The following is a 57,671-nucleotide window of genomic DNA, read 5'->3' on the forward strand; positions in this document are numbered from 1 at the left end:
ATTTGGTGATGCCGATTTCGATCCTGCTGCAACGGCTTCTTCAGGGTTAGCTGTTTCTTACAGTTCTTCCGATGAAAGTGTGGCTACCATTGTGGACGGGAATGTTCACATTACAGGGGTAGGTTCCTGTACCATTTACGCGGATCAGCCAGGGGACGCTAACTACAATGCGGCTTCACAGGTAAGCCAGACACTTAGTGTATCCGAAGCTTCAGCTTCTGTTGAACTGACTGCGTTGACGGCTGTATTCGACAGTCTGGAACATGCTGCAGTGGCAACGACAACGCCTTCTGGACTAAGTGTGGCTATTACATATAACGGTGGTTCTGTTCTTCCTGTTAATGCCGGAAGCTATGCAGTACTTGCAACTATTGACGATGAAAATTATACAGGTTCTGCCAACGGAACACTGGTTATCTCTAAAGCTTCGCAGTCTGTATCATTTGATGCAATGCCTGCTAAAACATTTGGTGATGCCGATTTCGATCCTGCTGCAACGGCTTCTTCAGGGTTAGCTGTTTCTTACAGTTCTTCCGATGAAAGTGTGGCTACCATTGTGGACGGGAATGTTCACATTACAGGGGTAGGTTCCTGTACCATTTACGCGGATCAGCCAGGGGACGCTAACTACAATGCGGCTTCACAGGTAAGCCAGACACTTAGTGTATCCGAAGCTTCAGCTTCTGTTGAACTGACTGCGTTGACGGCTGTATTCGACAGTCTGGAACATGCTGCAGTGGCAACGACAACTCCTTCAGGGTTGAGTGTGGTTATTACATATAACGGTGGTTCTGTACTTCCTGTTAATGCCGGAAGCTATGCCGTAGTTGCAACTATTGACGATGAAAGTTATTCAGGTTCTGCCAACGGAACCCTTGTTATCTCTAAAGCTTCGCAGACGATCTCGTTTGATGCAATGTCTGCCAAAATATTTGGTGATACCGATTTCGATCCTGCTGCAACGGCTTCTTCAGGGTTAACTGTTTCTTACAGTTCTTCCGATGAAAATGTGGCTACCATTATGGACGGGAAAGTTCACATTGCGGGCGTAGGTTCCTGTACCATTTATGCGGATCAGGCAGGGGACGCTAACTATAATGAGGCGACTCAGGTTTCCAGAGAATTGATTGTTGAAAAGGCAACAGATATAAGGGATATTAATCTGCCGGAAGCTACCGTTTTCCCATCATTAAATCACGGAAAATTTATTGTCAGGCTCAATAATAAAAAACCGTTTACTACATTTATCTATGATCTGAACGGAAAAGCCATAACAAATATGTCTGACAGTGTAGGTTCTGAAGAGTTTAATTTGACTGATCAGGAACCTGGATGTTATATCGTGAAAATTGTTCAGGAAGAGTCTGTTTTAATCAAAAAAGTAGTAATTCAATAAATAAAAAATCTCAACAACTATTAAAGGCTGCCCAAATGGCAGCCTTTAATGTTTATTATCAAATGGTTGATCAAAATAAATATTAAATATTTGCAAAAATCCTGCTTGATGTATCGTCTGATATAAAGATGACTTGGCGGTTTATAAATCTGTTGGGATTGGCTTTAGGATCAGAAATAATATTATCACAAAACCAACAGAAGTTTTCTCCTGAAAACACAATAACGGCATTTCCATTGGCATCAGCACATATTAATCCTGAAGATGTTGAGTTTATTGACGATAGGTGCTTTATTTTTCGGATTGTCATTCTCCTGTTTTTAGCATCAAGATTACCTGCTGGTTCTATAAACAATGTACCCTGATCATAAACAGGCCTGACCAGAGCTGAATGCCTAAATTTAGACACTGTGGTTTACTGTTTAATCCTGCAAAACTTTTACCCCAAGTTATTGTTATGTTTAGAATGACAAATATACCGGAAAGCTTAAGCAACGAAAAAGTAAAAAACAGGTTTAAAACCATACTTATTCTGGGCATTCTAACCGCTTATGTCCCGTTTTCTATCGACTCTTATTTACCTGCTGTACCAAATATTGCAGAATATTTTGGAACAAGTACAGCCCGTATGACATTTTCCCTCACAACTTTCTTTATTGGATTCTCGCTTGGTCAGATTATTTATGGTCCACTCCTCGATCGGGTTGGCAGAAAAAAGCCGCTTTACGTTGGTGTTACGATCAGTATTTTGGCAAGCATTGCCTGCATCTTTTCATGGAGCGCATCCTCATTTATCCTTTTCAGATTTATACAGGCCCTTGGTGCTTCTGTAGCATCAGTTTCTGCGTTGGCCATGGTACGGGATTTCTTTCCCCCCGAAGAAAGCTCAAAAATATTCTCCTTACTGGTTCTTGTCATCGGATCTTCTCCTCTTTTAGCACCTTATTTAGGAAGCCATATTATGCAATTATTTAACTGGCACTGGATATTTGCATTTCTTATATTAATTGGCATAGCGGTTATGTCGCTTGTAAAGTTAGCCCTACCGACTGGTTATATCCCTGATGAAAAAGCTACATTAAAAATTAGAACTATACTCAAGAATTACAGAGAAATTATTACCAATCCACAGTTTTTAATTTATGCCATTGGAGGAGCATTTTCGTTTGCCTCCTTATTTATCTACGTGGCTGGTTCACCCATTATATTTATGGAACATTACCATTTTACTCCTAAAACGTTTGGCTATGTATTTGCAGGGTTGGCGATTGGGTTCATCGGTGGCAGTCAGTTAAATATCCTGATGCTTAAATATTTCAGCAGTCAGAAAATATTTCGTTTTGCCCTGATTAGTCAGTTTATAATTGGCATTATTTACTTTGCCGGTGTTGCCAATCAATGGTTTGACGAGAATATGAATATCGTATTTCTATTCTTTGTATTACTATGCATTGGTTTTACATCACCGAACGGCATAGCGCTGGCGCTTGCACCTATTCATAAAAATCTGGGAAGTGCTTCTGCCCTGGTTGGAATGATTCGCATTGGAGTTGCAGGTTTGACGTCAGCAAGCATCGGCCTCCTCAATGCCACCAACAGTATTCCTGTTGCCGGCATGATTTCTTCCACGGCATTTATATCGCTTATCATCATGACCTTCGGACTAAAACGAATGAAGTCCATAGGTGTGGAAGTAGTGGAGAAATAGTAACCGTATTTACATAAGTCCTTTCCACCATCTGGTGAAGGTTTGTGCACTGTCATTCAGAAAAACCGGTTCGCCAATTTGTGGTGTTAACACTGGAATATCTGAGCCGGATTGATTTTCCGTTATTTTATTCAAAGGTTCATCCCATGGATGATTTGCTAAAGCAAATTTTGAATTATGAACCGGTAAGATCTGTTTAGTTCTCAGATCCTCTGCAACCTTAAATACCTGATCCGGAAGCAAGTGTATCAGATTCCAGTTCTCATCGTATTGTCCCTGTTCTATTATCGCCAGATCAAACGGCCCAAACTTCTCGCCTATTGCAGAAAAATGTGTATCGTACCCTCCGTCACCACCTATGAATAAGTTATAGTCCGGAGCCTTAAGCACAAATGAAGCCCATAAGGTTTTGTTACGTTTTAATCCTCTTCCGGAGAAATGCCGTGCCGGTGTGGCTGTTAATTTCCAACCAGCACCTATATCCATTCCATCATACCAATCCAGTTCGGAAATACGTTCCGGATCAAATCCCCAGTGCTCAAAATGCTGCCCAACGCCTAAACCACAGACGATATGTTTCACGTTCGGCTTCAAATCGAGTACCGTTTGATAATCCAGGTGATCCCAATGATCGTGCGTAATGATTAAGTAATCAATAGCAGGAAGATCTTCAGCATGAAAAACAGAAGTCCCTTTAAAAGCTTTGTTGATAAATGAAAACGGAGAAGCGTACGGACTAAATACCGGATCAACCAAAAATGTTTTCCCCTTTAAACGGATAAAATAAGAAGAATGGCCAAACCAAACCAATACATCATCACCAGGATTTAAGGCCTTTATATCTGTTTTAATTACAGGAATACTGTCTTCAGGAGTAACGCGAATCTTCTTTCGGAACATAAAATCCTTCATTACCTGAAACCTGCTTTTATCAGAAGTAAATGTTGGCGTTTCACTCAGATTTCTGAACTCCCCATCTTTGTAATTTGCAGATTGTCCTATCCGTTCCAGGCGTTCTCCTTTAGGTGATTGTCCGAACCTGGAAAGATTCAATAGTGTCATACCCGTTAGTGTTATAATTAATGCAAATGAAAACAGTATTATTAAAAGCCTCTTCATATGATGTATTTCCCGACTATCAATAGTTAATTCCCCTTTTATAACAGAAATTCTATTTAACAGTTCATTGATTAAAGCCTTGCAAATATTGTAATCTTTAATCAAATTAAACTATCTGCATTACAGTTTTACCTACCTTAATTACTGAATAAATTGTATTCTAAAATAACACCTCCATTATTAACCTTTTTTAAAATAAGAGTATTTATCTAATACACTGGCATTTAAATCAAAACCCATTACTACAAACTCATTTTCTGATTGCCGATAAAATAAAAAACTGTAATTTTGACCAATAAAGTTAATTAGTCAGATATTAGATCTTAAATGAAACAGGAAACCAAACAATCTGAGATTATTAATGCAGCTCAGGAACTGTTCTCAACTTTTGGATTTGAGAAAACGACAATGACTGACATTGCCAGACGACTGGGAATTTCCAAAGCATCGCTCTATTATTATTTTACAGATAAAGAGAGTATTATTAAATCGCTTGCAATAAGAGAACAGGAGCAGTTCATAAATGAAATACAAACAATTACCGACGGGGCTTCAAGTTCGAAGGAAAAACTTCTTTCCTATGCAGGGAAACGTGTGGAACTATTACAGCGCCATCTCACGTTAAGTAGCATGAATATTGGCACCTACACATCCATAAAAACATTGTTTACTTCAATCCTGACCGATTTCCGGAAGCAGGAAACCGATCTGGTAACAAGAATCCTGTCTATTGCTATTGAAAAAAAGGAAATACGTGACATTAATCCACTGGAACTTGCAGAGCTCTACCTTGATGTGCTTATGGGCCTGCGTAAGAATGCTTACTATAGTTCAGGAAAAGTTGCATTGAACAATCTGCAATTTGAAGCCATAAAACAGGTAAAACAACAATCTCAGTTGTTTACCGAAGTATTTATAAAAGGTATTTCAGTATAACATGAAAGCAACTGAATCGCAACCATTTGTGGTTATCCTGAATTGTCCGGATAACTGAACAAGCAACCAGTCACTAACACCATTTTTACCTCCAAAAGTATTAATAAACAAAAATCAAATCACTGTTGATACATATAGGATTCAACAAAAGAAAAGGAAATAATATATGGAAAAGGAAACGCCTGATAAAAACAAGAAGAGCAGAAAGAGCAGAATCATTGTATTTGCACTCCTGGGTATTGGGGCTGTAATTGCCGCAGCGGTATATTATCGTTCTTTACGATTCGAGACAACGGACGATGCGCAGATAGATACCGATATTACTTCACTTACCTCGCATGTACCGGGTTACATCGCGCAGGTAAGATTTGATGACAACGCCTATGTACATAAGGGCGATACCCTGATCATTCTTGATGACAGGGAGCTGGCTTTAAAAGAAGCGCAGGCCGAAGTGTCACTGGAGAATGCCATAGCGCTGCTTAATACAACCCGGGAAAATACACGTTCTGTCAGACAAAGTGGCCAGACCAGCACAATTAAGATCGATGAACTCAGGATCCTTATGGAAAACACCAGTAAGGATTTTGAAAGGTATAAGAAATTATACGAAGAAGGGACAGTAACACCACAACAGTTTGACAAAATCCGGACAGAAAAAGAAACTCTGGGAAAACGTATTGAGGCAGCCCAACAAACTGCGAAAGAAGTGGACTCAAGGATCAGTGCTGCAGACCAGCAGATTTCTGTTTCTGAAACAGTAGTCGAACAGCGTCGCATTGAACTGAAATATGCAAAACTTAATCATTCCTACGCGTTTATTACAGCACCTTTCGACGGCATTGTGTCTAAAAAGAATGCTGTGGAAGGACAGCTGATTCAGGCTGGTCAGGCATTGTGCTCCATTATTTCCAACGATAATATCTGGGTGACCGCAAACTTTAAGGAAACCAAAATAAAAGATATCAAAGAAGGGATGAAAGTGGATGTCTGTGTAGATGCCTATCCGGATGAAATAATTGAAGGGCGTGTCGCATCGTTCTCTTCGGCAACAGGCTCTAAATTCTCTCTGATTCCTCCCGATAATGCAAGCGGCAATTATGTAAAAGTGGTGCAGCGAATCCCGGTTCATATTGATCTGGACAAAAACAATCCATTATTTAAACACATCAAACCGGGCATGAATGTTTTTGTAAAGGTAATTTTAAACTGATCCTGAATGTCAAAGATTGGGCTCAACAAAATATTAGTAATCATAACAGTTGTTGCCGGTGCACTATTGCAACTCATCGATTCATCCATCGTAAATGTTTCGCTGACGCAGATGATGGGGAACCTTGGTGCGACACTGGGGGATATCAGCTGGGTAGTCACGGGCTATACCACATCAACCATTATTATGATAACCCTTTCGGGGTGGTTGAGCGCGAAGCTTGGACGCAAGGTTTATTTTACAGCATCCATCATCCTGTTTACAGTCGCTTCTGTGTTTTGTGGTTTGTCTACTTCCATTTCGCAGTTGATCCTATTCAGAATTATTCAGGGAATCGGTGGCGGGGGCTTGCTGACTACCGCACAGGCGATTTTGATTGATACATTTCCACGTGAAGAATTGGGAACAGCCAATGCAATATTCGGTATGGGTGTTATTATTGGTCCGTCAATAGGTCCAACACTGGGAGGTTATATCACAGATCATCTGTCCTGGCACTGGATATTCTTTATCAACATTCCTGTTGGCATTGTAGCATCTATCCTTTCAATCCTGTATGTAAAAGATTCAGAATACCGGTTAAAAACAGGTAAAATGGACTGGGCAGCCCTGATACTCCTGATATTGACCATCGGGTCATTACAGATCATACTTGAAAAAGGTCAGGAAAAAGACTGGTTTCAATCTTCATTTATCTCCGCACTAACCATTATTTCAATAGTAGCAGGTATTCTTTTTGTGTTCCGACAATTAAAGGTTGAAAATCCAATTCTTAACCTTCGCCTGTTGAAAAACAGGCAATATGCTATAGGGACGAGTTTTGGATTTGTACAGGGCATTGGGTTGTATGCTTCCGTATTTGTGATCCCGATCTTTTGCCAGAGCATGCTCGATTACACGGCCAAAGATACCGGATGGTTAATGCTTCCGGGAAGTCTTGCAGCAGGTGTTATGATGCCGGTAGTAGCCACAGTGATGAACAAAACAAAAATTTCTCCGGTTGTCCTTGCAGGCATAGGATTTTCGTCATTTGTCCTTTTCGTATGGTTACTTTCGGGAATGAACCAGAATACCGGATCCGGAGACTTTTTCTGGCCTTTAATCCTGAGGGGTGTTGGTTTGGGTTTATTGTTTATCCCCTTACTTACTATTACAATCTACCCCTTACATAATAAAGACGTGCCACAGGCAACCGCATTTACCACCATGGTCAGACAGCTTGGCGGCGCATTTGGGATAGCCATGGCAACCACCTACATAAGCATTCGCAGTGTATTCCATTACAGTATTCTGAGTGAACACATCAGCAAATACAATCCTGTGTCGTATGAACGCTTACAGGGATACGCACATTTGTTTATGTCCAAAGGCAGTGATCTGGCGACATCTTACACAAAAGCTGCAGCAGCCCTAAAAGGCAGTCTAATGAAACAGGCTATGATCCTGACCTATAACGATGTGTTTATCATAGTCGGCGTGTTTTTTGCGGCCTGTATACCGTTCTTATTGCTTTTCAGAACAAAAGGGAAAAAAGGAGATAATTCTGCATTGAAAACTGAACAAGTAATTGAATAATTGAATGGCATAGACTCTAAAAATCTTTACATTACTTTATGCACAACATATTTAACAGATAAATTTTATCCCGGTTGATCATAATAATATTGGAATGATCTATAAGACCAATGCTGAAATAGTTTTTTGAAATCAAAAAATACATTTACATTTGTAGCCTGAATTTTGGGACGTTAGCTCAGTTGGTTCAGAGCGCTTGCTTGACAGGCAAGAGGTCACTGGTTCGATTCCAGTACGCCCCACAATTTTACCTTAATTGACACGTACTTTCTTTAAGATTATGCTCAAGAATATAAAATATCCCTTTTATTTTTTCAACAGCCACAAAACAAAAATTATGCAATCCATTTTCTGACCTGAATTAAAATTAATTCAAAACCAACTTTTCTGTCCTTCTATTATCGTTTTGATTGATCTTGATAAAATATATTCCCCGTGGAAAATGACTTACATCTATGACATCATTTTCATTTATCTCTTTTTGCAGGATTAGCTTACCGTTCAAATTTATTATCTGAACTAGGACTTTACCTGACCTTTTCAAAACAAGTTTATCCTGCGCAGGATTTGGATAAAAGATAGCTTCATTTATCATGGATTCGAATAAATGATCTACAGAACCACAATTTCCCCAATTAGGTTTAAATTCATTTATTAAAGGACAATCTGTTGCAAAATCACGAGGTTCAAATGAAACATTCTTAACACACCAATTAGAAATATTTTGATTAAATGACGTTGCCCCCATAAACATTCCATTCATCGATACTACTTTACGTACATTCCAATTTGAAAGCGGTTGATTAAAAGAAGTTGCATCATGAAACATATTATCCATATTTCTTGCTTCGCTAACATCCCAATTCTCTAAAGATTGATTAAAACTGGTCGCTCCCCAAAACATATTATAAAATCGCTGTATCCCACTCACATCCCAGTTTGAAAGAGGTTTATTAAAAGAACGTGCTTCTGTAAACATTAAATTTAATGCTTCTACCTTACCTATATCCCAGGCATTTATTTCTTGATTAAAGTTTCTGGCTCCTCGAAACATTCCATCCATGTATCTTACATTACTTACATCCCATGAACCAATGCTTTGATTAAAATTTGTGGCTCCCCAGAACATATCAGACATCGAAACGACTTTACTTACATCCCAAGAGCCAATTGGTTGATTAAAACTGGTTGCATCTTTAAACATATTACTCATACTCTCCACAGTATCCACATCCCAGCTTTCAAGCGGTTGATTAAAAGAAGTTGCTCCCATAAACATTGACACCGTATTCTTTACATTACTTACAACCCATTCATCTATGGATTGATTAAATGAAATTGCATATAAAAACATTCCTTCCATATCAGTGACTTTACTTACATCCCAATCCAGCAAAGGTTGATTAAATGAAATTGCATAAGCAAACATTCCCCTCATATTAATAACACTGCTTACATTCCAGCTATCTAAGTCTTGATTGAAAGAACGTGCTTCCCTAAACATATCAATCATTTCTGTTACATTACTTACATCCCAATACTTTAAAGATTGATTAAAAGGAGTCTGTACAAACATCTCACTCATATCAGTAACGTTACTTACGTCCCAGGAACTAATATCTTGATTGAAGGAACTTTTCTTGTAAAAAAGTTTACTTAAATCATTCAGTAATGAAGTACAAACTTTACTTAAATCAGCATCTTCATTTATTCTCTGTTCAAGTAATGCTCTGTCTACAGCTTCATATAATACTTCGTTGACTCTGCCTGTATCTCCTGAGGAACAGTTTTCGCATTTAATGGTAACTCCGTTATCGTCCATATAAAAACGTGGTTCTGATTGTGCATACGCATCAAGTAGAATGACGAATAGTGCAATAATGAAGGTAAATCGTTTCATGGTTTGGTATTTTTACTGTGATAAAGGTATCAGATAACTTTAACTTTTAAAAATATCATCAGAAATAAATTCTACTTTCTTAAAATCACTTTGTACTTTTGCTTTTCATGAAAAACGACACCAAAATAAATTTCCTGTTAAAAAACCTGTTTAGGGGTTTTATCTATTCACTCATCATTGCAGCTGCCTACTTGTTGTTTAATAAATTCTTCATCCGGACCAACGAAGAATTATGGCAGGGAATTTTTTACAGTAACCCTGCAGTGATTTATCTGATATATATTGGCTCAGAGGTTTTCTTTGGCATCATTCCACCGGAGTTCTTTATGCTCTGGGCTTATGGGAACAATGATCTTGTTGGATATATTCTGAATGTAGCTTTTTTTGCAGGAGTGTCATACGGTGCTGGCTTTCTTGGTTTTATGATCGGTCGTTTTTTGCGAAAGACCGTAATTTTTAAACATATGGGGCGAAAATTTTTTCAACGGTACTGGCCGCAATTTAAGAAATACGGTTCGGCATTAATCATTGCAGCAGCGCTTACACCCATTCCCTGGGCAGCCATCAGTATTCTGGTTGGCTCAACTGAATATCGTTTGAACCGGTTTTTATATGTCGCATTCTTCCGAATTCTGAGATTTATTGTTTACGGGTTCATCATATTTCAAACCCACCAGTTGTAAGCATTTTAAATCATAGGTGATTGCCTAGGTTATCGCACCGGACTTTTTGTCACCTAAGAGACTCAATATCATGACATTAAGTCCTTTTTATTTATAAAGAAATGTCAATTTGACAACCCCCAAAAGCTCTCATTTAACATTTACACTGACTATCAATAGCTTATAAAACGGCTTAAAAATATGGCAAACCTTTTGGTGGATTCATGGCGTAAAAAAACAATTGAGTTATGAATCTGAATAATTTAACCATTAAGGCACAGGAGTCGGTTCAGCAGGCTGTACAGATTGCTCAGTCATATCATCAGCAGGCCATTGAACCAGGACATATTCTGCAGGGCATACTGCAACATGCTGAAAACATGACCGATTTTTTGTTCAACAAGCTCGGAGTGAATAAAACTGCCATAAAATCGGCTCTTCAAAGCCATTTAGAATCCTACCCGAAAGTTTCGGGCGGAGAACCCTATTTATCCCGCGAATCATCTGAAGTGATCCAAAAAGCTTCGGATCATGCCGGAAAAATGGGCGATAAATATGTATCGGTAGAACACTTGTTACTTGGTATCATGCACTCCAAAGACGGGGCAGCCAGATTATTGAAAGACGCAGGTGTATCTGAAGCTGAATTGAAGAAAGCTATTCTGGAATTGAGAAAAGGATCAAAAGTAGAAGATCAGAATGCTGAGAACACCTTCGATTCACTGAATCGGTTTGCGATCAACCTGAACGAAAAAGCGAGATCCGGCAAACTGGATCCTGTGATTGGACGTGACGAAGAGATCAGGCGTATTCTTCAAATTCTTTCCAGACGAACTAAAAACAATCCGGTATTAATTGGAGAACCCGGAACCGGTAAGACTGCAATTGCAGAAGGCCTGGCCCATCGTATCATCAGAGGTGATGTGCCGGAAAACCTGAAAACACGCGAGATTTATTCGCTGGATATGGGTGCACTGATAGCAGGAGCCAAATACAAAGGTGAATTTGAAGAGCGTCTGAAAGCCGTTGTCAACGAGGTTATTGCATCTGATGGACAGATTATCCTGTTCATTGATGAGATCCATACACTTGTGGGAGCCGGAAAAGGTGAAGGTGCCATGGATGCCGCCAACATTCTGAAACCTGCGCTGGCACGTGGAGAATTGCGCGCCATCGGAGCAACCACATTAAGCGAGTATCAAAAGTATTTCGAGAAAGATAAGGCACTCGAACGTCGTTTTCAAACGGTTATGGTGAACGAACCGGATACCATGAGCTCCATCTCTATATTAAGAGGCTTAAAGGAACGGTACGAAAACCATCATAAAGTCAGAATTCTGGATGAGGCCATCATTGCTGCTGTCGAGCTTAGCCAGAGGTACATTACCGAACGATTTCTGCCGGATAAAGCCATTGACCTTATGGATGAAGCAGCTGCAAAACTGCGTCTGGAAGTGGATTCTCTGCCGGAATCGCTGGACGAACTGGGACGACGGATCAAACAGTTGGAAATTGAACGCGAAGCCATTAAACGTGAAAAAGACAAGGCAAAACTGACCAACCTGACGCAGGAAATTGAAAATCTGAAAGAGCAGGAAACGGAACTGAAAGCCAAATGGCAAAGCGAGCGTGACCTGATTGACAGAATTCAGAAAAGCAAGGCCAGCATTGAAGAACTGAAACTGGAAGCTGAACGTGCTGAACGTGGCGGAGATTATGGTCGTGTAGCTGAAATCAGGTATGGCAAAATCAAAGAGGAAGAGGCCAATATTGAAAAAGCCCGGCAGGAACTGGTTACGCTTCAGGGCGATGATCCGATGATTAAAGAAGAGATTGATGCGGAAGATATTGCAGAAGTGGTGTCCCGCTGGAGCGGCATCCCTGTCACACGTTTATTGCAGGGAGAACGCGAAAAACTGCTTCATCTTGAAGATGAGCTACACAGGCGCGTCATCGGTCAGGAAGAGGCTATTGCTGCTGTTTCTGATGCTGTAAGAAGGAGTCGTGCCGGATTACAGGATCCGAATAAACCGATCGGTTCATTTCTGTTCCTTGGAACTACAGGTGTTGGTAAAACAGAGTTGGCCAAAGCGTTAGCTGAGTATTTGTTCGACAATGAAAATGCCATGACCAGAATCGACATGAGTGAATACCAGGAGAAATTTGCAGTTACAAGGCTGATAGGTTCACCTCCGGGATATGTGGGTTATGATGAAGGAGGTCAGTTGACCGAAGCTGTTCGTCGTAAGCCATACAGCGTGATCCTGTTCGATGAGATTGAAAAAGCACATCCGGATGTGTTTAACATTCTGCTGCAGGTACTGGATGATGGAAGGTTAACCGACAATAAAGGCCGGGTAGCCAATTTTAAAAATACCATCATTATCATGACGTCAAATATAGGATCGAACATTATTCGTGAACGACTGGAGGGATTAAACGATGAGAACAGGGACAGATTAGTTGAATCCACACGGAATGAGATATTCAGTCTGCTGAAACAAACCATCAGGCCGGAATTTCTGAACAGGATTGATGAACTCATTATGTTTACACCCCTTAATCTGAGCGAGATTAAGGAAATTGTAAAATTGCAGGTGAAACACATTAATAAACTGTTGTCCCGCAACAATACGACCCTGTCATTTACAGACACTGCTATTGAGCATATTGCAAAAGCAGGGTTTGATCCGCAGTTTGGAGCAAGGCCTATAAAACGTATGCTACAACATGAAATTCTTAACAGGTTATCGAAAGAGATCCTGAAAGGAAGCCTTGGTGATACCGGGGAAATAACCGTGGATTATAAAAATGGTGAAATCCGGTTTATTTAGAACAGATACAAATTTTACAAAGCCGCTTTACGCGGCTTTTTTTTATGCTTTAATTTTCTAATTTTGAATAACCTGTTTTATTTAAATCAGATATAAAGTCATCTGCATCTAAATTAACTATGATGAAAAAATTATCAGTTTTAATATTCCTGCTCTTGGGGGCTTATTCGGCATCATCAAAATCTCCTATCAAGTTTGGTGATGTAACCATTGAAATGCTTGAAATGACGCATTATGAAAAAGACTCAACAGCAGCAGCTGTGATACTTTGTGATTATGGAGAACTCGATGGATTCAACTTTCAACGCACCTTAAGAATTAAGATTTTATCAAAAGATGGTCTGAAATGGGCAAACTGGACATTTTCTACCAATGCCAAAGGTGATATTAAGGGAAAAACATTTAATCTTGTTAACGGTGAAATAGAGGAAACCAAACTAAGCCGCACGGAAGATGTATTTAAAGAACATATAATCGATGATGAATTTCGACTAAGGGTTTCTATGCCTAATGTAAAGGTCGGATCAGTTATTGACATTGAATATCACATGAACGGTATCCCTCAATATTGGTACTTTCAAAATACAATTCCGGTAGTTCACAGTGAACTACAATTTTATGAGTCATCATACATTGATTTTTCCAAATCTTATACAGGTTTCGAAACACTGGATGTACTTGAGTCTAACCGTTGGGCCATGTTTGATGTGCCAGCCTTTAGGTCTGAAAAATTCATGAACGATCCTTCAAATTACTTGTCAAAGTTTCAGTTTGAAATTACATCGGTTATAATTCCCCAATTAAATTACCGGAAAATCTATGCTAATTCATGGAATGATATTGCAGATCACCTCAAACACTCCGAACGGTTTGGAGTGAAATTACAAAGTGAAAACTTCATCAAAGATCTGGCAGATGAAATAAATCAGGAGGAATTAACTCAGGCTGAAAAGATAAAAGCAGCAGTCAAATCCATTAAACATGTCAAATGGGATAATAATAAAACCCTATACTGTAGCGCATATACTCTGAAAGACCAATATGAGAAAAAGCTTGCAAATTCAGCAGAAATTAATATTATGCTTATTAACCTGCTTAATGAACTGGGAATTAAAGCCAATCCTGTTGTATTGAGTACAAGAGACAATGGAATGCTGCCCATATTTAATCCCAGCCTCGATAAACTTAACTATGTTGTAGCGCATGTAAAAGATGAATATGGTGATCTACTGCTGGATGCAACGGATCCATACCTTCATCCATATCTGGTTCCTGAGTATTGCATTAACGGTAAGGGCAGGCTGTTGGAAATGCATACAAATTCCTGGATCTATGTAGGTGCATCAGCTATTGATAAGAGTAGTTACATCTACGACCTGAAAATGGATTCAACAGGAAAAATGGATGGAGTAGTAAAGCTCCAGGCTGCAGGCTATTCAGCACGTAACAAAAAAGCCAGATACCATTCATATAATTCAGCGGAAGATTATGTAATTGACGTTGATAACAGAAACGCTTCATTTACGGTAAAAGACTATGATTTACTGGGATTTGAGGATTCAGAATCGGCAACTACTGAGAAATATTCTATTGAAATTGAAAACAAAGGCAACAGGATTGGATCAGTATTGCTAATTAATCCTTTGTTTGAAGAAAAGATCGATGAAAACCCATTTAAACTTGAAAAACGTTTGTACCCGATTGATTTTATTTATCCCTTTGAAAAAAATCTGCTTGTAAATATACAACTACCTGATAATGCCGTTATTCAAGAACTACCGAAAGCACTGAGACTTGAAATGCCTGATAAAAGTATTACCGCATTTTACAGTGTTGACCAAAAAGGAAACACAGTACAGGTATTATACCAATTAAGTGTAAAAGAGCCATTTATCAACCAGGATAAGTATGAAAATATCAAGAATTTCTATAGGATTCTGGTCGAAAAACATGCTGAAAAACTGATTATAAATTTTCAGGATGAAAAGAAGGCAAAAGTGAATAAACAAAATGTTCTGACTATAAATTCCTAATACTACTATTTGCTATATAAGGAAAAGGATGATTTATCATCATTTGACAATGCTGGACTGAAAACCTTTTAAATAGCTCATTATAGCAACCAGCATCCAGTAATATATCTAAACAACACCGCTTCTTTAGCTCTTAATCAAAAAATATCCTAACAAGAGAACATGTGATCAGAAAAACGCATGGTGTGACTTTGAAAATATCGACACACTTCTTATTTAGAACAGATACAAATTCATAAAAGCCACGTTTTGCGGCTTTTTTTTATGCCTTAAATTTCTACCTTTGAATAACCTGTTTTAAAGAATATATGAAAATTAGTTTCACACCTGTTATTTATCTTCATAATATCAGATTATTACAACTGATTAGAACACTAAGCATCCAATACATTAACCACAACAAAATATGATTAAAATGAAAAAACTAATTGGGTTTTCAATTTTTATGGTGTTCACCCTCTTTCTTTCTGCCAAAGCACCTATTAAATTTGGCAAAGTTGAAATGGATATCCTTAAAATGACTGTCTATGAAAAAGATACAACAGCTTCCGCTGTGATCCTTTGTGACTATGGGGAATTTGATCCGGATGAATATCAGTTTAACAGGATACTAAGAGTAAAAATATTAAAAAAGGATGGTCTCGATTGGGCAAACTGGACATTTCCAACCAGCGAAAAAGGAATGATCAGGGGTAAAACTTTCAATATTATTGATGGCAAAATTGAGGAAACCAAACTCAACAAATCCGACGATGTGTACAAAGAACACATTTACGATGATTATTATCAGTTGAGAGTTTCAATGCCCAATGTAAAAGTGGGCTCGGTCATAGATATAGAATATGGAGTGTTCGGACTACCTGATACATGGAAGTTTCAATACAAAATACCGGTTGCTCACAGTGAACTGGTAATATATGATAATCCTTATGTTAACTATACAAAGTCATATACCGGGTTTGAGAAACTGGATGTTTATCAACCAAATCGCTGGGCCATGTTTGACGTACCTGCTTTCAGAGCCGAAAAATACATGAACGATCCTTCAAACTATGTTTCAAAGTTCGATTTCGAAATAACCTCAATCATCATTCCTGAAATCGGTTATAGAAAAATTTATGCAACATCGTGGGATGCAATTGCAAATCTGTTGAACAGATCCTCCTACTTTGGTGGTAAAATGAGAGGTAACGGATTCATAAAAGATATTGCTAAAGAAATCAATAGTCAGGAGCTTACAAGGGAACAAAAAATAATGATGGCGGTAAGCAGGATAAAAGAAGTAAAATGGGATGAAACAAAACGTTTAGGTTGTACATCATTTTCGCTTAAAGACCGATACGATAAAAAGCTTGCAAATTCAGCAGAAATTAATATTATGCTTATTAACCTGCTTAATGAACTGGGAATTGAAGCCAATCCTGTTGTATTGAGCACAAGAGACAATGGCATGTTGTCATTATTCAATCCAAGCCTTGACAAACTCAACTACGTAGTGGCAAGAGTTACAGATGAACAGGGAGACCTTTTACTTGATGCAACAGATCAATACCTTCATCCCTTCCTGATTCCGAAGTACTGTTTGAACACCCGTGGAAGGTTAATAACTGACTTAAGTAATGAGTGGATCAGCCTGAATGCAGGAGCGGTTGACAAAAAAAGTTCGATATACAACCTTAAAATGGATTCTACAGGAAAAATTGATGGTAAAATAACTTTAGTGTCATCCGGATATTCAGCTCGTGATAAACGAAACAGGTTCTATTCGTTTAATGGAGAAGAGGATTATGTAATCGATTTTGAGAAAAGAAATTCAACTTTTTCTGTAAAAGATTATGATTTAAAAGGTTTCGGAGATTCGGAAGACGCTACTCAGGAACAATACAACATTGAAATTGATACGCGAGGTAGTATGGTTGGATCAATGGTATTATTAAATCCCCTGTTTGAAGAGAAGATAAGTGAAAATCCATTTAAGCTTGAAAAACGTTTATACCCCATTGATTTTACCTATCCCTTTGAAAAAAAGCTAATTGTGACTATGCAGCTTCCATCAAATGCGGTTGTTGAGGAATTACCAAAACCTTTAAAACTGGTTATGCCTGACAAGAGCGTCACAGCAATTTACAATGTTATACAAAATGGTAGTATGATTCAGGCTTTGTATAAGTTCAACGTCAATAATCCTGTTATAAGTCAGGAAAATTATACCTATATAAAGAATTTTTTCACTATACTTCTCGAAAAACATTCTGAAAATCTGATTATTAAGTTGGAAGAAGGAAGTGAATCTGCTGGTCTATAAAATCCGGGGACAAATAAATTCTGAATTATGAAATCATTATTTATAGTAATATTGGCAATCCTGCTAACCACAAATCATGCATTGGGAACAGATCCAGATTATGACATCCGCACAATTCCGGATAACCTGAAGGAGAATGCAGATGTAGTCATCAGGTTGGATGAAACGGAATGTACGGTGTATTCCAAAACCAGAGTTAAAATCAAATATAACAGGGTAATAACCATACTAAATGAAAGAGGGCTGGAAGCAGCGAACATTATGCTTCCCTATTCATCGCTGTTTAAGGTTTCGTATCCTTCAGGTGCTATTTACAAAGCAGATGGAAAGAAATATAAATCAATCAAAGCCGGTGACGTATATGATGTAAGTGCCATAACCGAAACATCATTATATGATGACAGCAGAATAAAAATTTATGAACCACCGCTGAAGACGACACCATTTACTATAGCCTATTCATATGAAGAAACGTATGATGGAACCATGTTTCTCCCAACCTGGACCTCTTACGAAGGATATAATATTGCTTTGGAAAAATCAGTATTCAAAGTAATTGTAAACGAAGGCCTGGATTTTAAATACAAAGAACAAGCCGTAACTAAACCGGCAAAAACTGAAGCGTTGAATAACTCAACAAGTTACTACTGGGAAGTTACCAATCAGCCGGCGCCTAAATATGAACCTTTATCAACGAGCATCACAAAAGAGTTTCCAACAGTATTTACTGCATTAAATGAATTCGAAGCATACCATGTTGAGGGGAATTCTCACGACTGGGATTCCTTTGCCCGGTGGAGATATACCTTAATAGACGGAAGAAATGAACTCCCGGAAAAAACGGTCACCGAAATTACGGATCTTACAAAAGATAAAAAAGATGTAAGGGAAAAAGTTGAAACCGTGTACCGGTATATGCAGGATAAATGTCATTACGTAAATGTGTCGGAAGATATTGGAGGGTGGCAGCCCATTGAAGCCAAAAGAGTGGATGAAGTTGGCTATGGCGATTGTAAAGCACTTTCAAATTACACCAAAAGTTTACTGGATGTAATCGGAATAAAATCCTATTATACGGTAATAAAAGCAGGTGAGGACATGCCGGATTTTAATGCAGATTTTGTGAGCAACCAGTTTAATCATGTCATTCTTTGTATTCCCAATCAAAACGATACAATTTGGTTGGAATGTACAGATATGAAAATGCCGGCTGGTTATCTTTCCACATTTACGGATGACCGCTATGCATTGTTAATTGATAAAGATTCAAGCAAACTTGTTAAAACACCTCGTCTGACTGGACCTCTTAACAGCGAAAGACGTAAAGCGATTGTAAATATCCATAATGACCTGAGCGCCGACTTTAATGTTGTAACATATTACAGCGGAGAATATGAAAACGAGATCCCATGGTGGTACTCCGATGACAACGAAAAGAAAAGACGAAGCACGTATGAAAGTCTATCCTTCTCTGATATACGACTTGACGGATTTAATTATCAAATAAGAGGAGACATTAATGCTATAGAGGAAAAACTAAACTTCAGAGTCCTTTCGGCCGGAACACTGATGGGAAGCAGGATAATATTCGAAATTAATAAGCTAAATAAGGAAACATACTCTCCAAAAAAAGTTTTCAAACGCAGATCAAACCTGGAAATACAGCGAACAATGCTGGAATCTGACACAATTGAATATATACTTCCGGAAGGGTATATTCTTGAAGCCCAGATTAAACCAATAAAAATCATATCTGATTTCGGCAATTATGAAGCAACTATTAAACAGGTGGGAAATAAACTTACGTATATAAGGAGTGCCAGGTTTAACAAAGGCATTTATGACAAATCACAGTATGCTGATTTTGTAAAATTCTTCCAGGATATAAAATCTGCCGACCAGCAAAAAGTATTGTTAAAACCGCAAAATGGTTAGTATTTACATAATCATCAGAGCCTTAAAGGGCTTTGATGATTTCTCTCACCTCTGATATATCCAGTGATTTGCTTAACTTCCTAAAATTCATTGCGTACAGCCACCATTCTTCTGTAAATGAATCTTCCTGTCCCGGTTCAAGATAGGTAATGGGACCAAACGGCGATAATTCACAAAAATCATTTTCATACAGTAATGACATATTATTGGAAACAATTTCGCCATAATCCCTTTCCTCATACACATGAAACTGTTTCACCAGCATCAGATCATTCGGTGCAACATATGCCATCCAGCCTTCATTGCTATCAAAAGCAATATGCTGTCCGTTTGGCTTTCCTTTAACAATAACCTCCTCGTCTGTTACCGACACATTTTCCTCGGGTTCCGGCATATAATTAATGGTATGATCCGAATTAAAAACCACGTACCGTTTAGGAAACCTCCAGAATTTGCTCACCGGTGAAATAAATATGCCTCCTCCCCGTACCTGCGTTCGGCTCCAGTGGTAACAACTAACCGGATCTTCAGAGAGGTTACGTATGGTTTGCGTAAAAAGTAAATTTGATGTGTTATCCGACAGTTTAAAAAAACGTTCAAGTTGAATGCCGGTATTGCGATCCTTTTTACTGCGTATAATAATACCCAGTTGGTCAGCATGGATTACATCCCATTCTCCTATCCACAAATCGGAATGCTGCGGGATAATCAATTCCGGACCGATATCAAAACGACCTCCGGTCGGACTATGACTATTCAAAGGTGGTTTGTCAACACTAAAGGCATACCGTTCTTCATTAGGATCCACGTAAAGCACATTCTCACCTTTCACAGAATATTCAATAATGCGACCACCGCAATTAGGATCAATGATAACGCTGACCCTTCTGTTTTTTAACAAAAGACAATCTTTAGCACTGTTTTTAGTTATCTGTTTAATCTCTAATGACATACAAATTGGGATTTATAAGACTTAAAGTTACAAAATCATCATGTAGTTTTGCACAACGGACACCAGAGATTAACCTGAACTAATAAATTTTATTAATTTTTATGTTTAAGAAAGGAAACTCGTACAAAACAGGATTCAAAAAGATTTAAAGATCAGGGAAACAAATTTAGGGTTTTTGTTCTGTATCCTGTTTTTTAAGCCATACCTCCCTTTTTGCCTCTGCCCATTTTACGGCAAAAAGCACAGCTAATAAAATAACAATCAGTATAATCCAGTTAATGACTTTCTTTTTCATAGCATAAAACACTTTGAAGTTTAAGTAAGTACGGCTACCGCCCTTACCGGCGAATAGTTTAATTCCCGAACCTTCAATGGCATAATCACAAGTTCCACGGACCCGTTGCTAAGGATATCAAGATTTGTGACACCGGTAACAACAAGAATACCCGAATCTCCCAGTTTTGCATAAACCTCTTTAAACTCAGGCAAATAATGATTGTTAGCCAAAAACGGGGTATCAGTTAAAATCATATTAGCCTGTTTTCTTGCCAACCATTCCACAAGGTCTACCCCAACTGTGGGATATTTATCAAAATATAAATTTCTATCAGAATGATTTTTACTCCAGCCGGTTCTGATCAAAAGACTGTCGCCAGCAACAAAACTATCTTCCGTTTCACCCAGTATATCACAAGTCAGTACATCTCCCGGTGTTGTATCATTAATATCAACAATCCAGGCTTTTGTAAAATAACGACCACAATACACTGAAGAAATATCTGCTTTCTTTATTTCATTTCCGGGAACATACAGATTGGTCAATCCAGCCAATTCACTGTTTAAAGCTGCAAGATCTTCATAATCCATCCATGTTTTAAGCTCAGTCAGCCTGGCAAGGACAGAGCCTGAAACAAGATACGATATGTCTATATACCTTTTCAATAAAGCAATTTGATAAATTTGGCTACAAGTATAACTAAAAAATGCGAAAACATGCGTTTATATAAATCTGCATGAAAACAAAAAGGCATCCGTCAGTTGACAGATGCCTTTTCAACGAATGACCTTACGTCACTTATTTTTTTAATGCGCTTTCGGCTTTTTTCAGCACAGCTTTGAACGCAGTTGGATGATCAATAGCCAGAGAAGCCAAAACTTTTCTGTTGATCTCTACATTGGCCTTTTTCAAACCACCCATTAACTGAGAATATGACATTCCCTCTAAGCGGGCTGCAGCGTTAATACGCTGAATCCACAGTGCACGGAAACTTCTTTTTTTAACGCGTCTGTCACGGTAAGCATAATTCAATCCTTTCTCGTAGCTATTCTTAGCAACGGTCCACACATTTTTTCTGCTACCGAAATAACCTTTTGTCTGTTTAAGAACCCTTTTTCTTCTGGCTCTTGATGCTACAGAATTTACTGATCTTGGCATAACTTTTAATTTTTGAATGGTTAGCGCTCCTCATCAGGAGACTTTAAGCTAATTCACTCTGTTAATAACTCGTTTTTACTTCATTGAAAGTAACTCTTTAACGTTATTCTGATCTGCTTTGTCAACAGTACCGAAATACGTTAAATTTCTCTTTCTCTTCGTTGCTTTTTTAGTCAGGATATGACTTTTATAAGCATGCTTCCTTTTAATTTTACCGCTACCTGTCAACGTAAAACGTTTTTTAGCACCGGAATTTGTTTTCATTTTAGGCATTTTGTCTAAATTTTAATGTCCTACTTTTTTGCCACCTTTTTAGGTGATATAAACATTGTCATTCGTTTTCCTTCCAGTTTGGGAAGTTGTTCCACTTTTCCAACTTCCTCCAATTCCTGAGCTAATCTCAGTAATAAAATTTCACCTTGTTCTTTAAACAGGATCGAACGCCCTTTAAAGAATACAAAGGCTTTTACCTTAGCCCCTTCGTTTAAAAACTTCTCGGCATGTTTCAGCTTAAAGTTAAAGTCGTGTTCATCAGTTTGAGGTCCGAACCGGATCTCTTTAACAATAACCTTAACCGATTTGGCTTTAATCTCTTTCTGTTTCTTTTTTTGTTGATAAAGAAACTTCTGATAATCAATAATCTTACATACCGGCGGATCTGCATTTGGAGAAATCTCAACCAAATCCAAACTTAATTGGTCCGCCATTTTCAAGGCTTCCTGAACGGAATATACACCTTGATTTTCAATGTTATCTCCGACAACACGTACACTGCGGGCACGAATTTTTTCATTAATTCTGTGCTGTGGTTCCTGTTCCCTTACAGGTCTGCGTCCTCCGCCTCTTGGTCTAAAATCAGCTATAACTAAATCCTCCTAAGTTTATTAAACTTTATTTTATTTCAACTCGTTTTTTATTTCGTCTTCAACGACCGCCGCAAATTTAGTAATTTTCATTGAACCCTGATCACCGTCACCCTGTTTTCTGACCGAAACCTCATCATTTTCAGCCTCTTTCTCACCAATGATCAGCATATAAGGAACACGTTTTAATTCGTTATCCCTGATTTTTCGTCCGATTTTTTCGTTGCGATCGTCAATTTCGGCGCGAATATCGTAATTATTCAGCAGATTTAAAACTTTTCTGCCATATTCGTTAAATTTCTCACTGATAGGCAGTATGGCTACCTGCTGGGGTGTTAACCACAAGGGAAATTTACCGCCGGTATGTTCAATTAAAACGGCAACAAACCGTTCGAGTGATCCAAACGGCGCACGGTGTATCATTACCGGACGATGCTTCTGGTCATCACTGCCAATATATTCGAGTTCAAAGCGTTCCGGCAGGTTATAATCAACCTGAATGGTTCCCAATTGCCATTTTCTACCAATGGCATCTTTTACCATGAAATCAAGCTTTGGACCGTAAAATGCAGCTTCTCCATATTCCACCACGGTATTCAGTCCTTTTTCGGCACTCGCTTCAATAATGGCCTGTTCTGCTTTCTCCCAGTTCTCGTCGCTGCCAATATATTTTTCCCTGTCTTCTTTATCACGCAGAGATATTTGCGCTGTATAATCTTTAAAATCAAGAACTTTAAAAATATACAGAATGATATCAATTACACTAATAAACTCTTCCTTCAGCTGATCCGGACGGCAAAACAGGTGTGCATCGTCCTGGGTAAAGCCCCTTACACGTGTCAAACCATGTAACTCCCCACTTTGTTCATAACGGTATACTGTTCCGAACTCTGCAAGGCGTAATGGAAGATCTTTATATGAGCGCGGTTTACTTTTGTAAATCTCACAATGGTGAGGGCAGTTCATCGGTTTCAGCAAAAATTCTTCCCCTTCTGCCGGAGTATGTATTGGCTGGAAAGAATCCTGACCATATTTTGCATAATGCCCCGAAGTCACCCACAATTGTTTTAATCCGATATGAGGTGTTATCACCTGTTCATATCCGGCTTTCTTCTGTACTTTTTTCAAAAATCCTTCCAGGCGCCCGCGCAAATCGGCTCCTTTCGGTAACCATAACGGTAACCCCTGTCCCACATTCTGAGAAAAGGTAAACAGTTCCAGTTCTTTTCCAACTTTTCGATGATCCCTCTTTTTCGCTTCTTCCAGCATTACCAGGTATTCATCCAGCATATTCTGCTTTGGAAATGTTATACCATAAATACGAGTGAGCTGTTTACGTGTTTCATCGCCTCTCCAGTAAGCACCGGCAACGCTTAACAGCTTTATAGCTTTAATTTTGTCGGTGTTAGGCAGGTGCGGGCCGCGACACAAATCCGTAAAATGGCCCTGATTATATAATGTGATGGTTCCGTCTTCCAGCTCACTGATCAGTTCCTGCTTGTATTCATCACCTTTATTGGTGAAATAAGACATGGCATCGTCCTTGGAGATATCCTTGCGGATATACTCATTTTTCTCCCGGGCCAGCTCTTTCATTTTAGCTTCAATCTTTGGCAGATCTGCATCAGTAATACTTACATCATCACCGGGATCAACATCGTAATAAAAGCCGTTTTCAATGGCCGGACCAATACCGAATTTGGTTCCCGGATACAATGCCTCAAGGGCTTCAGCCATAAGGTGAGCCGAAGAGTGCCAGAATGCATGCTTGCCTTCTTCATCGTCCCATTTGTGCAGTACAATTTTGCTGTCTGCTGTGATTGGCCGCGTCAAATCCCATACCTGATCGTTTACCGTTATAGACAAAACCTGTTTAGCCAATCCTGGACTGATGCTCTGCGCAATATCGTAACCGGTTACCCCCGATTCATACTCTCTGACCGAATTATCCGGAAATGTTATCTTTACCATTTAATTTTAAGCTTTTACGGTCGGCAAAGATAACTATTTTTCAAAAACAAGAACAACTAAACGGTGTTATAAATAGGTATCAAAACGGGTTAATTTTTACCCGAAATTACGAAACAAGGCAAACCCATGATTGATGAAGAATTAAAAGAACTGCTCGATTTTAAAGCAGAACAATATAACAATACAGCATTTGTTGCAGATGATCCGGTTCTGGTGCCCCATCTTTTCACCGAAAAAGGAGACATTGAAGTTGCAGGTTTTTTAACGGCCATTATTTCCTGGGGGCAACGCACTACCATTATTAACAATGCCAAACGATTGATGGAACTGATGGACGATAGTCCGTTTGATTTTGTGATGAACCATACCCAAAACGATCTCTACCTGTTCGATGATTTTGTGCACCGCACCCTTAATTCCACGGATCTTAAATTCATACTCCGTAGTCTTCAAAACATTCTCCGAACGTTTGGAACACTGGAAACACCATTTACTATTCCGTTTCAAACCGAAGAAAACCTGTATCGCGGAATCGGGCACTTCCGGGATTTATTCTTTGGCATAGCCCATCCGGTTCGCACATTAAAACACATTCCGAACATAGAGAAAGGTTCCACAGGCAAACGACTGAACATGTTTTTGCGCTGGATGGTACGGAATGATAAAAAAGGTGTGGATTTTGGGATCTGGAATCAGATTAAACCATCTCAGCTTTATTTGCCACTGGATGTACACACTGCCAATGCCTCAAAAAAACTGGGACTGCTTACCCGAAAAGCCAACGACTGGAAAGCCGTTTTGGAGGTCACATTGAAACTCCGCGAACTTGATCCTGAAGATCCTGTAAAATATGATTTTGCCTTGTTTGGGTTAAGCAGGTTCGATAAAATTTAATAATATCCGTAACGAAAGTTCAACGCACATTCGCACGCTCAATAACAAAAAAACGGAGCAACATCATTGCCCCGCTTATCTTTATTTCTGACACTTATATCTTGCGTCTTGATTCTTGGTTCTTGTGTCTAAAAATCACATTTTCTTAATCCTGCTCATTGCTTCAATCACATTTTCGCGTGATGCAAAAGCTGAAAAACGGAAGTATGTTTCACCGGATGGACCGAAACCTGAACCCGGAGTTCCAACCACATGTGACTCATTCAGGAACAGATCAAACAAATCCCACGATTTTGTTTCGCCCTTTTTAACCCACACATACGGTGCATTTACACCGCCAAACACCTTAAAGCCCATCTCCACAAGGCTTTCACGCATGATGCGTGCATTCTCCATGTAATAATCAATAATATCCTGCACTTCTTTTTTACCTTCTTCGGTATAAATTCCGGTTGCTGCTTTCTGAACAGGATACGAAGCACCGTTGAATTTGGTGGAATGCCTTCGCGACCATAAGGGGTGAACCGGTTTGGCTTCACCATCTTTTGTATATGCCATCAGGTCTTTCGGAATCACTGTAAAACCCAAACGTGTTCCGGTAAATCCTGCTTTTTTGGAAAAACTGCGGAATTCGATAGCTACTTCCCTTGCGCCTTCAATTTCGTAAATGGAATGCGGCACATCATCTTCGGTAATGAAGGCTTCATAAGCTGCATCGAATAAAATAATGGATTTATTGGCTTTGGCATAATCCACCCATTTTTTCAACTCATCTTTGGTGGCGGTTGTTCCAGTCGGGTTATTTGGGTAACACAAAAAGATAATATCCACTTTTTCAGTTGGCAGTGCAGGGATAAATCCATTTTCCGCATTGCATGGCATATAAACCAGACCTTCATAATAACCGGTATCCAGTTTTAAACCGGTCCTGCCCCCCATAACAGATGTATCCACATACACCGGGTAAACAGGATCCTGTACCGCTATTTTATTATCGGCTCCGAAAATCTCCAGTATATTACCGGTATCGCATTTTGATCCGTCGGAAACAAAAATTTCATCCGCCTTAACGTCCACACCTTTATCCTGGTAGTCGTTTTTAGCAATGGCATCGCGTAAAAAGGCATAGCCCTGCTCCGGCCCGTATCCCTTAAACGTTTCCGGGTTGGCCATATCTGCCACACCTTCCTGAAAGGCTTTGATTACTGAAGGAACCAATGGCATGGTAACATCACCAATTCCCATCTTTATTACATCAGCGTTGGGGTTATTCTTTTGAAACTCTGCTACTCTTCTTCCGATTTCAGGAAACAAATATCCTGCCTGTAATTTTAAATAATTTTCGTTTATCTGAGCCATATTATTAATTTTGCTGCAAATATATAGAAAACAAAATAATCGATATAACAACAATGAATTACATTTATTCGGAAATAACCGGCAGAACCAACTTCTTTGGGAATACGACACCTGCCGAGTTAGTGGAAAAATACGGCACTCCTCTTTATGTTTACAATGAAAATATCTTGCGCAAGCGATGCAGGGAACTGAAGAATCTTGTAAACTATAAGAATTTTATCGTCAATTATTCTGCCAAGGCCAACAGCAATCTGGAATTGCTTAAGATTGTGCATGACGAAGGCTTATATGTGGATGCCATGTCACCCGGCGAAATTTTTGTCAATCTGAAAGCCGGTTTTTCTCCCGAACAGATTTTTTATATCAGCAATAATGTTGATGATGCAGAGTTTCAGTACGCCATTGATGCCGGTGTTAAAATCTCGGTTGACTCTGTTTCACAGCTAGAAAAATATGGCAAACTGAATCCGGGCGGAGAAGTGACGTTTCGACTGAATCCAGGTGTCGGAGCAGGGCATCACAAGAAAGTGGTTACCGGTGGTAAAAAGACCAAATTCGGTATTGAGATGCGCTTTCTGGAAGACATTAAAACCATTGTTGAAAAATACAATCTTAAAGTGATCGGCATCAACCAGCATATCGGATCTCTGTTTATGGAAGGCGATGCCTATGCTGAAAGCGCGGCAGCCATTCTTGAATTTGCCAAGGAATTTAAAGATCTCGAATTTATCGATTTGGGTGGTGGATTCGGCATTCCGTATCACAAACAGGAAGGTCAGGCACGTCTGGACCTTCAATCGCTGGGCGCGAGAATTACAGAAATCATCAACAGGTTTGTGCAGGAATATGGTAAGGAGATCCAGTTTAAAATTGAACCGGGACGTTACATCTCTGCCGAATGTGGTGTACTGCTTGGAAAGGTACATACAACTAAAGAAAATTACGATCTAAAATATATCGGGACTGACCTCGGATTTAATGTACTGGTCCGTCCAATGATGTACGACTCACATCACGACGTGGAAATCTATCGCACCAGCGATAAAGTCTCGACCAAAAAGGAATCCGTAAGAATCGTCGGAAACATTTGCGAAACAGGCGACATTATTGCCAAAGACCGGGAATTGCCGGAAATTTTTGAAGATGATATTATTGGGGTACTTGATGCCGGTGCTTACGGTATGGTTATGGCATCTAACTACAATAACCGTCTTCGTCCTGCAGAAGTACTGATTGATAAAGATGGGAATGAACGGCTGACCCGCAAACGTGACACCCTGGAAGATCTGGTTCGTAATTTTGTATAATTTACTTTAGCTATGGAAACAAACTACTTTATAAAATCCCATGGCCTCGGCAACGACTATATCGTAATGGAGGCTGATAAAATAAGCTTTGAACTTACCGAAAATGCCATCAAACGCATTTGCAACATTCACTACGGAATTGGTTCAGACGGAATTCTTTTAAAAATTGACTCCGATAAAGCTGACTTTGGTTTGAAAATTTACAATCCGGATGGTTCGGAAGCTGAAAAAAGCGGAAACGGTCTGCGTATATTCTGTAAATACCTGTACGATTACGGATTTGCCAATTCAAAAAAATTTACCGTTGAAACGCTGGGTGGATTAGTAACTGCAGAAATTATCGAAGAGGAAAATGGTAAAGCCAAACTGATTTCAGTGGACATGGGTAAAGCCATTTTTGAAAGCCGTAGGATTCCTGTAGATTCCAATAAACCGGAGTTTATTGCCCAAACCATTCAGGCCGGTGATAAATCGTTTGAGGTTAACTGCGTGTCTGTTGGCAATCCGCATTGCGTAGTTATAAAAGATGAACTGAACGAGAAAGAGATTAAAACTTACGGAACATACCTTGAAAATCACAAACTGTTCCCGAACCGTATTAATGTGCAGTTTGCCAAAGCCATATCACGGAACGAAGCACGCATTTTAATCTGGGAACGTGGTGCCGGGTGGACACTGGCTTCCGGAAGTTCTTCATGTGCAGCTGCATGTGCGCTTAAAAAAAGAGGTTTGGTTGACGGCGATATCACCATGAATATGATTGGTGGCGTACTGAAAATTCAGATTGATGAGGAATGGAACATCAGAATGACCGGAGAAGTCCGTGAAATTGGACGCGGTATTCTGACCGAAGAAATGATTTCGGACCTTGAGATTCCTATTTTAGAATAAATTGTTTTACAGATTCTCATTTTCTGTAATTGTTAATGTTTTCACATGGAGAAACTAACGGTAATCATTCCAACACTAAACGAGGCCCACAATATCGGGTCTCTTTTAGAACAGATTGATTTTGCCGACGAAATAATTGTTATCGACTCGTACAGTTCGGATGATACTGTAGCAATTGCAAAGAAGTTCAAGACGACAATTATCCAGCGAAAATTTGACAATTTCTCAAACCAAAAGAACGTTGCCATAGACACAGCTAAAAACTCGTGGATCTTTTTAATAGATGCAGATGAAAGAGTTCCCGAAAAACTAAAAGAAGAAGTACTCGGCATTATTAATTCCGACACCAAAATTGACGGATTCTGGATATACAGGACGAACTTTTTTATGGGCAGAAAACTGCGCTTTTCAGGCATCCAAAAAGATAAAGTTTTACGTCTTTTCAGAAAGGAAAGTTGCCGGTATAACGGGAAACTGGTTCATGAAGAAATAGAAACAAAAGGCAAGACGGTGTTTCTGAAAAACCGGTTTGAACACTATTCATTTCGTAATTCCACGTTATACAAAAACAAACTGGACAAATACGCCCGGCTTCAATCCGTTGAATATGATAAAAAAATAAAACACGTTACCCCATATCATCTGATTATTAAACCGGCATTCCGTTTTTTTAAACACTACATTATGGGATTGGGAATTCTGGACGGATATCCGGGATTGAAATATGCGTATTATCAAATGCATACAGTCTACCTGCGATATGCATATGTAAAACAACTCAAAAAAACGAATTCATTACAATCAAGTTGATATTTCAAAATCAATAACTTTCCCTTAAATTTACCATTTGAGGAGAAAATTCATTAGATTTACATACATTTAAAACCCTACTATAGTGCGGATAGGATACGATGCAAAACAAATATTCTATAATAAAGGCGGCCTTGGCAACTATGGGCGCAATACCGTATTTTATCTGTCCAGACATATAAAAAATCACGAATACTATTTATATACGCCATCATTAAGGAAGGCCATCAATTTTGACTTAAACGGGAACATGGATAATGTTACCATTAAAACGCCTCCAATGGTTTTACAGGGTCCGTTTAAATCGGTATGGCGAACCCGTAATATTGTGCCACAACTTGGCAGGGACAAAATTGAAATCTACCATGGCTTAGGGAACGAACTTCCGGTTAGTATTCAGCGCAAAAAGAACATTAAAACCATCGTTACCATTCATGACCTTATATTTCTGCGTTATCCCCAGTTTTATAAGGATCTTGACCGCTGGACATATAAGAAGAAATTCCTGTTTAGTTCTGAAATTGCGGATACCATAGTAGCGGTGAGCAAACAAACACAGCAGGATTTAATTGAATTTTATAAAGTATCCCCTCAGAAAATCCGGGTGGTCTATCAGGGTTGTGATCAGCTTTACTTTGAAAAACGTACACAGGAAGAACTTCAAGCGGTACGTGAAAAATTCAATCTCCCGGAGAATTTCATCCTTTCGGTTGGAACCATAGAAGAACGAAAAAATCTGCTAACAGTAGTGCGTACCCTTTTCCATAAACGCATCGATATCCCATTGGTAGCTGTTGGACAACGTACCGAATATACCGAAAAAGTAAGAGAATATGTTAAACGCCGGAAGATGGATAACCGGGTCATTCTGATCCACAATGCCAGTAACTACGAATTATCGTGTATTTACCGAATGGCAGGTATGACCATCTATCCTTCTTTTTTCGAAGGCTTCGGCATTCCGGTTATCGAGTCGCTGGCCACTGGTATTCCGGTAATAACATCAAAAGGAACCTGTCTTCGTGAGGCTGGTGGTGATGCCGCATGGTATATCAATCCGGGAAGTATGGAAGAAATCGGGCATGCCATACAAACCTTGTCTAATGATTCCGACAAACGGGCAGAAATGATAGAGAAAGGCTATAAGCATGTACGAAAATTTACCGGAGAGAACGTTGCCCGCAACCTTAACAGGATCTATAATTACATGAAATAACCAAATGCCGGAGATTTCCACCGTTATCATCACACACAACAACGAAAAAAACATTGAACGCTGCCTGGCTTCGGTAAAACCTGTAAGCGAAGAGATTATTGTTGTGGATAGTTACTCCACTGATGCTACACCGGAAATCTGTAAAAAACATCCTGAAGTTAAGTTTTATCAAAAGGAATTAACTTCTGCAGGTGATCAGAAAAACTATGGGATATCAAAGACCTCTAACGACTACATTTTTTCAATAGATGCCGATGAAGAGCTTTCTCCCGGACTGCTGAATCATCTAGTAGTTAACAGGGAACAGTTCACAAAATTCGCTTATACATTTAGAACGCTGAACCATATCGGTTCGGAACCGATAGAACATGGACTGTGGTATCCTAACGAACGAATCCGCTTGTTCAGAAAAGATAAAGGCCTGTGGGAAACCGGTGTGTTGAGGGAAAGAGTATTACCTGAACCCGGAGTAAAGCCAGTTAAAATTCCACTCCATATTAACCGTTACGAATTTTCAACCATACAGGAATTCAGGAGAGATTCAGAAGAATATGCACGGTGGTGGGCCGAACACAAATTGGAGGCCGGAGAAAAGGCCGGCGCCCTTTCTGCAATATTTCGTGCTACCTTGACTTTTTTACGTTCTTTTTTTATTAAATTGGCGTTTTTAGACGGCATAACCGGAGTTCAGGTTTCGGTTCAACACACCAGGGAGACATATTTAAAGTACAAAGCATTACGTTTACAACATAAACATGGCTGATTTTAAAGACGATATAGAAAAGGCACTGGAATGCCTGAATAACGGAGGAATACTGATTTATCCCACCGATACCATTTGGGGCATAGGATGTGATGCGACCAATGCAGATGCTGTAAAACGCATTTATGCACTAAAAAAAAGGGAAGATTCAAAGAGTATGCTGGTTTTACTTGATAGTCAGTTCAAACTTCAGACCTATGTAAGTGAAGTACCGGAAATTGCGTATGACCTGATTGAGATGAGTGAAAAACCACTGACCATCATTTACGACGGTGCCAAAAACCTGGCTCAAAACCTGGTGGCAGAAGATGGCAGCATTGGCATTCGCATTACCGGCGAGGCTTTTTCGAAGCAACTGATCCAGAAGTTTAAAAAACCGATTGTGAGCACATCAGCCAATATCAGTGGAAACCCGTCACCGAAAATTTTTGCAGAAATTGATCCAGCTGTTCTTGAAAGCTCCGATTATGTGGTAAAATTCAGACAGGATGAAACTACCGGAGCTCAACCCTCGGGAATTATTAAACTGAAATCAAACGGAGAAATAAAAGTCATCAGGGAATGATTCGCGGGAAAAAACAGACCATAAAATATATTGTATCCGATTTTGTTTTTTCTGCCATCGGATGGGTCGTCTTTTTCTTTTTCCGCCGGGCCAGACTGGACGCTATAGACCCTGGCAGTAATCTGGTATTCCAACCGGACTTCAAACTTTTTCTGGGTGTCACGCTGATTCCTTTTTTCTGGATCCTGATCTTTCAGCTTTCAGGCTATTACAAAAACGTACTGCGGCGATCCAGATTCAATGAATTCTCACAGACCTTTCTGTCCATATTGTTTGGCTCGGTTGTTTTGTTCTTCACCATTCTGCTCGATGACGTAGTAAAAGGCTATTCAACATATTACCTGTCACTGTTATCGCTGTTCACCATACAGTTTGTGATTATTTATACGACCAGAAGCATTATTACCACCCGGATCAAAAAGAATATTGCAAAGGGGCTAAATGGTTTTCGCACACTGATTATTGGGAATGGTAAAGACATTGAAGAAACTACAAAAATATTGCCGCCTTACCTTGGTAACATCATTCTGGGAGTTGTGACAACGGATAAACGGCATAGCAGTGAGGTCATTAACGGTCTGACCTGTTACGGATCGGTAGATCAACTTGACCAGATCATTACCGAAAACAATATCGACGAAGTGATCCTGTCCCTCAGGGATTCCACACTAACAAAACTAAAATCGGTTTTGGAAGCACTATACCGCCATGATGTGTTTATTAAAACAACTCCGGGCGTAGCGGACAAACTAATCGGGATTGCCAAGCTCAATCCGATTTATGGCACACCTTTTATAGAAGTGGCCCATGAGTTGATGCCGCCTTTTGAGGAAAACATGAAACGTGTGTTTGATGTAGGCGTTGCCGTTCTGTTTATGGTGCTGTTTTCTCCACTTTATCTCTTACTCGCTATCCGGGTAAAACTGGATTCCAAAGGTCCCGTTTTCTACAGGCAGGAACGTGTAGGTAAAAACGGAAATCCGTTTCATATCCACAAATTCAGGACCATGTACGACGGTGCAGAAAATGGCAACGGACCACAACTGGCTTCACCGGACGATAAACGCATTACGCGTTTTGGACGAACCATGCGGAAATACCGCTTAGATGAACTGCCACAATTCTGGAATGTGCTGATTGGCGACATGTCGGTGGTTGGCCCCAGACCTGAACGTCAGTTTTTCATTGATCAGATTGTAAAAAGGAACCCGAATTATTACCTGTTGCAAAAAGTAAGGCCGGGGATTACATCATTAGGGATGGTAAAATACGGTTATGCCGACAGTATTGATAAAATGATTGACCGTTTGAAATTCGACCTGATTTACCTGGAAAACATGTCCATCCTCCTCGATCTGAAAATCTTCTTTTATACGCTGAAAACCATTGTTACCGGAAAAGGTGTTTGATAATTAAAGCTTCAGTTGGCTACGGTGTCTTTCATATGTTTGATTAAAGCAAACCAAGGCGTTCATATTGCAGAACAACACCGATACTGTAATCATTGTATTAAACCAGTCTTCATATTGGCCAGCATTAACCACAAAGTACGCAAAGCGTTTTCACAAAGAAACACAAAGCGATTCCCAACATAATACATTCTGCAAACCAGCAAATACTATTTCCGGCAAATTTTATTTAACCTGCATAAAAAACATATATGCAGTGCCAAAATCCATCAATCCGTGCAAAATTGCAAAATAGATAAACAGAGAAGGCCGGTAATAAATTGAAATGCCTATTAACAAAGCGAAGGGTAAAAATACAAGTGAACGATACAGCATAAAATCCATATTAGGAATAAATGGAAGTGTACAGTGTTGAACTGAGAGGAATAACACCGGGAGCATGACTGCCAACCATTTTCTATTAAGCCGTTTGACAAGCCTGGGCATGATATACACAAAATAAGTTGCCAATTCTGCAAATGCAATAGTCACAGGGAAAGCAAACATAAGCGAGTAAACCAACCATTTGTTTATCGGACCAAACATCATGTGTGTTGGAACATCGGGATCTCCCCATATAAGTGAGCTTAGCAGATATCCCGGCATCATGGCAACAGGAATTGAGACCAGAGCAAGTATCAAAAAAATAAGCACATCCTTTTTAATTGTCTTCTTTGGGAATCTGAATATTTTGAAGTAATTCTCTCCTTCCCTTTTAAACAATATCATCAGCAACAGAATGCTGACTATATTTGTCAGGGTAGCAGTCAGCAACCAGTATTTTTCTGATGACTCCCAGGAATCCAACACAAAAGCAATTATGGCCTGAAAAACTCCAAAACACAGCAACCTGCTAAACAATAATAAAAACGGAAAATTTGTTGTTTTAACAGAACTACTAACTGCTTTCGTTGCCATTTTATATTTTAAACTTATGCTTTGGGATCTGTGTTAAAAATACAAAATATTTCAAATAATCATTCTACTTATTCAATTATCAGCTTTTAAATTATGCTTTGCAGTGATGCACATTTTTTATACTTTCAACGTCTCAAATAGTTTCCCATGAAAAAATTATATAGTTTATTCGTTTTAATTCTATTCTCTGGGTTGATCACAAACGCACAGCAACTGGCTTTCCCGGGTGCTGAAGGATTTGGTGCTTATGCCACAGGCGGACGCGGAGGAACAGTGGTTCATGTTACAAACCTGAATGCTTCCGGCCCCGGATCCTTAGCAGATGCGGTAAGTCGGCCAAATCGTATCGTTGTGTTTGATGTTGGTGGTGTAATAAAATTATCGCCTGCTGATATCATTTTTATCAGCGACAGCATTACGATAGCAGGACAAACTGCACCCGGCGAAGGCATAACAGTCTATGGAAACCGGGTTGTGTGCAATTCAACCAACGTCATCATCCGATACCTGAGAATGCGTGGAAGCATAGCCATGAGCAAAGGGAAATGTACCTTTACCTGCGATGGTGGCAACAATATTATTCTGGATCACTGCTCCATTTCCTGGGGACGGTGGGATGATGTGCATATTGTGGGCAGCAATACCATCACCTGGCAAAATTGTATCATCAGTGAAGGGATTGATCCTCAACGATTCGGAGCCATCACGGACGGAACACTGAACTGGACAGTTACACATTGTTTATGGGCGAGTAACAAGAGCCGGAATCCTAAAATGAAGTGTGCCCTGCAATATGTCAATAATGTGGTGTATAATTACGGGAATGGTATCGTTGGTGGCCACTCCGCAGCTGACCATTATCAGGATGTCATCAACAATTATTTCATTGCAGGTCCGAGTGACAACGGAGACAGTTATTATTCACAATGGACTGAAACAGATCATTTGTATCAACAGGGAAATTATAAGGACCTGAACAGAGATGGAAAACTGAACGGCACACTGATTACGGATTATAACAATGCAACGCCAATGGAGGAACCGAATTTGAATTCCACTGCACCCTTAAACATTGAATCAGCTCAGGAGGCTTATCAGACTGTCATAAAAACCGTTGGCGCTTCGTTGGTTCGTGATGCACATGACAGTCGCATAATCAGTGAAGTTGTTTCTTTGGGAACCCAAGGTTCGTTTATCCTCAATGAATCAGAGGTTGGAGGAATTGGCACAATTACAGGGGGAACAGCTCCTGCAGACTCTGATAATGACGGAATGCCTGACAGCTGGGAGCAGGAACATGGACTGAATCCAAACTCAGACTCTGATATCAATGGTGATATTAACCACAATGGGTATACTAATATTGAGGACTATATAAACAGTCTGACACAGCACAGCAGCTAAGTGACATACACATTGGAGGTTATGACTAAATTGGTTAACGGAACAACTGCATAACTCAGATTGAACAACACACAAATAAAAATTTATTTGCAATAGAAAAAAGGCTCCATGAGAAGCCTTTTATTTACTTTTTTACCTTTTATGAGGTATGTAATCAAATCCAGATATAGAATTTCATCTGCTCTATTGATACTTATTATTTGATATCACTTTCCCTTTTGAGTCAATTTTCATTATTGAATATCCTGCATGCTTAACAAAAACTTTCAAGCGATAAACAGGGTTAGATGGAAGATTTTCAGGTGTAATCAGAATCTCCTTTTCATGTGCTATACGAATAACATTCCCCTTGTAGGCATTTTTTACTGCCTCAACCACAACTATCGGCAGCACTGTAGAACGAGCTTTAGCAATAACGAATGCGCCATCAGCCTTAAAAATTCCGGACATACGTCCACCTTTGTAAGTAAAATTCAACTGATATTGTGTAGGTAAAGTATGAACAACAACATAGTCTTCCGGCACATAATAGTCGTAATCCAACCCGTCATCATAATAAAAAGGTTCATCACCATAGCCTTCATAATAGTCTCCGTTTCCATAATAACCATCGTTGTAATCATCCGGGAAACCGTCGAAGTTAAAATCGCCATAATACACATCACTTGACCAGTCAGTTAAATAATTGTAAGAATCATTACCAGTCCATGAATTGATAACGGCATCAGGAAAAATTTTGTTAAAGGAACTAACCACAGATGCCGGAAGTTTTTCGTTTTGTCCAAAACTCAATACGGGCACCACTAACAACAGAAAAATTGCTAACTTTTTCATTTTTTTAAAATTTTATTTGGGTCCCGAGCAAAACCTTCAAAATGACAACGGGAAAAATATCAGAACCCGTTTATATTTATCCCGAAAAAGATGAGACAAAAACCTTTAAATCCGGAACAAAGTTCTGTAACGGTCTAATTATTAATATACTTTAACTGCACTTATCCCATGCATTAACTGTCCTTAACCTCCCGTGACAGACAAAGAATAACAGGAATACGAAAACACTCAAAAAAGAACCGGCATGTATTGGCAATATTTGCAAAAATTGAAAAGTGACATAAGAAAGATAAAACAGTTAACTTCCGTGAAATTATATTTGAACAATTAACCGAAGTAGTGGTGTGGTTATGGATTTTTAGGATCTGTAATCAGTGACTTTGCAACAACAAGAAAAAATTGCTTATTGCACTATTTTTATCCTATATCTACAACAGGATTTAAGTTGGAAGAAAATTTTGCACTGTAAAAGTATAGTGATCCCGCTATTTCGTTGTGTCATCATCATCTGCGGCATTAAAAACAGGCTCCCATAATTCAATTTTATTGCCTTCCGCATCCATAATATGTATAAATTTTCCAAAGTCGTAAGTTTCAATACTGTCGATTATCGTCACTCCGTTTTCTTTAAGTTTATGCACAAGGCCTTCAATGTTCTGAACCGTATAGTTGATCATAAAATCCTTTTGGGATGGGGAAAAATATTCGTCCCCTTTTTCGAAGGGTTTCCACTGCAGAGAATTTATTTCGTCAGGCCTGTCAATGTTTCGGGATTCAAAACTTGAAGACCCCCAGTCATTTATTTCGATGCCCAGATTTTTAGTGTACCATTCCTGCGTTTTTTTCAGATCGTCCGAGTAAAAGAAAATCCCGCCGATTCCGGTAACTCTAGGGGTTGTATCTTTTGTTGAAGCAGTGTTTATCGCTTCGCTGTTTTGCTTATCCATTTTATTTATATTTTTGTTTGTTTTACCTGTATTGTTGCAACTTATTAAAATTATTGCCATTGTTATTGTTATGATTCGTCTATCCATTGAAGTTTATTGTTTTAATGCTGTGCCATGCTTTAAGCTGCCACATCATAAGTATTATTTACTGATCTCTATCTATCTTTGTCATTCCAAAAGCAAACCGGACCTTTATGATTTTTGCCTTTTAAACAGACAAGTTTTTCCGGTTCAATTTATAGATATAAAAATAATTTATTCAGGTTTTCCAGAAATTTCTTCATAATCATCGTTTTTATCATTTTCGTCATTACATCCAACACTGTACCCAAAGCGGTTTGCTTTATCAGATGCTCTGGTTACTACACATATAAATAAGAGAGATATCCGGTTAAGCGTTATAAAGAAGGGTAAAAGGAGTCATTTAAGGAATCATAAAATTACAGATATTGTAGGGAATCTGCCTAATTGTTATTAATATTTTACAAGCCGATAAACAAATGATATAATGCCATATCCAAAAGCTTAAAGATGAATAGCATCTAAATACCATATTTAATTAATATTTTCTTAATTAACATATTCTTATGAATAGTCGAACTTTGTGCGGTGCTTTACCCCACCCAACTAATATGCATACTTATGAGAAACAGTGTTGCTTACAACCTGGCAGGCTTATCTGGATATATCACCGAAGAGCAGAATAAATCTTTTTTACAGAGGAGTTATTATAACACATATGAATTCTTTTGGGTTTAGAATAAAACCAGCCATGTGAACACAAACACGAATTTTATGCAAATAACTTACGAACAGCTACAACAAATCTACCACAAGAAAGGATATATTTTTTTTGATCGCGGCTCATACAACCTGAATATATTCGGCATACGGTCAGACAATCCACTGGTGGATGAATTCAATGATTTTATCGGTTTAGCCTACCGTGATGTTTCACTCAATAAAATTGTACATCTGTTTAATGCCACAACAAAACCCGGATTATATTGGCTGAAACAAAAAACAGGAAGCGTAAACGGGACTGCCATTTTAATTCCGGGTCAGTATAAAAGTTGTTGGACACTTGGATTTCATAAAGGCTATCAGGCTTTGACCCAAAAAGCAATTGGTGTTTTCAACATATGGAGAGACAATGATATGGATGGTGACCTGGATACAAACGGACAGGTATTTTCTGACGTTACCGGACTTAACCTGCATACCACCAGTTTTAAAAACGATGTAGAAAAAGTTGGAGCTTACAGTGCAGGTTGCCAGGTTATTCAGGATGACCTTGATTTTAACATTTTTCTTGCCGTCGTCATTAAATCAAGTATGATATATGGTTCTGTGTTTTCTTACACACTTTTTGAATTGAATGATTTCTAACATTAAAACAATTTATTATGCCTTTAAAAGATGCGCTTAAAAAACTGGATGATGCCGTTAAAGATTTAACGTCATTGCACGTTCAGACCTTTACGGGTCAGATAGAAACCAATGTAGATTCCGCTACATCGTTTGATGATATTAAGAAACTTATAAATGCCGAAGCCGACAAAACAGATGGTAAAATTAAACTGGTAGCTGAATCGCTGGCACAGTTCGATGGTGATTCGTACAACTTTGTGCGTGAAGACCTGGATAATGTACCGCCGCTGGCATTAGAGGTTCATAAAAATGCCGTGAAGGCAGGTATTGAAACCCGGTTGGGATTATTGAACTTATTTAAAGATCTGATTGCAAAACCCTGATGCCGGAAGGGTTGCCTCCATATAACCATGATGCACTGCCTGATGATCCTGTTGACAGGCTTGGTGCATTTGAAGCCATTTTAAACGATGCATCAAAAAACGGACTGGTCAACGATGTTCCGTCGAATGAAGAGGAAACATATACGCTGGAAAGTCAGCGGATAAGATTAAAGACAATTGCATCACGGTTATATTTGCTTGGATATTTAAAACGCAAGGTTAAAGCAAAACAGCTTCATAAGCATATTGATGACATAAAAGAAGCCGTACTGTGGTTCCAAAAAGATGCCAACCTGAAGCAGGACAACTGGGTAGGAAATAAAACCTGGAGCGCTTTGGATCAGCTGGTAAGTTTTGAATCTGAAATTATTCCGGAACAGTGGTTCAAAGATGGAAAGATAAGGGAAGAAACAAGATCGGCGGTTCACAGGGCCGTTCAGTTACGGTTATGGAGTCTGGGACTATATCGTGATAAACCACGTCAAAAATTCAATCTGCTTAATCAGACAAGTCTAAAGAATTTCAACCAGATTCTGCATATCTTTTTAATCAGGGCCGAAAATTATACGGCCAATCTGGATGAAGAAACCATGAATATTTTGTTTAACCAGGATTTGTTAACAGATACAATTATAAAGCGCTCGTCACTGAAAAAAAATTCCTTCCTGCTACGTTTGCCTGATAAAAACAAAGAACAGTCCCGTTCACTTGCTCAAAGTTTTATCGTGAATTGTGCAAAAATAGAACTGTGGTTGCTGGGTTACTCCGTAAAAATTGATGGTATCAATAATTTCGCCATCAGTACCGACAGCGATATTTATGAAGCCATAAAAAAATACTATATCGATTTTGAAGAAATGTCGGTGAATGAAGCTTCCGATAAAGCTAAAAACATTACCCCCGTGCTCTTTAAAAATATGGTAAATATTGATACCGATACTGGCAATCGGAACATTAGTGAAGTAGTTCAGGAGATCGCGGAACATCTGAAGACTCCTTCTGCCATTGAAGAAGCCTGGGATTACATTAAAAGGAAAGGAACACGTTTATTTGATGGACTGAAACGCATATGGAGATGGATCCTGAAAAAAGGGAAACAGGTGGTATCTTTTGTTAAAGAGAATATTTTTGTAGGTTTTTTCCGGTATGCCTCCAAAGCCTTTAAGATTATTAAAAAAGGATTTACGGTAGTTATCAATTCTGTACAAACTTACGTGAATGGGTATTTAAAAAGTCCGAATATAGTATATAAGTTTTCAAAAGATATGGACTCCACCGTCATTATCCGTTCTGAGATAACCCCCGAACAAACAGAGGCATCATTGCTTATGATCAATAATTACAACCGCTGCTTTAACTTATCATGTAAAATTATTTCACTCTCATTAAACATATTTATCAGCGCTGTAACAGGCATAGCCGGCTGGATGAGACTCCTGTATAGTTTACTGATCAGTTATAAAGATATAAGGATGATCTACGAAGAATTAAAAACGGTAACTATTAGTTAAGACCTGAATCTATTAAACTTTCCAGTTTATTTTTATTACAATCGGTGATAATAAAAGATTGATAATAATAAATAGGCTTAGAATTCTTATCAGTCCAAGGATTATCAATGTAGTTAAGAATGAAGTTTGTTAATCTTAATTCTAAATATGGTTCTCGTTTTATTTTATCAGATATTTCATAAACTCTAAATCTTTCCTGATATAAATCAATGCGTTGACCATTTGCATCAATACCGTCCTCAAACGGATATTTAAATCCTCCAATTTCAATTTTTCCATCATTGTCAATGTCAGCGAAAATAAAAGCAGTCGAGGTTTCTGTTAATCCGATAAATTTAAATTTATCTAATTCACGTTTTATAATTAAGTAAGAATTAATCGAAGGTCTGTTGTCAACTTTAAATACATATAGATCGTTGAAGATTAAACAAATACCTTTATCAAATACATCAATCTCAGGTGTCAATCCATCACTCTCCTTAAATTCATAAATCAGTTTATTATTTCGATAAATTTTAATTGTCCCAAAATATTCCCGTTTATCAGTCAAAACGATGGAGTCTCCATTTATTTTTTGAAACACATTTAATCCGAACGAAACTTGGAGAGAATCAACATAATCAGCAATTGGAACTGTCAATTCACCTGTAAAATCAGTCTGACTGAAAATTGTAATTGGGATTAGAACTGATATCAGAATGAGATATTTTTTCATCGTTGTATGGTTCTTTTTTTTTAATGCATGCCAACGTTCCCGCGGTATGGTGTCGTGGCAGTTTCTGTCCAAGGGGAAAGGAACTGTCATGGTAAAAGCAGCTGACCGCGAAAGTTGAACTATTTTATTTAAAGTACTGCTATGCACTATGACTGCTCGTTAGGGCAAGTATTTATTTAAGTTTTAATTCAAATATAAATTCATCTGCTTGTTTAAAAATTAATTCTCTTATTAAAGCGATTAAAATTGATATTGCGAAATCTAAGTAGTCATTATATTCTTTATCAAAAGAATCAAAGTCGCTATAATAGCTAGGAAAAATATCTATATCCCCATGTACCAATCTTGAACGATAATCATACAGCTTTTGCAATTTCTTTTTATATTCTTTGGGCTCCCCTAGTATTAAGATTGATTTGTCTTTAATTTGTTTAGTGATTCCTTGGTTTCCCTCTGCTAATAATGATTCAATGCCTAACATTACCCAAAATAAATCGCTAGTGTTATTAAATTTTATATCACCAATTAACTGAGAAAAAGCATTAATTGCTTTATGAGCTTTGTTTACACTCATTTGGTTTGGATGAACCTCATATTTATGAAACCAATTGATAGTCTCAATTAATTTTATATTTCTGATCAATGGCCATTTTATTCTTTCTGAATGTTCGTAGGCATACATATCTGAGCATACAACAATTTTAGTTCTTCCAATATATTCATTTTCATTTGAATATATTAACCCGGGTAAAAAGTCAATATTAGTGGAATACGTTAAATTAACAAGCAAACTTAATCTAGTTAATATATCATCAACGAAATAGTTGGTATATTCACCCAAAGAGGCTTCATCTTTGATCGTTAAATCAATAATTAAATATTCATTTATCCATTCTGAGTTGAAAAATGAATGCTTCTTAGTATACATTTGAATAATTTCAGGCTCTGAATTTTCATTAATATTTCCTTCTAATATATTGAATTTGATGTTCTTAATCACAGGTTTTTCATTTTTATCAGAAATCATTTTAATATCAATGAGTGTAATTAATTTTGAATTATTAGAAAATTTTGCAATATCAGAAATAAACAATTCATAACTTGAATAAGCACTCTCATAGTCAGATCCTCTTAATGGAATAGTAATTCTCATAGCTTAAAATTGCATGAACTTTCTGTCTTGTAATATTCACCCTAACGGGAAACTATATGTTGTCGTAGCGGATTACGGGTAATCGCCTGTCTGGCATGGGCTGAGACAAATAGTCAATAATCCGGGTTAGCATGACCCATAAACCACTATACAATAAATAAAGTGTTACCAGTAGTTATTATTTTTGTTTCCAGTTTTGTGAAATTTTAATTGTATCGATTATTTGTTTTGTTTTTTCAAAATCAATAGTATCAGCGCTAATAGTATTTATTAATTTTTGTTTCAATTCTTCTTCTGAATGTATATCATTACCAATCCAGAAATTGTTATTTACATTAAGGTTTTCAATAGTTATAACAATTCCAGCATCTGAATCTTTTTCTTTTTCTGATCGAATTGTTTCTGAATATATCATCCATAAAAACGAGGCTATACCTAAAATTGAGCTAACCTTTCCAATAATTTTCCAATCAAAGGCTGCTGAATATACCATTCCCGGAGAAGGAGAAAGACTATATATTTGGCAATCCGGAAGGTATTTTTTCATTTTATCCAATAATTCCTCATTTGAAATATTGGGGAAATTAGCAACTGCTCCTGAAATGATTATGTCCATAGTTGCAAAACTTTAATTACCTATAAAAAGTAAATACCTAATTTTTCCGTTTATCCGTCCCTCGTGAAAGATAAAGCCGAAGTTTATTATTTTGCACACAGGTGGCCTTTTCGGTTTAATTAGCTTTTATAAAAGTACCTAATTCATTATTAAGAAACAACAGGTAATTCATATGCAAATATTAAGCCTGTTAGTATTCTTATTAATCCAGAGATCTATTCTACTGCATGTTTTCCTCAATTATCATTTTAGCATAAAACCGACTTCTTTTACGAGTCTTTTTATTATACACCTGATAGATGAATAAAAGCTCATCATGCGATATAAAATACACATTGCTTAAACTCCAGAAATAATCTTTATTATCAGATTCCGGAAAATAGATCATAAGCTCCTTTAGACTTCCTTCGGATATATCATAAATCCTGAATATTCCGGAAGCATAAGCAAAATCGTCCCAGGCATATGTCAATAGTCTTTGTTTCCGGGGATCAAATGCAATATTTGCATATAATGACTGGTTGTTCATCTCACCTGTACTGTCATTTAGCAATACATAATTTGAAGCCTCATAATAAGATCCGGTCAATAAATGAGAATGAATTTCAGGAATATAATCCGCATACCTGTAACTTCTAAATTCAAGATTGTAAATGTCTTTGGGATAGTAGTTTCGTATAGTATCAGCTTTTCCGGTTCGTAACATGATGACCAGTGTTGAATCATCTAATCGTTTTGCACTCTCATTAAAACTTTCAGTTAATTTATGGGAGTCACTAGAAGGGAAATAATGCAACCCTTTTACCCTTTCAACATAAACATCCCTGCTAACCGGTTGAATAAAAAGCTTATAATTACTCTTTACTAATGTATCACTGAATGCTGTATCAGCCTGTGGATATTTTAAAGCTGCATTTCCAGTATTCAATTGTGCATAAGTATTACTGACTGAGACTATACTTAGAATAACAATCAAACAAAATAACTTTTTCATATCTAATTCAAATTGAAGAATTTCGGTTTTATCAGAATTTTCATTCTTTTTCATTCATCACTTCCACCCTTATTTTATCTTCGTTGCCAGCCAGGTCGCAAATGGTAATAACGTGTACACCTTTATCCATTTGAATGGCCATCTGGTGGTTGTACCTGGTTGAGCCAAGGTATGCTTCGTCCAGAAACCATCGCATTTCAGCATTTTTCTCTTCGTGTGCTGCCTCAAAGACCACCGGGTTGCGTTTACCATCAAAATCGACCGGTAAATATAATTTTTGTGATTTATTGGGATAGGTAAAACTTAACAACCTTGTTTCGCCACAACCCGGCATTACAGGTGGTAGATCCCTGTAGTTACTGTCCTTCCTTCTGTAATAGACACTAAATTTTGGAGGCACCACAAACCATCTTTTATGAATCATACGATTGGGGTCATAGCAGGATGAATTTACACGGTATTGTCCATCAGCCGTTAAATGAATGGTCCTATGGTATTCACACACGGACGTATAATTGGCTTTTGCCGGAACGATGATGGTATCAGCAAAGTCACAATCCGGCGACATCAGTTCCCCACTTTGGCTGCACACCGGATAATAGGTCAGATCGTCCCAGGGCGTATTAAAAAAGCCGCCGTCTTCATTAAGCTGTTCAAAAAGTCGAAACATCACTGGCGCCGCTTTACTGGTTCCTGTCAGACCCGGCATGCCCTGTCCGTCGGCATTGCCGACCCAGACAGCTACCAGGTGATGTGCTGTTACACCAACCGCCCAGGCATCCCTGAATCCAAAACTTGTTCCCGTTTTCCATGCAATGCGCTGCTTAGAGGTAAAATAATGCCAACCGGCTTCTTCATCTGGCCGTGTAAGGTTTGTTATTTTATCCAGGGTAATCCAGGCGCCTCCGGGCGTTATTTCCGGCACAGATGCGACTTTGTGCTTGTCCTGCCCCATTAACAGCCGCGGTTCAAAAATATCAAACGTACGCCCTTCACCATTCAGCATATTTCCCATGGAAGCATACGCCCGAGAAAGTTCCCACAGCGTCACCTCTCCTCCACCCAGAATCATGGAAAGTCCGTAATGATCCGGAGACCGGTTAAATGTACTGAACTGAAAAGACTGCAAAAGATCATAAAATCCGGGAATACCGTATTCCTTCAACAGCATCACAAAGGGAATATTCAGAGAACGGACAAGCGCTTCACCTGCGGGTACCAAACCATCGTATTTTTTATTGAAGTTTTCAGGAGTAAAACCGTTCAGGTATGTTGGCACATCGGGCAGCAACATATCAGGTAGAATGGTTCCGTCACAGATAGATGCCGCATACAAAAATGGTTTCAGTATACTTCCCGAACTTCTGGGCGCCATAATCACATCCACGTCACCACCGTTTATCCTGTCAGGATCGGCACAGTTGCCCACATAAGCTTTCACACTGTAATCATCCAGATCCATCACCAGGGCTGCCACGTTATTGATGCCCTGCTGTTTATAGGCAGCTGCAAAATCATTTACAATCTGCACCGATCTTTTCTGCAGTGATCCGGAAAGCGTTGTTTTGAACCGGCCCCTGTCATGTTCGGCAATCAAACGGTTCATCAGATGCGGGGCCCAGGCTGCCACAGCTCCGGGAGGATCAGGTAACGTCTCCAGCAGCGCCAGTTCCTGTGTTGTTTTATCGAAGTAACCTGCTTCAAAAAGTCTGGTGAGTAAACGGTTACGTTTGTCTTTCAGTAACACCGAATTTTTACCGGGATAAATAAGTGACGGGGCATTGGGAAGTACAGCCAGTGTGGCTGCTTCGGCCCATGACAACTCATATGGCGATCGTTGAAAGTAGCGCCATGAAGCCGCTTCAAGACCAACAGTATTTCCGCCGAACGGGGCATTGGTGGCATAAAGCTTTAAGATGTCGTCTTTGGTGTCAAACATCTCCAGCTTAACTGCCATCAGCATCTCAACGCCCTTTTGCCAAAGATTACGTGATTTTCCATTCCTTGACATACGGGCAATCTGCATGGTAATGGTGCTGCCACCGCTTACTACATGACCGGCTTTGATATTTTGGGTCAATGCCCTAAATACAGCCAGGGGATTAACGCCAAAATGGGAATAAAAATGCTGGTCCTCAAAAGTGATCAGGGCTTTTTTAAAATGGTCCGGAACAGAATCCAGCGGTTCAAATCGCCACTGCTCATCCGAACTGACCGCAGCATTCAGGAAATCGCCTTCTTCTGACAGGATCAGTGTGGCATAATCTGTTGTGAAACGGGGCAAAGGCGTGATGAGCATTACCAGTGTGACAGCCAATACCATCACGTATAATGTCATCCAGCCTTTTCTCCTGTATCGTTTCCTTTTAATCATCTGTCATTGCCGTCCCCTCAAAACCTGCACCCTAACGGACTACTTTCACTTGTTTGCTGGCCGTCCGGGCATAATATTTATCGCTGTACATGGCTTCTGCCACAGTTGCCGGCATATAATACCTGCCTTCGTAGGCTGCATTCAGAAGCACTTCAAAAGTCATCTGTCTCTGCCGCCGCAAATTGAAGAACATGTAAATCCTGTCGTCCCTGATATCCATATAATCCGGTTGATCCGAACTCAGCTTATAGCCTTCACCGTATAACCTGGTGTTGATGATCTCCCATCCTGACGGGAAGATCTGCCTTAAGGCCACATTCTCGATATCGCTTGACCTGGACCAACCTGTGTAACGAACCGTATATATCATTTTAAAGTCCGTGCCCTGTACAATGGACTCAGGATTTAATGTATTTCCGGCCATATCTGTGAACCGGACCTTCAGATCAATATTCTCACTTACAGGCTCACGCTTGTCAATGATGGGAAGGCCAACTGATCTGGCTGTGACAAACAGCACATTCTTACTGTTGTTTTTTATGGTGATCACAGAATCCTTGTCACTATCCCATTCCACCAGTTTAATCAACTCTTCGGTCTTCACCGTTTCTTTCGATTTTCCTTTAACCTGGTAAGTTGCATTCATCGGGTCATCTTCCGCCATAACCAGTGATTTGGCTTCAGCTACAGACATTAACATCCATGCTGTGGTTTGTGTGCTCAGCCAATGGTTTGGACTGGATAACACTTCAGAGAATTCCTTGATGATCCGCGCCGATTCCTGCTTTTTACCAAGCTGAACCAACGTCTCCAGTAACATGGCATAATCGCGCCATTTTGAACCGTATGTTTCAGACATATCTTCATAATCGGCTATTGCCAGTTTATTCATGTCCACCAGGTCTTCTGCCACATCCTTTTTACCGATCAGGGCATAAGCAGCGGCCAGTCTCCATTTCACCTTATCGTTCAGGCCGGTTTTCTGACGTAGCCGGTTCATACCACTGATATCAGGTTTTCCTGCCAGTGCAAGTACATATAACCTGTACGACTGTGTATAATCGTAATAATAATAATCGTAGGTTCTGGACCATTCCACCACTTTAGTTCCAAGGTATTCCAGCGCTTTGTCTTTCATTCCGTAAGGAATCTGGTAGCCCTGCTTTTCAGCTTCCAGAATAAAATGAGTAGCATATACCGATCCCCAGTTTGAAGCAGTTTTATGTCCCGGCCAGTAGGAGAATCCTCCGTCAGGCAACTGGAATTGCATTAGCCGGTTCAGACCTGTAATAATATTATGATGCATCTGATCAGCCATCTGAGCATCTGGTTGAATCAGCTTATTGATGTACAGCTGCGGGAAGACCGAGGATGTGGTCTGTTCAATACAACCGTAAGGATACCTGATCAGGTAATCAAGACGCCCTTTTAGGTTCAACGGTGGCATGGACGAGAATTCGAGGCTGATAGAATTTGTTCCAGGCATACCAGGCAAATCGAGCAGTACCTGCTGTTCTTTCCCCTGATCCAGAACCAGATCTTTAGCCTGCTTCAACGGCAGGTTTGGGTTCCGAACCTTGATATTTATCTCATAGTCTGCCTTTCCTTTCGTGGTTTCAACAACGATCTTAACAGTTCCGATGCCCACTTTATCCGCAACAGCGAGATCAAACTTCACATTATACTCTCCGGTCTCCTTAACCTCTATAGCTTTCGTGGTCTCACCAATAGTAAACATATCATTCACGCTTACCGTCACTTTCGCATCTTTGATCGTTTCATCCATAATGAACGCAGACACAGGCAGACTCACTTTTTCTCCCGGTGAAAGCACACGCGGAAGGGTTGCCAGCACCATTACAGGTTTTTTCACCGGCATAACTTCATCGGCTGATCCGTACCTGTCACCGCTTCCGGCTACAACCATTGCTTTTACAGAACCGATGTATTTAGGCATCCTGAATTTCAGCACGGCCTCTTCACCCTGTTTCAGTTGGAGTGGTCCGGAATACATAACTACCGGTTTGAACCTGTTATCATCTTTCTTATCCTTGTTGTCTAATTCATCACCACCGCCAATGCCAAACACCTTCTCTATTTTACCACCGAACGCTCCGGATACATAATCGAACATATCCCACATTTTAACCAGCAAAGCCTGACGTTGATAAAATGCACTGTGAATATCCGGTGTTTTAAAGTTGGTAATATCCAACAGACCTTCATCCACAATAGCCAGCGTGTACGTCATTGGTTTTCCGCTTTTCTCCTTAATTTTCACAGAGAACTGCTGTTCCGGCTCAACTGATTCAGGCAGTGTGATTTCAGGTTCAAGTTTCTTTTCAGGATCCGTCACAAATACCGGGATAACGCCATACATGCGGATTGGATTTTCATTGACCGTTTTCTCATATGGTTGAATCAGTGCTATATTGATATATGCATTGGGTGCCATATCGGATGATGCAACCAAACTGAATTCTCCTCCGTTATCGCCTACCTCTACCCAGAAATTTTGAAGGATACGTGTTCCTGTTTCTACACTTACCAGTGCTCTTGCCCCTTTTTCACCCGGGAACTGAACTTTGATGGTTTCTCCCTTGGTGTATTTGGCTTTATCGGTATTAAACGCCAGTCGTGTTGCACCTCCTGCACCTTCATTGCTCTTACGCCATGGCCAGTCAAAATAAGCAATCTGTCCGGTACTGTGGCCATTCGGATCGATTACACGGATCAGATAGCGGCCCCATTCACGTTCACCCAGTTTAAGGTTAAACATGCCCTTTCCGTCCTTCGTATAGAGTGACTTGGAAATCACCGGTCTGTGGTATGTATTTTGAATATAATAGGCCAGATTCTGATTATTGGAATGCCACCACCAGGACCACTCCAGCCTGTAAACCTCTACATCAAGTTTTGATACATCCACAGGATTACCATGTACATCAACAGAAGCAACCTCCACATGATACTCTGTTCCTGAATTATAATGCCAGCTGTTCTTTGGTTTTTCCGGCATCTTCATCCCGATGTATGTCTTAAACGGAGAATAGTCCTTTGAGGTTTGCACAATACTAAACTCTCCACCCGGTTCAAAAGCCTTGGTTGTAAAAACAGCTTTTAAAAGAGATGGCGCATACCTGGTTGAGATTTTTTTCAGCGTAAACTCTGCTTTCCCCTGGCTGTCCGTCTGACCTTCAAACACTGTTTCTTCCTTCATATCCAGTTCCACAGCCGGATCACTAAACACAAATCCGGGAAGCTTATCAAACCTCATTTTCTGAGGACGGAACATAACATCTGTCTTTACTTTCAGGTTTTTACCCACAGCACCATGTAGCCAGGCGACATCCAGTTTGCCAACATTTGCCTTGGTTCCGTCAAGAATATCATCCTCAAAGTTCAGCTTAACTTTTAAGCGGTTAGGTTTAATGGTTTCAATCTTTATGGTCTTTGTGAATTTAGCACCACCTATATGGATAGCAGCCAGCCAGTTTCCGGTTGGATCACTATCCTCTGTTTTCAGCTTAAAAGTATAGAATTTACCCACAGGCTGTGTATTGACAACTTTCTTTACCAGCTTGTTATCCGGATTATAAAAATACAGTGTTGCCGGCTGATTTTCAGGAAGCGGATTATCTGTATCCTTAATCACCATGGCCAGGTGAATGGTATCTCCGGGCCTCCACACGCCACGTTCACCATAAATAAAGGCATTTATTCCTTTGGCTGCAATTACTCCACCTACATCAAAACTGGAATAGGACAGCGCTGTTCCGTCATCCACACGCAGGTATGTTTTTTCGTTTCCCCGCTGAGCCAGAGCAAGCCATGGCATACCATCAAGCTCAAATTCAGCCATGCCATCCGAATTTGTTTCCTTTTTACTCATCAACTGATTCTGGTGGTTATAGAAAGAAACCGAAATCCCGGACAAGGGCGATGCATCAATCAGATTAGTAACAAATGCACGGTAGCCTTGCTGACCATTTGTTTTGACCAGAATTCCCAGGTTAGATGCAATCACATTACGGTAAACCCACTTGTTCTGATAATATGACATATCACACGGGTTGTCCCGTTCCCGCCATCTGTATTCACCGTCATATGAATAATAAGGCCAGTACTGACCTTTATCAAACCTTTCATAATCCTGATCCACAGGTTCAGGTGCTTCGACTTCGGCAGCTTCTTCAGTTGCAGTCTCGGTTGAACTGCTACATGGATAAGTTGAATATTCTTTTCTGAACCTGAATTCTATCCTGTAAATGGCCCCGGGTTCCGTTTGAATTAATTCTTTAAGATTCAGCGAGTAATTATTCCATGAACCTTCATCCACAACGATATCTTCTGTGAGATTAATTTTCTTTTTCAGAATTAACCGTCCGAAATGCGCCAGGTCATCGTCGCCATTCAACTGGTTTCGCTGTAAAAAATAGGGTACATTTTCTTCAAAAATCTTAATGATATACAAATCAACAGCTGACAGATTCACTGCCTGAAAGGGAACGATGCAGTCCTCATTACCGGAAGGAATAATAACACCTGACTGAGGAAATCTGACATTGGGTTTTATCGCTTCAAAACTTACGGTTATCAGTTCATCTTTTTTAAGATGATAGTTCAACTCATTCAACAGATCGCCTGAAACATTTAAGGTTTTGGTACCTGTTATGCGGTGAGCCGGATATAACCGGACCACATTATTCTCTTTTTTAACTTTTACATTTACAACACCTTCCAGTCTCACCAAACCTGATATATCCTGATCCTGATTCAAAGGATCAGAGAATTCCACTACCAGGCATTGTGCCGGTTCCTGTTCCACTCTTGTTTTCAGCAATTTAAAATTATTCAATCCGGGAATTTCAATATCAAGCTTATCTTCTTTGTCCAGATTCAGCGGATCGCCATTGACCAAAACCTGAAAATCAGTATTATCTTCTTTCCTCGGAATACTGTCTACATAAAACAAGTGCTTCTCAGGACTGACGTGTAACCACTGTAATTTACTATTCAGATCCTTATCGCTTAAAGAAATGACATTTTCAACCACATCATTCTTTTCTGCATCAGCCAGCAGAACAGTACCTTCCATCCGGTATGCCAGTCCCTGCGACTGCAGACCTCCGATTCTTACCGAAAAGTCCTGCTTTTTGGTTTTAAAATCAAAACGTACTGTCTTATTGTTAGGATCAACATCAGGAAAGAGTTTATCCACATTAACTGATGCGGTGTACTCTTTATTAAAATCAAGCCAGGTTTCCGGTTTAAATGCAATAGTCCGGCTGTCAAACCAGTAAGCTGTCCCTTTTACGGAAGGTACCAGTTTTATGACATCCTCTTTAACTTCTTCTCCCTGACGGGCAGTTGGCACATCTTGTGTAAAACGGACAGTTATCTCCGCAGTTCTAGAAATAGTCCCTTTGGTATACGATTCAACATATTGCTGAAAAACAGCACTTTTTTCATTGGTTACAGGTTTCTTTTTGGAACATGAAATGACTGATAAAACTAGGATCAGTGCAAAGATTATCCCGGTATACTTCATGGCAATTTTTTTAATAGTTTTAACGGACTAATGTAATAAAAAAAGCAAAGTGTTAAAAATTATATATCATTTTTAAAAAATTACTTAACTTAGCAATCTGTTTGAGAATTATTCAATTAACCGTAGTGCTATGAAAACAAAATTACTTTTATTACTGGTTGTTTTATATCAGATTTCTTTTGGTCAGGTAAACCTGGACAGTGGATTAGTTGTATATTATCCATTTAATGGGAATGCCAATGATTCGAGCATTTATCATAATAATGGAACAGTTTATGGTGCCAGCATAACAGATGACAGATTCGGAAATGAAAACAGCGCTTACTATTTTGACGGAATAGATGATTTTATTGAAATTTCGCCAATTACAAACCTTGACAGTGTTTGTGATTTTTCAATTTCTGTTTGGTTCAGATTAGCAGACTGGGAAATACAGCCAAGTGATAACTGGAAATCTTTAGTTGACCTACCTTACATTTTTGACGGACATGCAAAGTCTTCTGTTGACATCTCAGATATTATTACTGATGGATTTAATATTTCTTTGGGCTTGGACGAAAGCTACAAATCATATGTTTTGACTTCAACAAAAGATCTGGATGGAAATGTTTTTATTTCACAATTATCCCCTGGGACAGCGTTATTAGATCAATGGTGTCATTGTGTGTTTATCCGGGAAGGAGATACAACGCGTAGTTACATTAACGGGAAATTAATTTCAGAAGATCTTAATGATGGCGTTTCTCTGAATATGAACCACCCATTATATATCGGCACTTTTGCGGGAAATAATAAAAATTATAATAGTTTTAACTATAACTTCAACGGTAAAATAGATGATGTACGGGTTTATTCCCGCGCTTTAAACTATGATGAAATAGACAGTTTATATGATAAATACGACCAGATAAATAATACTGAAGAAGGACTTATTGCTTATTATCCATTAGACTCCACGTTTAATGACATGAGTGGCAATGGTTTTGACGCAGAAAATCATGGTGTAACGTTTGGATCAGACTTATTTGGCAAAAACAATGCCGCCGCTTATTTCGAAAATGCTGCTTACCTTGTAGTGCCCCATGATAATAAACTGAATTTCGGCACCGAAAATTTCAGTATTTCACTTTGGGTAAAAAGCAATTCAGATGCAAGACAAATGATTTGCCAGAAAGGAGGAATTAATGAATACGATGATCCCCAGTACTGGATAAGGCTAAATGATCAACAAGGCACTGCGTCTTTTACAACCGGAAACGGAACCAGAAATTCTATTATAACAACCTGCAAAAATAATATTGCAGATAATGAATGGCATCATATCGTAGCGGTAAGAATGGATAGTTTACATCAACTGTTTGTCGATAATCATCCTGTTGCCCAAACAATAGCAGCTCCGCAAAACACTGATAATGATCAGGACTTAAAATTCGGACTTCAAAAATTATACTATGGAGATATTAATCCGTTTTCAGGTTATTTGGATGAAATCAAAATATTCAGTAAAGCACTATCTGAAAATAACATTAGCGATTTATATAATGAGCATATTCCACCGGTTAAACTTGATAGTGGTTTAGTTGCTTACTATCCTTTTGACGGAAATGCATATGATTACAGTGGTAACAATTTGCACGCGGATGTTAACGGCCCGGAGTTAGCTTACGACAGATTTGGTAATACAAACAACGCGTATAGTTTTGATGGAATTAATGATTATATGGTCGTAAAGGATACTGATTTGTTAAATCCGAATGAAATAAGTATTTGCTTATGGTATAAACCTGATTATTTTGTTGGCATTGGAAATAACAGCCTTATAGATAAAGGACATTATTCCGATACAACACCACAATATCATGTTGGTGTCTCAGGTGATTACAAAGATTATTCACGTTACAGATTTGCTTGTGATATAAATACCAAAAATGCCAGAACCGGAAACCGGAGCGAAAATTATATATGGGAACCTGGTAAATGGTATTTTATCTCAATGACTTTTGATGGTGAAACCTGTAAATTATATGTAAATGATGAGTTAATAGATACCAAACTTAATATTGGGATATTAAATGCATTTACTCATGATCTCTATATTGGCAAATCCGGCGACCGGGAAGACAATGTACCCGGTGTCATTGATGATATAAGAATCTACAGCAGAGCCATATCCTATCAAGAAATGCAGGAGCTCTATTCAGAAGTGATTTGTAAAGAACGAAATGTTATTGATACAGCCATATATTATGTCTCATCCAAAGAATTTGAAGCGGTTTCACCCCAAACATATTACAAGGGTATTGATACCCTAATAAGCATATATGGTTGCGATAGTATAGTAACACAGTACGAAAAATACATTTTTGATCCAAATTATTGTACAGAATCAGTTACAGACTCTGTATCTGTTACTGATACACTGATTATAGATGTCACCTTTACCAACAATCAGGAAGAAGATATGACAAACAGAATTTTAATCTATCCAAATCCAACAAGGGATATGGTGACCATAAATACAGGAAGTTATTACAATCAGATATCCGGGCATAAAATCTTGATAACAGACGTAACTGGAAGAGTGGTATTTGAATCCTATATCAGCGAGCCAATTTACCAGATAAACATAGATGAATTTGGTGATCCTGGTATGTATCTGATTCAGATTATGAATTCTGCAAATCATGTCACAGATACCAGAAAACTGATTCTTGAATGACGGTAATGCTAAAACATTATTTCCCCGCTTTTATAAGGCGGGGATTTTTGTTTCCTTTTTACTCTTTCATATTACATAATATGAGCTATATTTATAGTTGCCTTTAAATATATCTAAATGAATCCGCATAATATCAGCATAAAAAAGGCGTCGGGCGAGGAAGAATTTTTTCATGTTGAGAAGCTCAAAAAATCCTTGCATAACGCAGGAGCATCCGATGCTACAATCGAAAATATCGCAAAGGAAATCTCTGACTACATCTTTCCGGGAATTACAACCCGGCAAATATATCAACGCGCTTTTGCACTGTTAAGAAGAGAACGGTCAGCCGCCTCTGTCCGGTACAAACTGAAAAAAGCCATCTTTGAACTGGGCCCGTCGGGTTATCCGTTTGAGGATCTTATCGGACAGATTTTTGCGCGTCAGGGGTACGAAACAGAGGTTGGAATTGTTGTAGATGGCAGTTGTGTAACGCACGAAATGGATGTGATTGCAACCAAAGGAGGAACGCAACATCTGATGGAATGTAAGTATCACAAGGATCAGGGGAAACAGGTCAGCATACAGGTGCCTCTTTATGTGAGATCAAGAGTAGATGACATCATCAAAAAGCGTGAAACGTTACAGGCATACAGCGGATTAACATTTCAGGGCTGGGTAGTGACAAACACCCGTTTTTCTTCGGATTCAATCCAATATGGTAAATGCAGTGGGTTAAATCTTCTTGCATGGGATTATCCTTATGGCAACAGTCTGAAAGAGTTAATTGAGCGTTTAAAAATTTATCCGGTTACAATTCTGCATAATCTGACATTAAAAGAGAAACAACTTTTGCTTGAGAAAGATATCGTTACATGTGAGCAGCTCAACCATCAAATTGATATTTTATCAGACCTTGATCTGACAAAAACAAAATACAGGCTGGTTTTAAAAGAACTAACAGATCTGGGATTTTAACTTGACATTTGGACATCCCTATGTTTTACAACATAAAAAGCTGATAAACAACGATTAATTAATGAGTAATTACCCCCTATTAATGTTATCTATTTGTAATAATTATTACATTTGTTAGCTTGTTATATGTTTTAAGGTAAAAATTAATGGTGCTTGTTCGTTCTTTATTCACAGGTTTATTATCTGTTGTTTTGGTACAGGTTTGTCTGTCACAGCAGATTATTATTAACGAGGTCATGTCTTCTAATCAGCAGTATCTGAGAGATGAGGATGGAGATACACCCGACTGGCTGGAAATATGGAATAACAGTAACGAAGTTGTCGATCTCGCCGATTATAGTGTTTCTGATGACATGGATACATCGAAAGCCTGGCACTTCCCTGCTTTTTCATTGTCACCTGATCAGTATTTACTTGTTTTTGCATCCGGAAAAGACAAAAAAGATGCACCTCAATACTGGGAAACAATCATTAAACAAGGTGATGCCTGGAAATATATCATACCCTCTTCAGAGATAAATTCAGATTGGCGAGGAAATAGTTACGATGATGCAGCATGGTCGGATGGAACAAGTGGGATAGGTTATGGTGACAATGACGATAATACAACGGTACCCGCTTCAACCATATCTGTTTTCATGCGCAAATCATTTACAATTAAGGATAAAAATCTGGTACAGAAGGCTATATTACACATGGATTATGATGATGCCTTCGTCGCTTATCTGAATGGCAATGAAATTGCCAGGGCCAATATAACTTCTTCTGGCCCGCCTGCTTACAACGCGTTTGCAGACAACTCCAGTCATGAAGCTTTGATGTATACAGGAGGAAATCCCAATGAATTTCCATTAGAAAACATTCAGGACTTATTGATTGACGGTGAAAATGTGTTGGCCATTCAGGTACACAATGCAGGAACCAACAGCTCCGATTTAACCGCTATACCTTTTTTATCCTTAGGTTTCACTGCTCCTGTTTCGGGTTCAGTAGAAGACTTTGTGGATCTTCCGCAGTCAAAATTTCATACCGATTTCAGTATCTCTTCTTCGGGAGAAAGCCTGTACCTGTTTAAAAACAATATTCTGGAAGACTCCATTCAGGTACTGGCCCTGCCTACAAATATATCCTATG

At 39.0% G+C, this 57,671-nt stretch carries 45 protein-coding genes and 1 tRNA gene (1 of these 46 running past the window's edge); 26 read left to right on the plus strand and 20 right to left on the minus strand.

Annotated elements, in window-relative coordinates:
- On the plus strand, nt 1-1,396 hold a 1,396-nt coding region (locus ACE01N_RS17565; RefSeq protein WP_380591847.1), incomplete at its 5' end, for an MBG domain-containing protein.
- A gap of 82 nt (nt 1,397-1,478) precedes the next feature.
- On the opposite strand, the gene ACE01N_RS17570 is transcribed toward ACE01N_RS17565, so the two are convergent.
- Nucleotides 1,479-1,805, minus strand: a complete 327-nt coding sequence (locus tag ACE01N_RS17570; RefSeq protein ID WP_380591849.1) for a hypothetical protein — start codon at nt 1,803-1,805, stop codon at nt 1,479-1,481.
- A 48-nt stretch (nt 1,806-1,853) separates the two neighbouring features.
- Here ACE01N_RS17570 and ACE01N_RS17575 point away from each other — a divergent pair, with 48 nt between their 5' ends.
- A complete protein-coding gene (locus ACE01N_RS17575) occupies nt 1,854-3,104 on the plus strand; it encodes a multidrug effflux MFS transporter (RefSeq protein ID WP_380591851.1) in 1,251 nt (416 codons plus the stop codon).
- A gap of 9 nt (nt 3,105-3,113) precedes the next feature.
- Here ACE01N_RS17575 and ACE01N_RS17580 read toward each other — a convergent pair whose 3' ends face one another.
- Nucleotides 3,114-4,223, minus strand: coding sequence for an MBL fold metallo-hydrolase (locus ACE01N_RS17580; protein WP_380591852.1), 1,110 nt, complete (start codon nt 4,221-4,223; stop codon nt 3,114-3,116).
- A 327-nt stretch (nt 4,224-4,550) separates the two neighbouring features.
- Between ACE01N_RS17580 and ACE01N_RS17585 the strand changes: the two genes are divergently transcribed.
- The 4 genes from ACE01N_RS17585 (at nt 4,551) to ACE01N_RS17600 (ending at nt 8,189) form a co-directional block, all read left to right on the plus strand.
- Nucleotides 4,551-5,159, plus strand: a complete 609-nt coding sequence (locus ACE01N_RS17585; protein WP_380591854.1) for a TetR/AcrR family transcriptional regulator — start codon at nt 4,551-4,553, stop codon at nt 5,157-5,159.
- Nucleotides 5,160-5,325: 166 nt separating this feature from the next.
- Nucleotides 5,326-6,372, plus strand: coding sequence for an HlyD family secretion protein (locus ACE01N_RS17590; RefSeq protein ID WP_380591856.1), 1,047 nt, complete (start codon nt 5,326-5,328; stop codon nt 6,370-6,372).
- A 6-nt stretch (nt 6,373-6,378) separates the two neighbouring features.
- The gene (locus tag ACE01N_RS17595; protein ID WP_380591858.1) at nt 6,379-7,947 is read left to right on the plus strand and encodes a DHA2 family efflux MFS transporter permease subunit; all 1,569 of its coding nucleotides are present in this window, start codon (nt 6,379-6,381) and stop codon (nt 7,945-7,947) included.
- Between the two features lie 167 nt (nt 7,948-8,114).
- A tRNA-Val gene (locus ACE01N_RS17600) sits at nt 8,115-8,189 on the plus strand.
- 125 nt (nt 8,190-8,314) lie between these two features.
- Here ACE01N_RS17600 and ACE01N_RS17605 read toward each other — a convergent pair.
- The gene (locus ACE01N_RS17605; RefSeq protein WP_380591860.1) at nt 8,315-9,847 is read right to left on the minus strand and encodes a BspA family leucine-rich repeat surface protein; all 1,533 of its coding nucleotides are present in this window, start codon (nt 9,845-9,847) and stop codon (nt 8,315-8,317) included.
- Nucleotides 9,848-9,954: 107 nt separating this feature from the next.
- Between ACE01N_RS17605 and ACE01N_RS17610 the strand changes: the two genes are divergently transcribed.
- The 5 genes from ACE01N_RS17610 (at nt 9,955) to ACE01N_RS17630 (ending at nt 19,616) form a co-directional block, all read left to right on the plus strand.
- Entirely contained in the window at nt 9,955-10,530 is a 576-nt protein-coding gene (locus ACE01N_RS17610) for a hypothetical protein (RefSeq protein ID WP_380591862.1), read from the plus strand.
- Between the two features lie 227 nt (nt 10,531-10,757).
- Nucleotides 10,758-13,343: an ATP-dependent chaperone ClpB gene (gene clpB / locus ACE01N_RS17615; protein ID WP_380591864.1), complete on the plus strand. Its 2,586-nt coding sequence runs from the start codon at nt 10,758-10,760 to the stop codon at nt 13,341-13,343.
- 122 nt (nt 13,344-13,465) lie between these two features.
- On the plus strand, nt 13,466-15,376 hold the full coding sequence (locus ACE01N_RS17620; protein WP_380591866.1) for a hypothetical protein: 1,911 nt from the start codon (nt 13,466-13,468) through the stop codon (nt 15,374-15,376).
- A 415-nt stretch (nt 15,377-15,791) separates the two neighbouring features.
- A complete protein-coding gene (locus tag ACE01N_RS17625; RefSeq protein ID WP_380591868.1) occupies nt 15,792-17,681 on the plus strand; it encodes a DUF3857 domain-containing protein in 1,890 nt (629 codons plus the stop codon).
- A 27-nt stretch (nt 17,682-17,708) separates the two neighbouring features.
- Nucleotides 17,709-19,616 carry a DUF3857 domain-containing protein gene (locus ACE01N_RS17630; protein WP_380591870.1) on the plus strand — a complete coding sequence of 636 codons (1,908 nt, stop codon included), beginning with the start codon at nt 17,709-17,711 and terminating at the stop codon, nt 19,614-19,616.
- 22 nt (nt 19,617-19,638) lie between these two features.
- On the opposite strand, the gene ACE01N_RS17635 is transcribed toward ACE01N_RS17630, so the two are convergent.
- The 7 genes from ACE01N_RS17635 to thrS form a co-directional block, all read right to left on the minus strand.
- Nucleotides 19,639-20,568 carry a hypothetical protein gene (locus ACE01N_RS17635; protein ID WP_380591872.1) on the minus strand — a complete coding sequence of 310 codons (930 nt, stop codon included), beginning with the start codon at nt 20,566-20,568 and terminating at the stop codon, nt 19,639-19,641.
- Between the two features lie 166 nt (nt 20,569-20,734).
- A complete protein-coding gene (locus tag ACE01N_RS17640; protein ID WP_380591874.1) occupies nt 20,735-20,863 on the minus strand; it encodes a hypothetical protein in 129 nt (42 codons plus the stop codon).
- Nucleotides 20,864-20,883: 20 nt separating this feature from the next.
- Nucleotides 20,884-21,510, minus strand: coding sequence for a cyclase family protein (locus ACE01N_RS17645; protein ID WP_380591876.1), 627 nt, complete (start codon nt 21,508-21,510; stop codon nt 20,884-20,886).
- 133 nt (nt 21,511-21,643) lie between these two features.
- Nucleotides 21,644-22,003: a 50S ribosomal protein L20 gene (rplT, locus tag ACE01N_RS17650; RefSeq protein ID WP_375728824.1), complete on the minus strand. Its 360-nt coding sequence runs from the start codon at nt 22,001-22,003 to the stop codon at nt 21,644-21,646.
- 75 nt (nt 22,004-22,078) lie between these two features.
- Nucleotides 22,079-22,267, minus strand: a complete 189-nt coding sequence (gene rpmI, locus ACE01N_RS17655) for a 50S ribosomal protein L35 (protein WP_438826951.1) — start codon at nt 22,265-22,267, stop codon at nt 22,079-22,081.
- A gap of 29 nt (nt 22,268-22,296) precedes the next feature.
- The gene (gene infC, locus ACE01N_RS17660) at nt 22,297-22,866 is read right to left on the minus strand and encodes a translation initiation factor IF-3 (RefSeq protein ID WP_375728889.1); all 570 of its coding nucleotides are present in this window, start codon (nt 22,864-22,866) and stop codon (nt 22,297-22,299) included.
- A 33-nt stretch (nt 22,867-22,899) separates the two neighbouring features.
- Complete coding sequence (gene thrS, locus ACE01N_RS17665) at nt 22,900-24,837, minus strand: threonine--tRNA ligase (RefSeq protein ID WP_380591878.1); 1,938 nt, start codon at nt 24,835-24,837, stop codon at nt 22,900-22,902.
- Nucleotides 24,838-24,963: 126 nt separating this feature from the next.
- Between thrS and ACE01N_RS17670 the strand changes: the two genes are divergently transcribed.
- Nucleotides 24,964-25,731, plus strand: a complete 768-nt coding sequence (locus ACE01N_RS17670; RefSeq protein WP_380591880.1) for a TIGR02757 family protein — start codon at nt 24,964-24,966, stop codon at nt 25,729-25,731.
- A 135-nt stretch (nt 25,732-25,866) separates the two neighbouring features.
- Here the strand turns inward: ACE01N_RS17670 and ACE01N_RS17675 are convergent, their stop codons facing one another.
- Complete coding sequence (locus ACE01N_RS17675; protein ID WP_380591882.1) at nt 25,867-27,090, minus strand: LL-diaminopimelate aminotransferase; 1,224 nt, start codon at nt 27,088-27,090, stop codon at nt 25,867-25,869.
- A 53-nt stretch (nt 27,091-27,143) separates the two neighbouring features.
- Here ACE01N_RS17675 and lysA point away from each other — a divergent pair, with 53 nt between their 5' ends.
- From lysA to ACE01N_RS17710, 7 genes are all read left to right on the plus strand, one after another.
- Complete coding sequence (lysA, locus tag ACE01N_RS17680) at nt 27,144-28,397, plus strand: diaminopimelate decarboxylase (RefSeq protein WP_380591884.1); 1,254 nt, start codon at nt 27,144-27,146, stop codon at nt 28,395-28,397.
- A 12-nt stretch (nt 28,398-28,409) separates the two neighbouring features.
- A complete protein-coding gene (gene dapF / locus ACE01N_RS17685) occupies nt 28,410-29,288 on the plus strand; it encodes a diaminopimelate epimerase (protein ID WP_380591886.1) in 879 nt (292 codons plus the stop codon).
- A 45-nt stretch (nt 29,289-29,333) separates the two neighbouring features.
- A complete protein-coding gene (locus tag ACE01N_RS17690; RefSeq protein ID WP_380591888.1) occupies nt 29,334-30,098 on the plus strand; it encodes a glycosyltransferase family 2 protein in 765 nt (254 codons plus the stop codon).
- An 85-nt stretch (nt 30,099-30,183) separates the two neighbouring features.
- Complete coding sequence (locus ACE01N_RS17695) at nt 30,184-31,314, plus strand: glycosyltransferase family 4 protein (RefSeq protein ID WP_380591890.1); 1,131 nt, start codon at nt 30,184-30,186, stop codon at nt 31,312-31,314.
- A 4-nt stretch (nt 31,315-31,318) separates the two neighbouring features.
- Nucleotides 31,319-32,077, plus strand: coding sequence for a glycosyltransferase family 2 protein (locus tag ACE01N_RS17700; RefSeq protein WP_380591892.1), 759 nt, complete (start codon nt 31,319-31,321; stop codon nt 32,075-32,077).
- Complete coding sequence (locus ACE01N_RS17705; protein ID WP_380591894.1) at nt 32,070-32,642, plus strand: L-threonylcarbamoyladenylate synthase; 573 nt, start codon at nt 32,070-32,072, stop codon at nt 32,640-32,642. The genes ACE01N_RS17700 and ACE01N_RS17705 overlap by 8 nt, the downstream gene beginning before the upstream one ends.
- Nucleotides 32,639-34,051: a sugar transferase gene (locus ACE01N_RS17710; protein ID WP_380591896.1), complete on the plus strand. Its 1,413-nt coding sequence runs from the start codon at nt 32,639-32,641 to the stop codon at nt 34,049-34,051. Before ACE01N_RS17705 ends, ACE01N_RS17710 begins: the two co-directional genes overlap by 4 nt.
- Before the next feature lie 225 nt (nt 34,052-34,276).
- Here the strand turns inward: ACE01N_RS17710 and ACE01N_RS17715 are convergent, their stop codons facing one another.
- Nucleotides 34,277-35,008, minus strand: a complete 732-nt coding sequence (locus tag ACE01N_RS17715; protein ID WP_380591898.1) for a hypothetical protein — start codon at nt 35,006-35,008, stop codon at nt 34,277-34,279.
- Between the two features lie 147 nt (nt 35,009-35,155).
- Between ACE01N_RS17715 and ACE01N_RS17720 the strand changes: the two genes are divergently transcribed.
- Entirely contained in the window at nt 35,156-36,412 is a 1,257-nt protein-coding gene (locus ACE01N_RS17720) for a pectate lyase family protein (protein ID WP_380591900.1), read from the plus strand.
- 183 nt (nt 36,413-36,595) lie between these two features.
- On the opposite strand, the gene ACE01N_RS17725 is transcribed toward ACE01N_RS17720, so the two are convergent.
- Entirely contained in the window at nt 36,596-37,246 is a 651-nt protein-coding gene (locus ACE01N_RS17725; RefSeq protein ID WP_380591902.1) for a hypothetical protein, read from the minus strand.
- Nucleotides 37,247-37,731: 485 nt separating this feature from the next.
- Nucleotides 37,732-38,193 carry a VOC family protein gene (locus ACE01N_RS17730; protein ID WP_380591904.1) on the minus strand — a complete coding sequence of 154 codons (462 nt, stop codon included), beginning with the start codon at nt 38,191-38,193 and terminating at the stop codon, nt 37,732-37,734.
- 795 nt (nt 38,194-38,988) lie between these two features.
- Between ACE01N_RS17730 and ACE01N_RS17735 the strand changes: the two genes are divergently transcribed.
- From ACE01N_RS17735 to ACE01N_RS17745, 3 genes are read left to right on the plus strand one after another with little or no spacing between them, the layout of a single operon-like run.
- Nucleotides 38,989-39,582: a hypothetical protein gene (locus ACE01N_RS17735; RefSeq protein ID WP_380591906.1), complete on the plus strand. Its 594-nt coding sequence runs from the start codon at nt 38,989-38,991 to the stop codon at nt 39,580-39,582.
- A gap of 17 nt (nt 39,583-39,599) precedes the next feature.
- On the plus strand, nt 39,600-39,947 hold the full coding sequence (locus tag ACE01N_RS17740; protein ID WP_380591908.1) for a hypothetical protein: 348 nt from the start codon (nt 39,600-39,602) through the stop codon (nt 39,945-39,947).
- On the plus strand, nt 39,947-41,458 hold the full coding sequence (locus ACE01N_RS17745; RefSeq protein ID WP_380591910.1) for a peptidoglycan-binding domain-containing protein: 1,512 nt from the start codon (nt 39,947-39,949) through the stop codon (nt 41,456-41,458). Before ACE01N_RS17740 ends, ACE01N_RS17745 begins: the two co-directional genes overlap by 1 nt.
- Here ACE01N_RS17745 and ACE01N_RS17750 read toward each other — a convergent pair.
- From ACE01N_RS17750 to ACE01N_RS17775, 6 genes are all read right to left on the minus strand, one after another.
- Nucleotides 41,451-42,173 (minus strand): hypothetical protein, encoded by a 723-nt coding sequence (locus ACE01N_RS17750; RefSeq protein WP_380591912.1) that lies wholly within the window; start codon nt 42,171-42,173, stop codon nt 41,451-41,453. The genes ACE01N_RS17745 and ACE01N_RS17750 overlap by 8 nt on opposite strands.
- Before the next feature lie 172 nt (nt 42,174-42,345).
- Nucleotides 42,346-43,326, minus strand: coding sequence for a hypothetical protein (locus ACE01N_RS17755; protein WP_380591914.1), 981 nt, complete (start codon nt 43,324-43,326; stop codon nt 42,346-42,348).
- Between the two features lie 178 nt (nt 43,327-43,504).
- Entirely contained in the window at nt 43,505-43,942 is a 438-nt protein-coding gene (locus ACE01N_RS17760; RefSeq protein WP_380591916.1) for a hypothetical protein, read from the minus strand.
- 220 nt (nt 43,943-44,162) lie between these two features.
- Nucleotides 44,163-44,936 (minus strand): hypothetical protein, encoded by a 774-nt coding sequence (locus tag ACE01N_RS17765; RefSeq protein ID WP_380591918.1) that lies wholly within the window; start codon nt 44,934-44,936, stop codon nt 44,163-44,165.
- 40 nt (nt 44,937-44,976) lie between these two features.
- A complete protein-coding gene (pbpC, locus tag ACE01N_RS17770; RefSeq protein ID WP_380591920.1) occupies nt 44,977-47,310 on the minus strand; it encodes a penicillin-binding protein 1C in 2,334 nt (777 codons plus the stop codon).
- 31 nt (nt 47,311-47,341) lie between these two features.
- Nucleotides 47,342-52,861, minus strand: coding sequence for an alpha-2-macroglobulin family protein (locus ACE01N_RS17775; protein ID WP_380591922.1), 5,520 nt, complete (start codon nt 52,859-52,861; stop codon nt 47,342-47,344).
- A 130-nt stretch (nt 52,862-52,991) separates the two neighbouring features.
- On the opposite strand from ACE01N_RS17775, the gene ACE01N_RS17780 reads away from it, so the two are divergent.
- From ACE01N_RS17780 to ACE01N_RS17790, 3 genes are all read left to right on the plus strand, one after another.
- Nucleotides 52,992-55,580, plus strand: a complete 2,589-nt coding sequence (locus tag ACE01N_RS17780; protein ID WP_380591924.1) for a LamG-like jellyroll fold domain-containing protein — start codon at nt 52,992-52,994, stop codon at nt 55,578-55,580.
- Between the two features lie 117 nt (nt 55,581-55,697).
- Nucleotides 55,698-56,537 (plus strand): PDDEXK family nuclease, encoded by an 840-nt coding sequence (locus tag ACE01N_RS17785; protein WP_380591926.1) that lies wholly within the window; start codon nt 55,698-55,700, stop codon nt 56,535-56,537.
- 146 nt (nt 56,538-56,683) lie between these two features.
- Nucleotides 56,684-57,671, plus strand: the 5' end (the start) of a protein-coding gene (locus ACE01N_RS17790; protein ID WP_380591928.1) for a CotH kinase family protein. The gene runs 2,522 nt beyond the window's last position; only the first 988 of its 3,510 coding nucleotides appear in the window; the start codon lies at nt 56,684-56,686; the stop codon falls past the right edge of the window.

This window comes from Quyinboa ferrireducens (assembly GCF_042436675.1).
Taxonomy (GTDB): Bacteria; Bacteroidota; Bacteroidia; order Bacteroidales; family UBA5342; genus JBHJHP01.

What these genes read in the sequence shown, in the direction of transcription:
- ACE01N_RS17620 (WP_380591866.1), top strand. Translation starts at nt 13,466, where the DNA reads ATGAAAAAATTATCAGTTTTAATATTCCTGCTCTTGGGGGCTTATTCG.
- ACE01N_RS17605 (WP_380591860.1), bottom strand. Translation starts at nt 9,847, where the DNA reads ATGAAACGATTTACCTTCATTATTGCACTATTCGTCATTCTACTTGAT.
- ACE01N_RS17575 (WP_380591851.1), top strand. Translation starts at nt 1,854, where the DNA reads ATGTTTAGAATGACAAATATACCGGAAAGCTTAAGCAACGAAAAAGTA.
- ACE01N_RS17640 (WP_380591874.1), bottom strand. Translation starts at nt 20,863, where the DNA reads ATGAAAAAGAAAGTCATTAACTGGATTATACTGATTGTTATTTTATTA.
- ACE01N_RS17690 (WP_380591888.1), top strand. Translation starts at nt 29,334, where the DNA reads ATGGAGAAACTAACGGTAATCATTCCAACACTAAACGAGGCCCACAAT.
- ACE01N_RS17635 (WP_380591872.1), bottom strand. Translation starts at nt 20,568, where the DNA reads ATGTCATTAGAGATTAAACAGATAACTAAAAACAGTGCTAAAGATTGT.
- ACE01N_RS17745 (WP_380591910.1), top strand. Translation starts at nt 39,947, where the DNA reads ATGCCGGAAGGGTTGCCTCCATATAACCATGATGCACTGCCTGATGAT.
- ACE01N_RS17775 (WP_380591922.1), bottom strand. Translation starts at nt 52,861, where the DNA reads ATGAAGTATACCGGGATAATCTTTGCACTGATCCTAGTTTTATCAGTC.
- ACE01N_RS17625 (WP_380591868.1), top strand. Translation starts at nt 15,792, where the DNA reads ATGAAAAAACTAATTGGGTTTTCAATTTTTATGGTGTTCACCCTCTTT.
- rplT (WP_375728824.1), bottom strand. Translation starts at nt 22,003, where the DNA reads ATGCCAAGATCAGTAAATTCTGTAGCATCAAGAGCCAGAAGAAAAAGG.
- ACE01N_RS17700 (WP_380591892.1), top strand. Translation starts at nt 31,319, where the DNA reads ATGCCGGAGATTTCCACCGTTATCATCACACACAACAACGAAAAAAAC.
- ACE01N_RS17735 (WP_380591906.1), top strand. Translation starts at nt 38,989, where the DNA reads ATGCAAATAACTTACGAACAGCTACAACAAATCTACCACAAGAAAGGA.
- rpmI (WP_438826951.1), bottom strand. Translation starts at nt 22,267, where the DNA reads ATGAAAACAAATTCCGGTGCTAAAAAACGTTTTACGTTGACAGGTAGC.
- ACE01N_RS17590 (WP_380591856.1), top strand. Translation starts at nt 5,326, where the DNA reads ATGGAAAAGGAAACGCCTGATAAAAACAAGAAGAGCAGAAAGAGCAGA.
- ACE01N_RS17750 (WP_380591912.1), bottom strand. Translation starts at nt 42,173, where the DNA reads ATGAAAAAATATCTCATTCTGATATCAGTTCTAATCCCAATTACAATT.
- ACE01N_RS17675 (WP_380591882.1), bottom strand. Translation starts at nt 27,090, where the DNA reads ATGGCTCAGATAAACGAAAATTATTTAAAATTACAGGCAGGATATTTG.
- ACE01N_RS17720 (WP_380591900.1), top strand. Translation starts at nt 35,156, where the DNA reads ATGAAAAAATTATATAGTTTATTCGTTTTAATTCTATTCTCTGGGTTG.
- clpB (WP_380591864.1), top strand. Translation starts at nt 10,758, where the DNA reads ATGAATCTGAATAATTTAACCATTAAGGCACAGGAGTCGGTTCAGCAG.
- ACE01N_RS17610 (WP_380591862.1), top strand. Translation starts at nt 9,955, where the DNA reads ATGAAAAACGACACCAAAATAAATTTCCTGTTAAAAAACCTGTTTAGG.
- ACE01N_RS17725 (WP_380591902.1), bottom strand. Translation starts at nt 37,246, where the DNA reads ATGAAAAAGTTAGCAATTTTTCTGTTGTTAGTGGTGCCCGTATTGAGT.
- ACE01N_RS17730 (WP_380591904.1), bottom strand. Translation starts at nt 38,193, where the DNA reads ATGGATAAGCAAAACAGCGAAGCGATAAACACTGCTTCAACAAAAGAT.
- ACE01N_RS17630 (WP_380591870.1), top strand. Translation starts at nt 17,709, where the DNA reads ATGAAATCATTATTTATAGTAATATTGGCAATCCTGCTAACCACAAAT.
- ACE01N_RS17740 (WP_380591908.1), top strand. Translation starts at nt 39,600, where the DNA reads ATGCCTTTAAAAGATGCGCTTAAAAAACTGGATGATGCCGTTAAAGAT.
- pbpC (WP_380591920.1), bottom strand. Translation starts at nt 47,310, where the DNA reads ATGATTAAAAGGAAACGATACAGGAGAAAAGGCTGGATGACATTATAC.
- ACE01N_RS17780 (WP_380591924.1), top strand. Translation starts at nt 52,992, where the DNA reads ATGAAAACAAAATTACTTTTATTACTGGTTGTTTTATATCAGATTTCT.
- ACE01N_RS17585 (WP_380591854.1), top strand. Translation starts at nt 4,551, where the DNA reads ATGAAACAGGAAACCAAACAATCTGAGATTATTAATGCAGCTCAGGAA.
- ACE01N_RS17710 (WP_380591896.1), top strand. Translation starts at nt 32,639, where the DNA reads ATGATTCGCGGGAAAAAACAGACCATAAAATATATTGTATCCGATTTT.
- ACE01N_RS17715 (WP_380591898.1), bottom strand. Translation starts at nt 35,008, where the DNA reads ATGGCAACGAAAGCAGTTAGTAGTTCTGTTAAAACAACAAATTTTCCG.
- ACE01N_RS17760 (WP_380591916.1), bottom strand. Translation starts at nt 43,942, where the DNA reads ATGGACATAATCATTTCAGGAGCAGTTGCTAATTTCCCCAATATTTCA.
- ACE01N_RS17705 (WP_380591894.1), top strand. Translation starts at nt 32,070, where the DNA reads ATGGCTGATTTTAAAGACGATATAGAAAAGGCACTGGAATGCCTGAAT.
- dapF (WP_380591886.1), top strand. Translation starts at nt 28,410, where the DNA reads ATGGAAACAAACTACTTTATAAAATCCCATGGCCTCGGCAACGACTAT.
- ACE01N_RS17785 (WP_380591926.1), top strand. Translation starts at nt 55,698, where the DNA reads ATGAATCCGCATAATATCAGCATAAAAAAGGCGTCGGGCGAGGAAGAA.
- lysA (WP_380591884.1), top strand. Translation starts at nt 27,144, where the DNA reads ATGAATTACATTTATTCGGAAATAACCGGCAGAACCAACTTCTTTGGG.
- thrS (WP_380591878.1), bottom strand. Translation starts at nt 24,837, where the DNA reads ATGGTAAAGATAACATTTCCGGATAATTCGGTCAGAGAGTATGAATCG.
- ACE01N_RS17595 (WP_380591858.1), top strand. Translation starts at nt 6,379, where the DNA reads ATGTCAAAGATTGGGCTCAACAAAATATTAGTAATCATAACAGTTGTT.
- ACE01N_RS17765 (WP_380591918.1), bottom strand. Translation starts at nt 44,936, where the DNA reads ATGAAAAAGTTATTTTGTTTGATTGTTATTCTAAGTATAGTCTCAGTC.
- ACE01N_RS17580 (WP_380591852.1), bottom strand. Translation starts at nt 4,223, where the DNA reads ATGAAGAGGCTTTTAATAATACTGTTTTCATTTGCATTAATTATAACA.
- ACE01N_RS17670 (WP_380591880.1), top strand. Translation starts at nt 24,964, where the DNA reads ATGATTGATGAAGAATTAAAAGAACTGCTCGATTTTAAAGCAGAACAA.
- ACE01N_RS17755 (WP_380591914.1), bottom strand. Translation starts at nt 43,326, where the DNA reads ATGAGAATTACTATTCCATTAAGAGGATCTGACTATGAGAGTGCTTAT.